We start from the raw sequence: 54939 nt of genomic DNA, 5'->3' as shown, positions 1-54939 counted from the left end.
ATCTCCTCGTCGGTGATGTTCAGCGGCGGCAGCAGCCGGACGACGTTGTCGGCGGCGGGCACCGTCAGCAGATGCTCACCATAGGCGGCGCTTACCAGTTCGGTCGGCGCAACCTTGCAGCGCAGGCCCAGCATCAGCCCGATGCCGCGCACGCCCTCGAACACCTCAGGGTGCGCCGCGACCAGCCCCTCCAGCTTCTGGCGGAACAGCGCGCCCTTGCGGTTGACCTCGGCCAGGAATGCCTCGTCCGCGACGATCTCCATCACGCGCGTGCCGACTGCGCAGGCCAGCGGGTTGCCGCCATAGGTCGAGCCATGCGAACCGACGCCCATGCCCGAGGCCGCCTCGGCCGTCGCCAGCACCGCGCCCAGCGGGAAGCCGCCGCCGATGCCCTTGGCGACCATCATGATGTCGGGCGCAACGCCCGCCCATTCATGCGCGAACAGCCGCCCCGTCCGGCCCATGCCGCATTGCACCTCGTCCAGCACGAGCAGCGCCCCGACCTTGTCGCACAAAGCGCGGACCTTCCGCAGGTCCTCGTCGGCCATCGGGCGGATGCCGCCCTCGCCCTGCACCGGTTCCAGCATCACCGCCGCCGTCTGGTCCGAGATCGCGGCCTCCAGCGCCGCAAGATCGCCCCAAGGCAGCGTGCGGAAGCCCGGCATCAGCGGGCCATAACCCTTGGTCATTTTCTCGGACCCCGCCGCCGCGATGGCGCCAGTGGACCGGCCATGGAAGGCGCCCTCGAAGGTGACGATCTCGATGCGGTCGGGCTGCCCCTTCTCGGACCAGTACTTGCGGACCATCTTGATCGCCAGTTCCGCCGCCTCGGTGCCCGAGTTCGTCACGAAGACCGTGTCTGCGAAGGTCCGGTCCACCAGCAGCTCGGCCAGCCGCTGCTGCTGCGGAATCTGGTACAGGTTGGACACATGCCAGATCTTGCCCGCCTGGTCGGTCAGCGCCGCGACCAGGTCCGGGTTCGCGTGACCCAGCGCGTTGACCGCGATGCCCGCGCCGAGGTCGAGGTATCGGGTGCCGTCCGCGGCGATGGCCCAGGCGCCCTCGCCGCGATCAAAGGCGAGGGGCGCGCGGTTGTAGGTCGGCAGGACGGCGTCGATCATGGGTCGGTCCTTGGCAATGTTGAAAGAAGGATGACGAGCGGGAAAGGCCCCGCCGCGAAGGGCGAGGCGGGGCGGGACGCATCAGCGTCGCAGCGCGGTGCGAATCGTCGTCATGGTTCGCAGCGTTACCAAGCAGCGGCGGCGCCTTCAACGCCGCGTCACGCCTTCATGCGGAAACCGGTGCGCAGCCACCACCAGGCAAGCGTGTTGACCGCGATCACCGTCAGCAGGCAGACGGCCAGCCCTCGCGCGACCGGCGCGTCGCTGACGCCTGCAAAGCCGTAGCGGGCGCCATCGATCAGATAGAAGATCGGGTTCCAATGGGACAGGGTGCGGAAGGGCTCGGGCAGGGCCTGGACGGAATAGAAAGTGCCCGACAGGAAGGACAGCGGCGTCACGACGAAGTTCGTCAGCGCGGCCATCTGGTCGAACTTCTGCGCGATGATCCCGCCCAGGATGCCCAGGCCTCCCAGCATCAGCGCCCCCAGGACGATGAAGCCCAGCGCCAGCAGCGGATGGACGGCGACATGCCCCACAAGCAGCGCCAGTCCGGTCCCGATCACCACGGCGACCAGCAACGACCGCGCGAGGCTGCCGACCAGGTAGCCCGCCAGGATCTCGGCCGCGGACAACGGCGGCATCAACGTGTCCACGATGTTGCCCTGCATCTTCGACGAGATGATCGAGGAGGAGCTGTTGGCGAAAGCCGTCTGGATCACCGTCATCATCAGGATGCCGGGACCCAGGAACTCGACGAAGGGCAGGCCCATGACCTCGCCCCGGCCGCGCCCCAGCGCCACGACGAAGACCACGACGAACAGCCCCGCCGTCATCAGGGGCGCCAGCACGGTCTGCTGCCAGACGGTCATGAAGCGCCGGATCTCGCGCACGGCCAGCGTTGCCGTTCCCAGCCAGTTGACACGGCCGAAGCGGCGGACGGGCATGGCCCCATAGTCGGCGGATGTCGGGCGGGTCATGGGTGATCCTTGAAACTGCGGGCGCGGGGCGCTATTTCCGGGCATTCCCGGTTAGAACCGCGCCGCGCGGCTTGTGCAAGCCCGCCAGCCGTCAAGGAGCAACCCATGTCCTGGACCGACGAACGCGTCGAGACACTGAAACGCATGTGGGCCGAAGGCCAGTCGGCCAGCCAGATCGCCAAGGAGCTTGGTGGCGTGACCCGCAACGCCGTGATCGGCAAGGTCCACCGCCTTGGCCTGTCGAACCGAGTCGAGGGCGACGACCAGCCTGCAGCCTCCGCCGCACCCGCGGCCCAGCCCGCGGCCGAGCCCGTCGTCGCAACCGCCCCCGCCGAAGTCCCGCGTGTCGCGCCCGAGCCGGAGCCCGAACCCGAGGTGGAAGCCGCCGAGGCACCCGAGCCGCAGCCCGCACCGCAGCCGGTCTTTGCGCCCCGCCGCCCGATCGTGCCCGCGGGCCAGCCCCTGCCCCCGCAACCCTCGGCCAACGAGATCTCGCCCGAGACGCTGGCCTCCGTCCGCGAGGTCGAAAAGCGCTCGCTCAAGCTGTCACTGATGGAACTGACCGAGCGGACATGCAAATGGCCGATCGGCGATCCCGCCACGGACAAGTTCTGGTTCTGCGGCCTTCCCAGCACCGCCGGCAAACCTTACTGCGAGGCCCATGTCGGCGTGGCCTTCCAGCCCATGAGCGCACGGCGCGATCGGCGGCGCTGAGGCAGCCAGCCTGGCGGCTGCTCGTCGGCCAGGAGCCGGGGGCTGTCTGCCCCCGCACCCCCGAGGATACTTGCCTCCGGCCCGAGACGTCTTGACGAAATCTTAATGGTTTCCTGCCAATGTAGCGGAGCGGTACAGGCGGGGACGCCGATGACCGCTCCGGACCGAGGCGCCCTCGTTCCCTGCTTCACCGCCGGAACGAGGGCGTTCTTTCTTTACAGCGACACGCACGCAGCCCTGCGCGCGCCCTCTGCCCACCCCCCTCTCACGTCGCCTTTCGAGCAATGGCTGCTTCATCGCGGCCTTGCTGCTTCGCGACCTCCGGTCATCATGCGAACGGATGCCACTGACCGGTTCTCGGCATGATGCACGGACTCACCCAGCCCGCGCCTCCTCGGGCCGGACACAAATATCCCGGGGGGAGCCGTGCAACGCACGGCGGGGGCAGAGCCCCCTTCTTCAGGGGTTACCCTGATGACGGGTGTCGCCCGCCCTCAACCCGGACAGCGCGCCCCCATGAAGCTCCGGTCTCCTGCGAAGCGTATCTCGATCCGGGCGTCCGTGATCCGCAGGTCAATCTGCTCGCGCCCGCATTCCTCGCCCTCGGCCATGCAGGCCCATGTCGCGCGCTGCCAACCCCCGGCAAGCCCCAGCCGCTCCGTCACGCGCTCATAATGGCTTTCGGTGATGCTGAACCTGCCCGGACCGACAGAGATGATGCCCTCGCCGCCTGCCTCCATCGGACAGTTCATGCGGTAACCGTCGATGTAATACAGGTCGTCCGCCTGCGCGGCGACCGTGGTCACCGCCAGGGCAAGGGCTGCCGGAACGAGAAGCCGGGACATGGAAAACTCCTGCTGATATAATCCTCTAGTCCATCGTGGCCGCAGACGGCGATCCTGCCCAGCCCTGAACTGCCGCGCATTCGAGCCATTCCCCGACCGCTCTGGCAATGACCGCGCCGCTTGGGTAAACAGCCCGCGACCTGCCTTCAGGAGCCCCCATGGCCCGCCATCTCATCACCTCTGCCATTCCCTACATCAACGGCATCAAGCACCTGGGGAACCTCGTCGGCAGCCAGTTGCCCGCCGATCTGTTCGCCCGCTTCCAGCGCGCACGCGGCAACGAGGTGATGTTCGTCTGCGCCACGGACGAGCACGGCACGCCTGCCGAACTCGCCGCCGCCAAGGCCGGCAAGCCGGTCGAAGTCTTCTGCGCCGAGATGCATCAGGTGCAGGCCGACATCGCCCGCCGCTTCGGTCTGAGCTTCGACCATTTCGGGCGTTCGTCGAGCCCGCAGAACCACCGCCTGACACAGCATTTCGCGGGCAGGCTGGCCGAGAACGGGCTGATCGCCGAGGTTTCGGAACGGCAGGTCTATTCCAATGCCGACGGCCGCTTCCTGCCCGACCGCTATATCGAGGGCACCTGCCCCAACTGCGGCTATGACAAGGCGCGCGGAGACCAGTGCGAGAACTGCACCAAGCAGCTCGACCCCACCGACCTGATCGAGCCGCGCTCGGCCATCAGCGGCTCGACCGATCTGGAGGTGCGGGAAACCAAGCATCTCTACCTGCGCCAGTCCGCGCTGCGGCAGGAACTGTCTGACTGGATCGACAGCAAGACCGACTGGCCGATCCTGACGACCTCGATCGCGAAGAAATGGCTGAATGACGGAGAGGGGTTGCAGGACCGGGGCATCACGCGCGACCTTCACTGGGGCGTGCCGGTGAAGAAGGGCGACGCGCCTTGGCCGGGCATGGAGGGCAAGGTCTTCTATGTCTGGTTCGACGCGCCCATCGAATATATCGCCGCAACCGCCGAATGGGCAGATGCCAACGGCAGGCCCGCCGATGACTGGCGCCGCTGGTGGCGCCTGGACGAGGGCGCGGGCGACGTCCGCTACACCCAGTTCATGGGCAAGGACAACGTGCCCTTCCACACCCTGTCCTTCCCCGCGACGATCATCGGCTCGGGCGAACCGTGGAAGCTGGTCGATTACATCAAGTCCTTCAACTACCTGACCTATGACGGCGGGCAGTTTTCCACCTCGCAGGGACGCGGGGTCTTCCAGGACCAGGCGCTGTCGATCCTGCCCGCCGACTACTGGCGCTGGTGGCTTCTGTCCCACGCCCCCGAGGGCTCGGATTCCGAGTTCACCTGGGAAAACTTCCAGCAGTCGGTGAACAAGGACCTGGCCGACGTTCTGGGCAACTTCGTCAGCCGCATCACCAAGTTCTGCCGCTCGAAGTTCGGCGAGACGATCCCCCAGGGCGGCAGCTACGGCCCCGAGGAGGAGGCGCTGATCGACGCCCTGACCACCCGCATCCGCGCCTACGAGGGCTTCATGGAGGCGATGGAGGTCCGCAAGGCCGCGAACGAGTTGCGCGCGATCTGGGTGCTGGGCAACGAATACCTGCAATCGGCCGCGCCATGGTCCAGCTTCAAGACGGACCCAGAGAAGGCCGCGATGCAGGTGCGCCTCGGCCTGAACCTGATCCGGCTTTACGCGGTGATGTCGCAGCCCTTCATCCCCTTCGCCGCCGATACCATGCTGGCCGCGATGCGGACCAAAGACCGCGCCTGGCCCGAGGACGTGAGTGCCGCGCTGGCCACCCTGCCCGCCGGCCACGCCTTCGAGGTCCCCGAGGTCCTGTTCGCCAAAATCACCGACGAAAGCCGCGACGACTGGCAGGAGCGCTTCAAGGGCACCCGTGACTGAGGTCGGCTGGTCCGCGCTGCTGGCCTTCTGGGGCCTCAGCGCGCTGGGGGCCTGGTCGCAGACGCTGACGGGCTTTGCTCTGGGCCTGATCGTGATGAGCGGCACGACGCTGTTCGGGTTGCTGCCGGTGCCGGTGACGGCGCAGATCATCTCGATCCTCGTGCTGCTGAACGGGGCGATGGTGCTGTGGCGCGACCACCGCCACGCCGACCGCAAGGCGGTGATGGCCGCCGTGATCGGTGCCACCCCGATGATCGCGCTGGGCTACTGGCTGCTGCACTGGATGGTCGGCTCGGCGCTGGAATGGCTGCGGCTGATCCTGGGCGTCTTCATCGCCGCCGCAGCCCTGCAACTGGTCCACCGTCCGCAGCCCTGGGAGGCGCGGTCCCCTACCCCGGCCTTCGGCATCGCGGGGGCCACGGGCGGGATCATGGGGGGCCTCTTTGCGACCTCGGGGCCGCCGCTGATCTGGCTGCTGTACCGCCAGCCGCTGACGCTGGACACGATCCGGGTGACGCTGGTGGTCTATTTCGTGATCACGCAGGGCTTCCGGCTGGCTCTGACGGTGGCGGACCGCAGCTTCGACCGGCTCACGGCGATCGCGCTGGCGGGCGCGCTGCTGGCGGTGGCGCTGGGGACCTGGACGGCGCGGCGCTTCCCGCCCCGCGTGTCGCCACTGACGATCCGGCGGGCGGCGCTGGTGCTGCTGTTCCTGTCGGGCGTGGGGCTGATCGGCACGGCGGGCATGGCGCTGGCGCGCGGTTGACCTCGGGCGCTTCGGCCCGCAACCTCGCCACGCATCCAGTTTTCGAGGCCACCATGACCCATTGCATCCTGATCGGCGCCCCCGTGGACAGCGGCCAGCAGCGGCCCGGCTGCCTGATGGGGCCGGCGGCCTATCGCGTCGCCGGGATCGGGCGGACGCTGCAGAGCCTGGGCCACGGCGTCGAGGATCGCGGCGACATGACGCCGGGACCGCTGGGCTGCGAAAGCACGCCGAACGCCGCCGTCCGGCACCTGCCCGAGACGGTCGCCTGGGTCCGGACGCTTGCCGAGGCGGGCGAGCGGGCGATGGCCGAGGGGATGCCGATCTTCCTTGGCGGCGACCATTCGCTGTCGCTGGGATCGGTCGCAGGCATCGCCGCCCATGCCAAGGCGCAGGGGCGGCCGCTCTTCGTGCTGTGGCTGGATGCGCATACGGACATCCACAGCGTGGCCACGACCGAGTCGGGCAACCTGCACGGCACGCCCATCGCCTATATCTCGGGCCGGCCGGGCTTCGAGGCCTTCCCGCCCTTCCCCGCCCCGGTCCCCGAGGAGAACATCTGCCTTTTCGGCATCCGCAGCGTCGATCCGGCCGAGCACGCCGCGCTGGAGGCTTCCGACATCACCGTCAACGACATGCGCGTGCTGGACGAGTTCGGGTTTGCCGTGCCGATGCGGGCCTTCCTTGACAAGGTGCGGGCGGCGAACGGAATGCTGCATGTCAGCCTCGACGTGGATTTCCTTGATCCGTCCGTCGCGCCGGCGGTCGGGACCACGGTTCCGGGCGGGGCGACCTTCCGCGAGGCGCATCTGGTCTGCGAGCTGATCCATGAAAGCGGGCTGATGACCTCGCTGGATCTGGTCGAACTGAACCCGTTTCTCGACGAGCGGGGAAAGACGGCGAGGATGATGGTGGACCTCGTGGGCTCGCTGATGGGCCGCAAGGTCTTCGACCGGCCCACGCGGTCGGGTTGAGCGGGGGCTCTGCCCGTGAAGGGGGTCCTGCCCCACTCATCCCGTGATGTTCGAGGACAGAAGATGGTGCATGGCGCTGCGTCAGGGGGTTGACCCCGGCAGGCCGTCCCGGTGAAGTGCCGCGATCATGTTCACGCCGATCAAGCTGCCCGCCCCCGCCCTCCATCCCGTTCCAGTCCCCTGGGGCTTCCGGCGCCGACGATAGCGCCCGCTCGCCCCCGACGAAACGGAACAGGAGACCCAGGATGAACAGCTTTCTCGACATTCACACCACGCCCAAGGACGATCTGCGGGCGATCATCGACAACGCCCGGGAGATGAAGGACGCGCGGAACGGCGCCCCCAGGGGCGCGCCCGACGCCGAGCAGCCGCTGGCGAACCGCATGGTCGCGCTGATCTTCGAAAAGCCCTCGACCCGCACCCGCGTCAGCTTCGATCTGGGCGTGCGGCAGATGGGCGGGCAGACGATGGTCCTGTCGGGGCAGGAGATGCAGCTGGGCCACGGCGAGACCATCGCCGACACCGCGCGGGTGCTGAGCCGCTATGTCGATCTCATCATGATCCGCACCTTCGAGGAGGCCACGCTGCTGGAGATGGCGGAATACGCGACCGTTCCCGTCATCAACGGGCTGACGAACCGCACCCATCCCTGCCAGATCATGGCCGACGTGATGACCTTCGAGGAGCACCGCGGCCTCATCGGCGGGCGCAAGGTGGTCTGGGTGGGCGACGGCAACAACGTCTGCGCCAGCGTGATGCACGCAGCAGGCCAGTTCGGCTTCGACTTCACCTTCACGGGCCCTCAGCCGCTTGATCCCGAGCGGGAGTGGTTCGACTTCGCCCGTGCACAGGGCGTCCGGGCCGAGATCGAGCGCGACCCCGCGCGCGCGGTCCAAGGCGCGGACCTCGTTTTCGCCGACACCTGGGTGTCCATGCATGACCCCCAGTCAGCCAAGGAGCGGCGTCACAACATGCTGCGCGGCTATCAGGTGAACGAAGAACTGATGTCCCACGCCAAGCCGGACGCGCTGTTCATGCACTGCCTGCCCGCGCATCGCGAGGACGAGGTGACCTCGGCCGTCATGGACGGGCCCAACAGCGTCATCTGGGACGAGGCCGAGAACCGCCTGCACGCCCAGAAGGCCATCATGCGGTGGTGCCTGGGGGTCTGAGGCGCGGCGAGCGGGTGGGTCCAGGACCTACCCTGCAAGGATTTCCGTGGCGGGATCGGGCGCGCAGAGCATGCACCCTACGGGAGCCTGCCCTGTAGGGTGCGTGGTTCCCACGCACCTTTCACCCGCGCACCCTTCGACCTGTCCGACCAAACCGCGCGTATGTCTACTCCACCAAAGCCCAGACCTTCCGCATCAGCCCCGGCAGGGTGTTCGGGTCGAAGCCGTCGCGCGGGACCACCTCGCCCCTGACAGGGTTCGCCAAAGGCGCGCGCAGGACCGACAGGCGCAGCTCGAAATGGGTGAAGACGTGGCGGACCTCGCCTGCGGCCTTCCAAGAGCCGTCCTGCGGTGGGACAAGGTCGGTTCCGTCCCAGCCCGTCGTCGGGAAGGCAAGCGTTCCCCCCAGAAGACCCCGGGCGGGGCGGCGCTCCAGCAGAAGGGCGCGATCGTCCAGCGCGACCCAGGCGGTGCCGGTGCGGAGGGGCTTGGCAGCCTTCGGCGCCTTGCGGGGCAACTCGGGCGCAATGCCCTGGGCGCGGGCGGCGCACAGCTCCATCAGCGGGCAGATGGCGCAGGCGGGGTTGCGCGGCGTGCAGATGGTGGCGCCCAGGTCCATCATCGCCTGCGCGAAATCGCCGGGCCGCGCCTGCGGGGTCAGGGTCGCGGCCAGTTCCGTCAACTCGCGCCGGGCCGCGGGCAGCGGCGTCTGCACGGCAAAAAGGCGCGAGACGACGCGTTCCACATTGCCGTCCACCACGGTTTCCGGCTGGTCGAAGGCGATCGCGGCAATGGCGGCCGAGGTGTAGGGGCCGATGCCGGGCAGCGCCGCCAGCCGCTCGCGTCTGTCGGGAAAGCCCCCTGCGGCGGCCACCTGCCGGGCGCAGGCGACCAGGTTGCGGGCGCGGGCGTAATAGCCAAGGCCCGCCCATTCGGCCATCACCTGCGCCTCGTCGGCGGCAGCCAGCTCGTGGACCGTCGGCCACAAGGCGGTGAAGCGCTGGAAATAGGACTTCACCGCCGCAACGGTGGTCTGCTGCAGCATGATCTCGGACAGCCAGACGCGATAGGGGTCCATTGGCGGCGCGCCGGGGGGCGCGCGCCAGGGCAGCACGCGGGCGTGGCGGTCATACCATTCCAGCAGGCGCGGCGCGGCCTGCTGGCTGACGGCGGTTTCACGCAACTTTGCCTTATCGCTCATCGCACCCGTCTGGCATCCGGCGCGGGAAGCGTCCAGATTGATCGCACACACAGTCCGCCCGAGGCCATGACGTCCAGACCGCAGCCCCCTCGCGCCCGCAAGCGCGCCGCCGATCCCGACGCGCCGCCGCGCCGCCGGATGCGGGGGTTCGAGCCCGCGGCCGCGCTGGTCGCCCCCGACCTGCGCCGGGCGGCTGAAAAGCGCGGCTTTGCGGTGGCCCGCCTGCTGACCGACTGGCCCGAGATCGTGGGGCCCGAGACCGCCGCCCATACCCGCCCCGTCAAGGTGACGCATGGCAAGGGCATGGGCGCCACCCTGACGGTGCTGACCGACGGAGCCCATGCGCCGCTTGTGCAGATGCAGTTGCCGCGCCTGCGCGAGCGGGTGAATGCGGTCTACGGCTTCAACGCCATCTCGCGGATCGTGATCACTCAGACGGCCGCCCAGGGCTTTGCCGAGGGGCAGGTCCAGTTCCGTCCTGCTCCCCCGCAGCAGCCTCCCACGCCTGCGCCCGAGGTCGTGGCGCGCGCCGAGGAGGTCGCCTCGCGCTTCGAAGACCCAAAACTTGCCGACTCCATGCGCCGATTGGCGCTTGCGCGGGCTGCCCGCGACACGCGGAAGCGGCCCCCCTTTTCCCAGGACTGAAAGGCCAATCCATGACCCCGACCCTTCGCAGCCTCGTGTCGGCCGCAGCGCTTGCCATGCTGGCGCTGCCCGCCGCGGCCCAGACCGCGACCCCGGCGCCGGCCGAATCCGCGCCCGCGGCCACCCCGGCCCAGGCGCCCGCCACCCAGCCCGACTACTGGCAGGGCGCCGAGGACGCGCCGGTCGAGATGATCGAATACGCCAGCTTCACCTGCAGCCATTGCGCGGCCTTCCACAACGACGTGTATCCCCAGCTCAAGGCGGAATACATCGACACCGGCAAGGTCCGTTTCGCCCAGCGCGACGTGTATTTCGACGAGCCGGGCCTGTGGGCCGGCATCCTTGCGCGCTGCGGGGGCGAGGAAAAGTTCTACCCGGTCGCGGGGATGCTGTTCGAAAAGCAGCGCGAATGGCTGGGCGCCAAGACCGGCGACGGACTGGCCGCGAACCTGCGCAAGATCGGCGCCGCCGCGGGCTTCTCGGGCGAGCAGATGGACGCCTGCTGGCAGGATCAGGCCAAGGTCGAAAGCCTGCTGGCGACCTTCCAGCAGAACGCCGTGGCCGACAAGATCGAGGGTACGCCGACCTTCATCATCGGCGGCGAGACCGTGCGCAACGCGCCGTGGGAAGAGCTGAAGGCCAAGATCGACGAGAAGCTGGCCGCCGCGAACTGAGCCCTGCGGGGGCCGGTCTTCCAGTCCCCGTTACCCGAAAATGCGATCCAGCGCGTCGTCCAGCGGCGCTGGATCGTCGAAACCCAGCCTCACTGGCAGGGTCAGCACCTTGGGGCGGAAGCTGCGCGGCAGGCGCGCCGCGTCCTTTTCGGTCGTGACCAGTTGCGCCCCCAGCATCCTCGCCTCGGTTTCCAGCCGCGTCAGCATCTGGCGCGAAAAGGGCTGGTGATCGGCCAGCGCCTCGGCGCGGAGGATTTCGGCCCCCAGACCCCGCAGGGTGGCGAAGAACTTGTCCGGATGGCCGATGCCCGCAAAGGCCAGTGTCCGCAGTCCCTGCCAGTCCATTCCGGTCATCAGAGGCTGAAGCCGTCCGGTGATCCGGGGCACCGGCAGCGCGGGCCAGCGGAAGGAAAAGCTGTCCTGCGCCGCCGCCTCTCCGATCGTCAGCACGAGGTCGGCGCGGGACAGGCCCGTGGCGACCGGCTCGCGCAGGGGGCCCGCGGGCAGGCAGAGGCCGTTGCCCCAACCCCGGCCCGCATCCACCACGACCAGTGCAAGGTCATGCGCGAGACTCGGGTCCTGGAAGCCGTCGTCCAGCAGGATGACCTGCGCGCCCGCCTCGACCGCCGCGCGCGCCCCAAGGGTCCGGTCCTTCGCCACGAAAACCGGGGCGAAGGCGGACAGCAGCAGCGGCTCGTCCCCTACCTGCGCGGCGGAATGGCGGCGTTCGTCCACGCGCAGGGGACCGGTCTCGGACCCGCCATGGCCCCGGCTGACCACATGCGCCTGCACGCCGCGCGCCGACAGGCGCTCGATCAGGGCGATGACGGTAGGGGTCTTGCCTGTGCCCCCGGCATTGAGGTTGCCCACGCAGATCACCGGCACGCCCAGACGCAGGCGGGGACCCTGGGCCAGCCGCCGGGCCGTGGCGCGGGCGTAAACTGCGCCCAAAGGCGCCAGCGCGCGGGCGGCGACGCCGGGCGGGCGGTTCCAGAAGGCGGGCGCGGTCAGCATGGGGTCCTGGCCTTCATGCCGCGCCCTCGGGCAGGTCCGACAGGATCGCATCGGCGATGCGGCGCGTGATCTCGGCCCCGGCGGTTGAAACCTCCCAGGCCGAGCGGGCGAGGCGCGCGGCGGCATCAGGCGCGCTCAGGTCCTCGATGGCGGCGGGCAGCGCGCCCGCCGCGTGGATGCGCCGCGCGCCCCCCGCCCGGTCCAGCGCCTGCCATTCGGCCGCCTGCGCCGAAAGATGCGGTCCGTGAACGATGGCCGAGCCCAGGGCCGCGGGCTCGAAGGGATGGCGCGTGACCCCGGTGCCGGCAGTCAGCGTGCCGCCCATGTAGGTGACCGAGGCGAGGCGATACCACAGCCCCAGTTCCGCGCTGTCCTCGGCCACCAGGACCTGGATGTCGGGCCCCGGGTCCAGCGCCTCGCGCCGGGCGACGGCAAGGCCCCGCGCCTCGGCCGCAGTGGCGATGGCGGCTGCCTCCTCGGCAATGGCGGGGGCGATGATCAACAGCGCACGGTGGTGGGCCGAAAGCAGGTTTTCCTGCGCGGCCAGCACGGGAACGACCTCGCGCAGCGGCAGAGCGGCCGCCAGCCAGACCCGGCGGTCGCGCAGCATCGGGCGCAGCGCCGCGAGTTCGCGCATGTTGCAAAGCAGGGGCGGCAGGATGGGGGCAGCAGTGCCGATGACCTCGATCCGCTGAGGCGCGATGCCCTCGCGCAGCGCGGCCTCGTGCGCGATCTCGTCGGGCACCAGCACCCGGCTGAGCCGCGTGACGGGTCCCCGGCGCGCGCCCCGCCAGACACGGCGAGCCGCCGCCGCCGCAAGCTGGGCGGGGTTGGCGACCAGGGTGATCGGCACGTCGCCCTCGTCGCAGGCGGCGATCAGGGCCGCGGGCAGAACGCCATCGGTCAGGACCAGCGCTGCGGGCGCGGCCTGCTCGACCAGCAGCCGGGCCGAGATCGGGTCCGAGGGCGGTTCCGGCAGGACCGAGGGCACGGCCCGGTCGCCGCGTTCTACCGCGACGGGCCCCAGCGCCCCCAGCCTCAGGCCGGGGCGACGGCGGCGCAGTTCCTGCGCAAGCCCGCGCAGCTCCGAGGCGCCGCCGCACATCAGGATCAGCGGCCCGTCGCCGGGCGGCAGCACCAGGTCCGAAGGGTCCCCCTCGGGGCGCGGTCCCCTCAGCTGCCACCAGTAGGCGAGATCCCCGATGCCTGCCACGATTGCGCGGTCCTCAGGCCGTCGAGGCGGAAGCAGCGGCCTCGGCCGGGTCGTGCAGGCGATGCAGATGCGCGATGAAGTAGCGCACTTGCGCCTGGTCCACGGTCCGCTGCGCCTGCGCCTTCCAGGCGGCATGGGCCGAGGCGAAATCGGGGAAGATCCCCACGACATGGACGGCGGACGGGTCACGGAACTCGTGCGAGTCAGTCGAAACGAGTTCGCCGCCGTAAACGAGATGCAGGCGCTGGGTCATCGGATCACCTTTGGCATTGGCTTTCGCAGGGGGAATAGACCCTGCCACGCCCTAGACCAAGGTTGAATGCATAGAATGTTGTGCGATCCGGGTTTGCCGCGAATCATTGAACGTGGCATGTCTTTGGCACGGCCGGACAGGCTCGCAGGACAAGGTTTCGCGTGCGGTGGTTGAGGGGCACGCGGGGGATGCAGGGTTCCGGCCTTCGGGTTGGAACCCTGCGTTTTTTCTGCGCTGCCTTCGCAGCAAGGGTCATGCTTGAATCCCGCCCGCGAAGCGCCTAGCGGAAGGCATCCGCTGCGGGCGTGGCGGAATGGTAGACGCATGGGACTTAAACTCCCTGGGGCTGAAGCCCGTGCGGGTTCGAGTCCCGCCGCCCGCACCACTGACCTGCCTTGCTCCGGACGATCCGCGCGGTGTTCGCCATCAGCCGGTGGCGACTCGCGTTCGCCTTCGGGTAGAAGGCGGGCATGACGTTCTCTCTGCGATCCGCGTTGCCCTTCTGGATGTCGCTGGGGCTGGTGCCTCTGGCCGTGCTGGCCGTCCTGCAGGGCGGCTGGTGGTTCCTGCTGGTGCCCGCTTATGCGTGGTATCTGGTCACGGCGCTGGACGGCCTGCTGGGGCTGAACGGGGAAAACCCCGACACCGAGACGCCGGTCGCACGGCTGTTCTGGCACCGCGCGATCACGGTGATCTGGTGGCCCGTGCAGGCGGCCGTGGTTTTTTGGGCGATCTGGCATGTGACCCACGCCGGCCATCTGGGCGGGTGGGAGAAGTTGGGCATCTTCTTCGGCCTCGGCGTCATGTCGGGCACGATCGGCATGGTTTATGCCCATGAGTTGCTGCACCAGAAGCCGGGGCTCGAGCGCTGGATGGGCGACCTGATCCTCGCCTCGAACCTGTATTCGCATTTCCGGACCGAGCATCTGCTGGTCCACCATTCCTGGGTGGCGACCCCGGCCGATGCAGTGACGGCGCGCTACAACGAGGGGTTCTTCCGCTATTTCCTGCGCGTGCTGTGGACCTGCCCCCGTTCCGCCTGGCATGCCGAGAAGAAGCTGCTCGCGCGGGCGAAGCGCTCTGTCTGGGACCGGCGCAATCCCTTCTGGCGCTATGCCGCGCTGCAGGGGGGGATGCTGACGCTGGCGGCGGTGCTTGGCGGCTGGCAGGGCATGCTTCTGTTCGTCTTCCAAGCCTTTATCGCCATCTGGCAGCTCGAACTGACGAACTACGTCGAGCATTACGGCCTGACCCGCCGCCATCTCGGCAACGGACGCTACGAACACGTCCTGCCCCGCCATAGCTGGAACGCCAGCCACACGGCCTCGAACTGGCTGCTGATCAACCTGCAGCGCCACTCGGACCACCATTACAAGCCCGACCGCCGCTTTCCCCTGCTGCAGACCTATGCCGAGGATGAGGCGCCGCAACTGCCCTATGGCTATCCGGCGATGACGTTCGTGGCCATGGTGCCGCCTTGGTGGCGGCGGCGGATGAACCCGCGTGTGCGGGCCTGGCGCAGGAAGTTCTATCCCGACATCACCGACTGGAAGCCCTACAATCGCGGCGAGAACCCGATGCCGCGCGGCGTGCTATAAAAAGCCCCCGCCGGGGCTGACCCGGGCGGGGCGAGTTCGTCCCGCAGCCGAAGGAAAACCCTGCGGCCCGAGACACCGGCGAACCTCGCGTCAGGCGGTTTCGGCCATCTCGGCTCGAATCTGCTGACGAAGGATGTCGATGGGTATCATCTTCCCGTCGCGGCGGAAATGCCAATACGTCCAGCCGTTGCAGGAGGGAGCGCCTTCCAGCGCAGCCCCCACCTGATGGATCGAGCCCTTGACGTCGCGCCCGATCAGCGAGCCGTCCGCCCGCACCCGCACCGTATGACGGCCGCCAAGGGAAACCAGTTCCTCGCCCGGGCGCAGCATCCCGCGTTCGACCACCTGGCCGAAGGGGACGCGCGGCTCGGCGCGCTTGCTGGTGGTCGTGGCAAGCGAGGCTGCGTCCAGGCGGCGGACGCGGGACAGGCGGCGCTCGGCGACCTCGCGATAGGCGGCATCGCGCTCGATCCCGATCCAGTCGCGGCCCAGCATCTTGGCGACAGCCCCGGTGGTGCCGGTGCCGAAGAAAGGGTCCAAGACCACGTCGCCGGGGTTGGTCGTGCCGACCAGCACCCGGTGCAGCAGGCTTTCGGGCTTCTGCGTCGGATGCGCCTTGCCGCCCTCGGCGTCCTTCAGCCGCTCACCCCCGGTGCAGATCGGCAGGTTCCAGTCCGAGCGCATCTGGATACCCTCGTTCAGGGACTTCAGCGCCTCGTAGTTGAAGGTGTATTTCGCGCCCTCGGCCTTGGAGGCCCAGATCAGCGTCTCATGGGCGTTGGTCAGCCGCTTGCCGCGGAAGTTCGGCATCGGGTTCGACTTGCGCCAGACCACGTCGTTCAGGATCCAGTAGCCCTGGTTCTGCAACTCGGCGCCGACGCGGAAGATGTTGTGATAGCTGCCGATCACCCAGATCGCGCCCGTGGGCTTCAGCAGCCGGCGCGCGGCCGTCAGCCAGTCGCGGGTGAAACGGTCATAGGCCGCGAAGCTGCCGAACTGGTCCCAGGCGTCGTCCACCGCGTCGACCCGGCTGTTGTCGGGCCGGTGCAGCTCTCCGCGAAGCTGCAGGTTGTAGGGCGGATCGGCGAAGATCAGGTCCACCGACGCCTCGGGCAGCCCGTTCATCACCTCGATGCAGTCGCCCGCGAGGATGCTGTTCAGCGGCAATGTCTGGCTGCGCGCGGGAGTCCGCGCCTTGGTCCTGGTGGTGGTCATCTCTGCTCTCCGGCGGCGTTCGGTACCGCTGCTATGTTGTCCACAGGATGAGTCAGAGGTGATTCGGCGTCAATTGTTATTTTGAATCAGAGATTTAAGCTGGGGTCTGGACACAATATCTTGTGGATGGCCGGAAATCCCATCCTATGGAACGGGGTTGCACCCTTCTCGGCCAAGGCCCGGCGATGCGTTTCGGTGGGGTATCCCATGTTCTGCTCCCATCCGTAGCCGGGAAATTGCTGCGCCAGATCCGCCATGATCCGGTCGCGTTCCACCTTGGCAATGATCGAGGCCGCAGCGATGGACAGGCAGGCCGCATCCCCCCGGACAATGGCCTCGGCCGGGCAATCCAGTCCCCAGGGCAGGCGCTTGCCATCGACCAGCGCCATGCAGGGACGCTGGCGCAGTCCCGCCACGGCGCGGCGCATGGCCAGGTGACTGGCGTAGTGAATGTTGAGTTGCCCGATCTCGGCGACGCTGGCATGGGCAATGGACCAGTCGGCGCAGTCCTTGATCTGTTCGGCCAGTTGCCGGCGCTTCGCGGGCGACAGCTTCTTGGAATCGTCGAGGCCCCGCGGGATGCCCTTGCGCGGCAGGATCACCGCCGCGGCCGTGACCGGCCCGGCCAGCGACCCGCGCCCGACCTCGTCCACGCCGCAGATGAAGCGGGCGCCCTGGGCCATGCAGGCACGTTCATGGCGGAAAGTGGGGCGGGGCCGGGGTTCCTTCATGAGCGCGTTCTAGCTCCGCAGGCGCAATGCGGCCAGCCTGCGCATGAGGGACCGCCGGATACCCTTGCGTCGTGGGCGCAGAGGCATTTGGATCAGGAGGAAGGAAATGACGCTTCTTCCTGATCCCATCACCTCGAAGATTGAAAACTGGCCTCGCTGCTAGCCTGCCCGGCCCGAGCCGTGGGTGCCGAACCACAGCGGCGCATGGCGGTTGACGTCCTTGTAAAGCAGGTAGCGGAAGCGGCCCGGCCCGCCTGCATAGCAGGCCTGCGGGCAGAAGGCCCGCAGCCACATGAAATCGCCGGGGCCGACCTCGACCCAGTCGCGGTTCAGGCGATAGACGGCCTTGCCCTCCAGCACGAAAAGCCCGTGCTCCATCACGTGGGTTTCCGCAAAGGGGATCGAGCCGCCGGGCTGGAAGGTCACAACGGTGATGTGCATGTCGTGGCGCAGATCGGCGGGGTCCATGAAGCGGGTCGTGGCCCAGGCGCCCTCGGTGTCGGGCATGGGCGAAGGGGCGATGTCCTGCTCGTGTGCCACGATCGGATCGGGGGGCGTGATCCCGGCGGCGGGCTGCCAGCGCTTGCGCCACCAGTGAAAGCCTGCGTTGCCGGGGGTGGCATTCCTGATCGACCAGGAGGTGCCGGGAGGGACATAGGCGAAGCCGCCGGGGGTCAGGCGATGGGTCGTCTCGCCGATGGTGATGTCCAGGTCGCCGCCGGTCACGAAGATGGCGGACTGGACCTCGGGGTCGTCCTCGGGCGCGTCGCTGCCACCCCCCTCGGCCAGTTCCACCACATACTGGCTGAAGGTCTCGGCGAAGCCCGACAGGGGCCGCGCGAGCATCCACATCCGCATCCCCGTCCAGCCGGGCAGGAAACTGGTCACGATGTCGCGCATGACGCTGCGCGGGATCACCGCATAGGCGCTGGTGAAGACGGCCGTGTCGGTGGTCAGCCCCGTCTGCGGCGGCAGGCCCGCCACCGGGCCGGCATAGCTGCCGCGCGGCGCGGGTCTGGGCGCCTCGGCTTCTCCGGGGATCGGGGCAGGGTTGCCGCTGGGGGTCGTCTCGTCGATCATCGCTGCTGTCCTTGCTGCGTGGGCGCGGCCTCGGGGGTGAATGTTCCATCCCCCGCAGGCCCCTGCAAGCCGGGCCACGCCGCTGCGGCCCGCTGCAAAACGCGAAACACCTGATGCCTGCGGAAAAGGATTTCGGGCGGTCGGGACAATGGAAGTCGGGCTCTTCGATGCCCCTTTCAGCCCAGCATCTGCTTCAGCCGCAGTTCGGCGATCCGCATCACCTGACGCTCGGCCTCGGCCCGCTCGGTGGCACTGTCGTTATCCACCCGGCGTGCCATCGCGGCCATGATCCCCGGCTTGTCATGGTCGCGCACGGCGATGATGAAGGGAAAGCCGTGGCGGGCCACATAGGCCTCGTTCAGGCGGGTGAACTCGGCGCGCTCGGCGTCCGTCAGCGCATCCAAGCCGGCGCTGGCCTGCTCGGCAGTCGAATCCGCGGTCAGGCGCTTGGCCCCGGCGAGCTTGCCGGCAAGGTCGGGGTGGGCGCGCAGGACGGCCAGCCGCTCGTCGTCCGAGGCGGCGCGGAATTGCCGGGCCATGGCTGCGGCAAGCCCCGCCGCGCTGTCATGGGCCGCGCCCATCTCGCCGTCCCAGGTCCGCTCGGCTACCCACGGGGAATGCTCGAAGATCGAGCCGAAGCGTTCCACGAAAGCCGCGCGATCCATTTGCGAAGGCCGGTCTTTCGCGACGTAAGGATGCGTCGCGGCCCAATGACGCGCGATGTCCAGCCGCGTGGCGAACCACACGCCGTCATGGGCGCGGACATGGTCGAGGAAACGTTTCAGCCCCTCGGCCCGGCCCGGCCGCCCGGCCAGGCGGCAGTGCAGGCCGATCGAGAGCATCCGCGCCCTGCCCTCTCCGCCCTCGCGCCACATGCAGTCGAAGGCGTCGCGGAGATACAGGAAGAACTCCTCGCCATTGGTGAAGCCGCCGTTGGCGAAGCGCATGTCATTGGCGTCCAGCGTATAGGGGACCATCAGCTGCGGACGGCCCTGGTGGACGTGCCAGAAGGGCAGCTCGTCGGCATAGGTGTCGGCCAGGTATTCGAAGCCGCCCTCCTCGCAGCCCAGCGGCACCGTGTTCATCGAGGCCCGGCCCTGGTAGAAGCCCAGCGGCCGCGAGCCGGTGACCTGGGTGTGCAGTTCGACCGCCTGCCGGATGTGCTCGGCCTCGACCTCGCGGGGCACGTCCCTGTAGTCGATCCACTTCAGCCCGTGGGTCGCCATCTCCCACCCGGCATCGATCATGGCGCGGGTCTGTTCGGGGCTGCGCGCCAGCGCCGTTGCCACGCCGTAGCAGGTGACGGGGATGCCCTCGAGCATCCGGTAAAGCCGCCATAAGCCCGCGCGCGCGCCATAGTCGTAGATCGTCTCCATGTTCCAGTGGCGCTGGCCGGGCCAGGGCTGGGCGCCGACGATCTCGGACAGGAAGGCCTCGGACGCGGCGTCGCCATGCTCGACCGAGTTTTCGCCGCCTTCCTCGTAGTTGACAACGATCTGCACGGCGATGCGCGCACCGCCCGGCCATTTCGGATCAGGCGCCTCGGCTCCGTAACCTCGCATATCGCGGCTGTAGCGCATTCCCTGCCCCCTTGTTGTCCTGCGGCGGGCAAGGTCACGCGCAACCGCCCGCTTGTCCAGCGCACGGCAACGGATTTCCGGCAGGCGGCAACCTAGCGGGCGGGCACCAGTTCGCGTTCGCGCGGCAGGAAGGCGGTCAGCAGACCCAGCACCGGCAGGACCGAACACAGGTTGAAGACAAAGCCGATCCCCCGGGCGTCGGCGACCCAGCCCAGCACGGCGGCCGCGATCCCGCCCATGCCGAAGGCAAAGCCGAAGAACAGCCCCGCGATCAGCCCGGTGCGGCCCGGCACGAGTTCCTGCGCAAAGACCACGATGGCGGGCGCCGCCGAGGCCATGATCGCGCCGACCAGCACCGTCAGCACGGCGGTCGCCCCGAGCCCCACATGCGGCAGCAGCAGCGAGAACGGCAGCACGCCCAGGATCGAGAACCAGATCACCTTGCGCGTTCCCACCCGGTCGCCCGCGATGCCGCCCAGCATCACCCCCGCGGCCGAGCCGAACAGCAGCAGGAACAGCATCACCTGCGATCCTTGCGCGGACATCGAGAACTTCTCGATCAGGAAGAAGGTGTAATAGCTGGTCAGGCTGGCCATGTAGAAGGCCTTGGTCATCGACAGGACCGCCAGCACGCCGATGGCCATGACGATGCGGCGCGGCGCGAGATTCGGCGCGGCGGTCACCCGCAGGGCGCCCGCGCGGCGGCGCCCCTCGGCCCAGCGCCCGACCTGCCACAGCACGCCAGACCCGGCGAGCGCGATCAGCGCCAGCCAGCCCAGTACCGAGCGGCCCAGCGGCACGACCAGAAAGGCCGCCAGCAGCGGGCCGATGGCCTGCCCGCCGTTGCCGCCAAGCTGGAACAGCGACTGCGCCGTCCCGAAGCGCCCGCCCGAAGCCGTCCGCGCTACCCGGGAGCTTTCGGGATGGAAGATCGACGACCCAAGCCCGATCAGCATCGCCCCCGTCAGCAGCATCCCGTAGCTGCCCGCCTGCGCCAGCGTCAGCACGCCTGCGAAGCTGCACAGCATTCCCACCGCCAATGACCGCGGCATCGGGTGCCGGTCCGTCACCATGCCCACCACCGGCTGCAGCAGCGAGGCCGTGACCTGGAAGGCGAAGGTCATCAGCCCGATCTGGGCGTATGAGAGCGCGAACTCATCCTTGAGAAGCGGATAGATGGCCGACAGCAGCGACTGCAGGATGTCGTTGACCATGTGGCACAGGCTGATCGCGATCAGCACCGGCCAGACCGGCCCGGCCTTTGCCCGCATCGAGGAATCGGAAGGGACCGTAAGATCGCTGGTCGTCATGGAACGGCTTTTCTCGCCTTGGGGACTCGCCGCCTTTTCTGCCCGGTTTTCAAGGGCGCGTCATCCCTTGCAAGGCCGCTCCGGCCAGCACTCAGACACCAGCGCACGCCGCTCTTAACGGAAGTATGTCAATCCTCTCAAATGTCATGTTGACGTTACGTCATCGGGCTGTAGCCTTGGTTAATCGGGTGATACCAGTCCTTTTCGTCAACTTTTGCTCATGGTGAAGCAGCTTCTATAGTCCCTGCCGCAAGGATCGGAATGATATGGCTAATTTATCCAGGCACGGGACCAGGCTCACGCGATCCGCGAACGGACGCGGCACACCAGTGACCTGGGCGGGGATCCGTGGGGTGATCATGGATCGAATCACCCATGGTGTTTATCCTCCCGGTTCCCTGATTCCCACGGAACAGGAGTTCGCCGCCGAATTCGGAAGCGCGCGCGCCACGGTGAACCGGGCCCTGACCTCGCTGGCCGAGCGGGGCGTGGTGGAACGGCGTCGCCGCGTCGGCACCCGCGTCGTTCTGGGGCTCGAACCCCGGACGCAGCGCGTCAGCCTGCCAGTCTTCCGCGACCTTGTGGAAGAGCGCGGTGGTCGCTTCAGCTTCCACTTCCTTGGCCGGGTGGATCGTCCCGTGACCTCCGATGTGCTGGAACGCCTGTTCCAGAGCGACCCGCAGGACATCCAGGAACATTGCACCCTGATCTGCTCGGACGACACGGTGATCTGCGCCGAGCGGCGCTGGATCGATACCTTGGCGCTGCCCGCGCTGACCGAGGAGGTCATGGCCGGCACCACCGCCAACGAATGGCTGGCCTGCCATGCGTCGATCTCGCTGTGCGAGCAGGTTGTTTCAGCGCGGCGCGCGGACGAGGTCGAGGCTGAGCTGTTGCTGCGCTGCTCGGCGGACACGCCGGTTCTGGTCTATGACTCGACGCTGTGGATCAAGACGCAACCGGTCAGCCGCACGCTTCACTGCTTCGCGCCCGGCTTCGAGATGATCAACTCGGTCGGCTGAGTTCAGCCTCGGCGCAGGGCGGCGAAATCGGGGGGACGCTTGCCGAGAAAGGCCGCGATCCCCTCGCCCGCCTCGGCCGATCCAAGCGCGACGGCCATCGGCTCGACCTCGGCATCGAGCTGTGCCTCCATCAGCGCGGCTCGTGCGCCGGTCAGCAGCGCCTTGATCCCGGCCTGCGCCTCGGCTGGACCCTGCGCCAGCCGCTGGGCCAGCGCCTCGGCTGCGGCCAGTGCGCCGCCGGGCTCGGCCAGGGCATTGATCGCCCCCAGGTCGAACAGCCGCTGCGCCTCGACCGGGCGGCCCAGCAGACAGATCTCGGCCACCAGCGCCGGAGGCATCGCGGCCGTCAGGCTGCCGGTCAGCCCGCCGTCGGGGATCAGCCCCGCATTGACATAGGAGGCCGTGAAGCGCGCATCCTGCGCCGCGACGACCAGGTCGCAGGCCAGCGCGAGCGAAAAGCCTGCGCCGGCCGCGCCGCCCTCGACGGCCGCGATCACCGGACGCGGGCAGTCCATTATCGCGCGGATCAGGAACTGCAGGTCCTCGATGGCCGCACGGCGCTGGGAATGGGTCATCTCCTGCGCCGTCATCAGCATGGTCAGGTCACCACCCGCGCAGAAGAAACCCTCTGCCCCCGTGAGGACCACGGCCGCGATGCGCGGCTCGGCCGCCGCCTGCGCCAGCGCCGCGCGCAGGCCCTCGTAGAACCCCGGTGTCAGCGCGTTGCGGCGCTGCGGATTGTCGTTGACCACGACCAGGTGCGTGCCCCGGTCCTCGATCCGGCAGTTCTGCTGCATGTGCCCTCTCCCTCGGCCTGGCGCAGGCTAGGCATGGGTCTGGCGAACCGGCAAGCCCCGCCGACGCAAGGTCACGCGGCGCGGCTGCCACAGGTCAATCATTGTTGACCTGCCCCGCCTTGGCAGGAACCCGGCGGCCTGCGAGTGATGGCTTTCGCCGTTTCAAGGAGCCATTGCCGCATGTCCCGCCTGTTGCCGATGCTGACCGCCGCGACGCTGATGCTGTCCACCACGCTGCCCGCACTGGCACAGGACAAGCGCGTCAACATGGTGCCGGCGGACATCGAGGCGGCCACCTATGCCGGCACGGGCGAGCTGCCCTCGGGCCAGTCGGCCCTGACGGCCAAGGTGCAGATCCTGCTGGACCGTTCGGGTGTGTCGCCGGGCGTGGTGGACGGCTTTCGCGGCGGCATGAGCGAAAGCGCCATCCGTGCCTTCGAACGGATGCACGGCCTGCCCCAGGACGGGCGGCTCGACCCGCAGGTCTGGGCCCTGCTGCAGGCTCGGGCGGACGCGCCCCTGACCAGCACCTACACGATCACGGCGGAGGACGCGCAGGGCCTCGTCGAGAGCATCCCGAACGACTATGCCGAGAAGGCCAAGATGTCTTCGATGGGGTATACCTCGGTGCAGGAAAAGCTGGCCGAGCGGTTTCACATGGACGAAAGGTTCTTGGCCCAGCTGAACCCCGGCAAGAGCTTCGTGCCGGGCGAGACGCTGAACGTGACCGTGCCCGCCAAGCCCCTGAAGTCCAAGGTCCTGCGCGTCATCGTGGATGCCGAGCGCGGCCGGGTCGCAGCCTATGACGCCAGCGGCCGGATGGTGGCGGATTATCCCGCGACGGTCGGCTCGACCGCGACCCCCTCGCCGCAGGGGACGCATCTGGTCGAGGCGGCGGTGCTGGACCCCGACTACACCTACAACCCCAGCATCAACTTCAAGCAGGGCGACAACGACAAGGTGCTGCGTATTCCTCCGGGGCCGAATGCGCCGGTGGGGAACGTCTGGATTGACCTGTCAAAGCCGACCTACGGCATCCACGGCACGCCCACGCCCTCCAAGCTGTTCGTCAGCCAGAGCAATGGCTGCGTGCGGCTGACCAACTGGGACGCGCGGGAACTGGCCCACATGGTCCAGCCCGGCCAGACGGTGGTGGATTTCCTCGCGCCCGGCGTGACTATCGCCGACGTGACCCCCGCAGTCGAGCCGACGATCCTGCCGGAGGCGACTGAAACTGCCACGACGGGCGGGGAGGCCGCCGGGCCGGACGGCGCCGCCCCTGCCGCCACGATCACGGCCAGCCGGCCCCTGCCCCGTCGGACGCTGGCGGGCACGACGCCGGTGACGGGCACGATGCTGCCCGCGGACGCCCCCGTGACCCCGGCGGCGACGGCCGGAACTGCCCCTGTCCCGGCCGCGCCCCTGCCTGTCGAGGGAACCGACCCGCTGGCCGCCGCGCTGAGCAGCGCAAGCGACGGCGCGCTTGAGCCCCAGACCCTGACCGCCCCGGCGCAGCCCGGCGCCCTGCCTGCGGGCATGAACTGATGCGGCGGGCGACAGGAGCCGCGCTGCTTCTGGCCTTGGCCCTGTCGCTGCCTGCCGCCGCACAGGAGGCCGCTCCGCCTCTTCCCAACCCCGCCGCGACGCAAGGCGCGGATCGCCCGGCCCCTCGACCCGGGGCCGGGGACCTGCCCGACAGCCCAGCCGTCCCTGCCCCTGCGGGATCGCTGATTCCGCCCGACGCTTATGCCGAACCCGTCGAGCCCTTCCGCAAGGTGCTTTCGCCCCTCGTGCCCAGGGTGGCGCGAGAATCCGACTTCGACCATGCGGCTTGCCTTTACGGGCTGACGCTGCTGGGCGTGGATCATGTCGAGGTGCCGCCCGTGGCCGACCCGGACGAGCGGCAATGCGGCATCTCGCGCCCGCTCGAGGTCCGCGCGATCCAGCCGGGCGTCGTGCTGGAGGGGGACGCGGTGATGCGCTGCGACACCGCCCGCGCCCTGGCGCTGTGGACGCGCGAGATGGTGATTCCGGCCGCACAGCGGATGCCGGGCAGCCCGCGGCTGATCTCGATCGCCACGGGCACGAGCTATTCCTGCCGCGGTGTCGTCGGCGACGGGCCCGAGGCGCGGCTGTCGGAACATGCGCTGGGCAACGCACTGGACATCGCCGGCTTCGGCTTCGGAAACGGCGCGCGGCTGGACATCGCGCCCGCCGCCGACCGGGGCGGGCTGGATACCGCCTTCCAGAACACGGTGCAGTCCGGGGCCTGCCTTTACTTCACCACCGTCCTCGGGCCGGGCAGCAACGCCGCCCATGACGACCACCTGCACCTGGACATCAAGCCACGTGAGGGAGGCCTGCGCCTCTGCCAGTGACGCTCAGCGGCGCTTGCGTTCCAGATCGAGATAGCCCGGGTCGAAGCGCGCAAGCCGGACAAGGCCCGGCCAGTCCAGCACCTCGACCTCGGTCCCCGACCAGCGCACCAGCTTGCGGTCGCGCAGGTCGCGGACGGCGCGGTTGATATGGATGGGGGAGTAGCCGAGGATGCAGGCCAGTTCCCGCTGCAGCAGCGGCAGCGTCATGCGGTGGTTCTTCGCCACCCCCACGGCGGCAAGGCGCGTGTAGAGTTCGCAGATCAGGTGGGCCAGATGCGCGCTGGACCGCAGCGCATTGGCGGCCACCAGCCATTGCCGGTGGATCGCGCCGTCGATGGCGGTGGTCATCCACAACAGCCGGGTCAGGTGCGGGTGATTCTGGGTCAGTTCCTCGAGATGGCTGTGATCGACGAACTCGACCTCGGTCAGGCCGAAGGCGACGATGCTTTCCTGGGCCTCGGACAGCACGAAGCCATGCAAGTCCATGAAGTCCCCGGGGACATGCAGGGCGCTGACGACGCGCTGGGTGGTGCGGCCCGGCAGGATATGCAGCCGTCCCGCCATGCCGCGCAGCACAAGGCAGCTTTCGGTCGGCTCGGTTCCGGCCGGGACGATGGTCTGGCCGTTGTCAAAGCTGCGCGTCCGGGTCGGAATAGCGCGCAGCTTCGCCAGATCGCGCGCGCTCAATTCATCACGCTGCTGAAGGTAACGGATAAAATATTCCGTAAGTGCCATCTTCCACCCCGCCGCACTGGCCAGCGGCTGATTGTCGAGGGACAAGGAAGGATGCAATCCCGGGAAACACCGCTTTAACAAAAGACTATGCAGCCGTTTGGTGCTGTCTGACAAATATCAAAAGGGGCGGACCGTGCCGCCCCTTTCCTCTTCGAGTGCCGATCCGCTCAGCGGCGGTTCAGGTCATCGTCCAGGTTGCGGTCCCCGCCGATCACCTGCCCGCGTTCGTCCTCGATCTCGACCTCGGTCTTGCGCACGGTATCACGCACCGTCTCGACATGCGATTCGACGTCCTTGTTCAGCCCGATCTCCTCGACGACGCGGGCTTCCTTGTGGACCACGGGCGCCTCGGCATATTCGCGCGCCTCGATGCTGCGCTCCTGGAAGTCGGTGGCGCCGGCGGGGCGGTCGACCGCGCGGCGCTCGACATGGACGCGCTCGCTGCGCAGTTCCACGTCCTGCTCGACCGGCGTTTCCACCACATAGGAGCGGACGCGGACCCGCCCGCCCTCGGTCTGGCGCTTGGCGACGGTCAGGCGCTCCTCGACGACGTCGATCTTGCCCTCGGCATTCAGGTCGGCGTCATAGGCGGCCTCGCGGGTGGTGGGGATGCCATCGGCCGCCGTGCCCATGCCCATGCCCATGCCGGAGCCCTCGCTCGTCATGCCGGCAGTGTCGGCGGAATAGCCCGTCCAACCCTCGCTGCGCCATTCGGCCTCGCGCGCATCCAAGTCCACCGCGCCTTCGCTGTCCAGGATGTCCAGCGCGGTTTCATACTGGTGTTCCGGGATGTTGCGGACGGTCACCAGGTAGCCGCCGCGGTTCAGGCCCTCGGCATAGGTGTAGCGGTCCTCCTCGGGGAAGAAGAAGTCGCCGATCGATTCGAAGAAGCCGCGATCGGAACGCGCCTCGCCCGTATAGGCCTGCGTGTCGCCCGTGCTGGCGCTGTCATTGCCGGTCAGCACGACGTCGGCCACGCCGGCCGCCTTCAGCGCCTGCACGGCCCGGTCGGCGTCGGCGCGGCTGTCGAACAGCGCCGACAAGCTGCGCATCGAACCGGTGTTCACGGATTCCATAGCCATTTTCACGTCCTCACAAGTTACAGATCGCGGTCGGGAAGACCGCCCTAGCCCTCGCCGGGGCCGGGTTCGGCCGCTCCGGGCTCCAGCTGCTCGACCACGGCGCGCTGGCGGCGGAGTGTCACCGGAACCTCGACCGTCTCGGTCACACGGGTCCGGCGAATGTGGATCTCTTCGACAACAAAAAGCTTGGTGACGAGCACCGCCCGTTCTTCCACGACGGGGACGATGGTGACGTCGCCTTCCTCGCGCGGGGCGGGCACGGTCTCGACCTCGCGCTCGACCGGGTGGCGGGTGACCTCCACCGTCTCGGCCTCAAGTGCGACCGGGTAGAGCACTGGCCCCTCATCGGTCACGACCCGCACACGGACGCCGCCGGTTTCGCGCCGTTCGACGGAAACATGGGCTTGCTCCTGGGCGATGGTCAGGACATCCTCACGGGAAGAAGCCTCGCCTGCCAGATGGCCGGCAACCCCCTCGGGATCCTCGCTGTCCCTGGGGCGATGGGTCGTGGGATCACGATCGGTGCTGGCCGTCATGGAGGCTTGAGCCTTTCATCGTTGTCTTTGTCGCGGCACGTCCACGTTTGCCGCTGTCCCGCAAGAACGTGCTCGCGAGGACTGGGGTTTCGACGATTGACAAAAGTTTTCTCTGCCCCGGCGCGGTCAGGCGCCTCAGCCGGGATGGCCTGCGGGCCGGGCACGATTCGCCAGGGCATCCTCGAGCAGGCGGAAACTGTGCCCCGCTTCGGGCGATTGAAGCGCCACGAAGCCGTTCAGGGCGGGCTGAATGCGCACCGCCTCGTCCAGACGGGGATCGCTGCCGGGCGCGTAAAGCCCGGCCTTTATCATCAGCTCTGATTCCGCATAAAGCCCCAGCGCCGACCGCGCCCGGCCGATCAGCGCGTTCTCGGCCGCCGTCGCCGCATGGGGCAGCGAGCGCGAAACCGACCGCAGCACGTCCACTGCCGGGAACCGGCCGCGTTCGGCAATGCCCCGGTCCAGCACCACATGCCCGTCCAGCACGCCGCGCAGGATATCGGCCACCGGCTCCTCCATGTCCGAGCCCGCGACCAGCACGCTGAAGATCGCGGTGATGTCGCCCGCGCCTTCCGGCCCCGGACCTGACCGCTCGGCCAGCGCCATGATCATCTGCGAGGTCGAGGGCGGGAAACCGCGATAGCTGGGCGCCTCGCCCGAGGCGAGCGCGATCTCGCGATGCGCCTCGGCGAAGCGGGTGATCGAATCGGCCAGGAACAGGACGTGGCGGCCCTCGTCGCGGAAATGCTCGGCCACTGCCATCGCCGCCCAGGCGCAGCGGCGGCGCATCAGCGGCGACTGGTCCGAGGTCGCGGCCACCACCACCGCCCGCGCCATCCCTTCGGGGCCGAGGGTCGTTTCCACGAACTCGCGCAATTCACGCCCCCGCTCGCCCACCATGGCGATCACCACGACATCCGCCGTGACCCCGCGCGCGAGCGCCGACAGCAGCGTGGATTTCCCCACGCCCGAGCCCGCAAAGAGCCCGATCCGCTGGCCCCGCACAATCGGCAGCAGCGTGTCGAAGACCGCGAGTCCCGTGTCCAGCCGCGCGCCGAGGCGGCGGCGAGAGGCGGCCGGCGGCGGCGGGCTGCGGTAGCGCCGCTCTTGCGCGCCCCGCCGCAGCGGGCGGCCGTCCAGCGGGCGGCCCAAGGGATCGACGATGCGGCCGATCCACGCGCCGCAAGGTGCAATCAGGGGGCAGAACAGCAGCTCGGCCCGGGTGCCGATCGACAACCCGTCCGTCGGCCCCTCCGGCAGGACCAAGGCATGCTTCGGGTCCAGTGCGATGACCTCGCCGCTCAGCGCGCCGTCCAGCAGGGCCACACGGTCGCCCACCGAGGCGATGTGGTTCAGCCCGCCGACCTCGACCAGCCCCGCGCGGATCGCGGCCACGCGCCCGAAATGGCGGCTGACCCGCAGGTCCCGGATGCGTGCCGCGATCGAGTCGATCCTGTCCATTCCGTTCCTCTGGGCTGCGGAAAATGCGTCCGATGAAACGGTTTATAAACCTGTTGCGGTTAAGACCGGGTTTATCGCGGCTGAGGAGGATCCTCTTTGTTTGCACAGATCGACACGATGCGGATGGCGCGCGACCTGGGCGCCCACGCGGCCCAGCGCCAGCGCGTGATCGCCACCAACGTCGCCAACGCCGACACCCCCGGCTACCGCGCCCGCGATCTGCCCAAGTTCGACGACAGCCTCCGCCACGGGGCGCTAGAACTGCGCGCGACGCGGCCCGGGCACCTGACGGCGGGCTCCTCGAGCACCCGCGCCCAGGCTGTCGAGGTGGAGGGCGAACCTTCACCCAACGGCAACACCGTCTCTCTGGAAGACGAGATGGTGCGGTCGGCCGACGCCAAGCGCGAGTTCGACCTGTCACTGGCGGTGGTGCAGTCGGGCATGAACCTGATGCGCACTGCCATCGGGCGGCGAGGCTGAGCATGACCGAGCTTTCCGCCACCGCCATTGCCGCCTCGGGCCTGCGCGCCCAGGGCGTCCGGCTGCGCCACATTTCGGAAAACATCGCCAATGCCGACACGCCCGGCTACCGCCGCAAGCTCGTCAGCTTCGAGCCGGGGCGCGACTTCGGCCGCGAAACGGGCGAGGTGCGCGCGGGCCGGATGCGCCACGACCGGGCCGAGCTGCCGCAGGTCTACGACCCCGGCCACCCGATGGCGGGCGCGGATGGCTACTACCTCGGCTCGAACGTGGACCTGGTGATCGAGGTCGCCGACGCGCGCGAGGCCAGCCGCAGCTACGAGGCCAACCTGAAGATGTTCGAGCAGTCGCGGCAGATGTCCGCCTCGCTCCTTGACCTGATCCGCCGCTGAAAGGGCACGCCATGATCTCGCTGACCACCGCCGCCCTGCAGACCGGAAACCGCGTTGCCTCGGCCTATGCCGAGGCCCGCGCGGCGGCGGCCCCCTCGCCCATGGCCGCCGCGCCGCAGGGCCTCAGCGCTGCCGCCCGCGACTTCGCCGCCGTGATGGAGCAGGCCGACACCACCGCGCTAGGCGCCATGCAGGGCCGCAACGACACCCAGGCGCTGGTCCAGTCCATCGCCGAGGCGCAGATCGCGCTCGAGACCGCGGTCGCCATCCGCGACAAGGTCGTCGAGGCCTACCAGGACATCCTGAGGATGCCGGTCTGATGGACGAGAACCTGATCTTCGACGTGACCCGGCAGGCCCTGTGGATCGCGGTTCAGATGTCGGCGCCCCTGCTGGTCGTGGCGCTGGTCGCGGGCGTCGTCATCGGCCTGTTCCAGGCCCTGACCTCGGTGCAGGAGATGACGCTGACCTTCGTGCCCAAGGTGGGGCTTATGCTCGCGGTCTTCTGGGTCACGATGAGCTTCATGACCACGACGCTGGGCAGCTTCTTCACGGGCCAGATCCTGCCACTGGTCGCGGGAGGCTGAGCAATGGACAACGCGATCTACGCCGCGCTGACCCGGCAGGCCGGCTTGATGCGCGAGATGCGGGCGGTGGCCAACAACATGGCCAACGGCTCGACCACCGGCTTCCGGCGCGAGGGGGTGGTCTTCTCGGAACACATGACCGCCCTCGACCGCCAGCGCGGCACGCTGTCCATGGCCAACGCCCAGGGGCGCGAGGTGGACCTGACGCCCGGCGCGCTGTCGCAGACCGGCGGCAAGCTGGACCTGGCGCTGGAACGCGATGGCTTCTTCATGGTCCAGACGCCGCAGGGCAACCGCCTGACCCGCGCGGGTGCCTTCATGATGTCGCCCGAGGGCGAACTGGTGAACAGCGACGGCCACCGCGTCCTCGACGAGGGCCAAGCGCCTCTCGCCCTGCCCCCCGGCGCCCGCAGCATCGCGGTGGGCGCGGATGGCACGATCTCGGCCGACGGCCAGCCCGTGGGGCGCGTGGGCGTCTTCGACCAGCGCGATCGCGCGCTCTTGCGGCACGAGGGCGGCACGCTCTTCTCGGCCGAGGGGGCCGAGCCCGCCCCCGAGGCGGTGGTCCGCCAGGGCTTTCTCGAGGAATCCAACGTCAACCCGGTCCTCGAGATCGCCCGCATGATTGAAGTCCAGCGCGCCTACGAGCTGGGCCAGTCCTTCCTTGACGGCGAGGACGGGCGCATCCGCGCCGTCATCTCCGTTTCCGTCCGCTGAGAGGCTTCCGAATGAGAGCATTGCAGATCGCGGCCACCGGCATGGCGGCCCAGCAGACGCGGGTCGAGGTCATCTCGCAGAACCTCGCCAACATGTCCACGACCGGTTACAATGCCCGCCGCGCCGAGTTCGCGGACCTTGCCTATCAGCAGGTCACGCGCCCCGGCAGCATCGCGGCGGCCGACGGCACCATGGTTCCGGCGGGCGTGCAGATGGGCCTGGGGGTGCGCCCCACCGCCGTCACCCTGACGCTGGCGCAGGGCGCACTGGCGCAGACCGGGGGCGACCTGGACTTGGCCGTGGACGGGCTGGGCTATCTCGAGGTGACAATGCCTTCGGGCATGTCGGGCTATACCCGCGACGGGGGCCTCAAGCGTTCGGCGGACGGCTTGATCGTGACCTCGGACGGCTATCCGGTCGCACCCGGCATCACGGTCCCGGCCGAGGCGCGCAGTCTGTCGATCAGCGCGTCGGGCGAGGTCTTTGCCCATTTCGACAACCAGATCGAGCCACAGAACCTGGGCCAGATCACGCTGGCAAGCTTCGTCAACGAAAAGGGGCTGGAGGCGGTCGGCTCGAACCTGTTCCTGGAAACTCCCGCCTCGGGCGCGCCGCTGGTCGGCGTCCCCGGGGAACAGGGACTGGGCACGCTGCGGCAGGGATACCTCGAGGAAAGCGCGGTCGATCCGGTCCGCGAGATTTCCGAGCTGATCAAGGCGCAGCGGGGCTACGAGCTGAACTCCAAGGTCATCACGGCGGCCGACCAGATGCTGGGCGCCACGGTGCAGGTGCGCTGATGCGGCTGGTCCTGCTTCTTGCCCTTCTGCCCGCTGCCGCGCTGGCCGACGACCTGGTCGCCACGCGCCACCTGCCCGCCGGCACCATTCTTGCCGCCGGGGACGTGGCCGCCACGCCCTCGCCCCGCGCGGGCCTTGCCCCTGCCGATGCGCTTGGCAAGCAGCTTCGGATTGCCGTCTACGAGGGCCGCCCGATCTCGAAAGGCCAGCTCTCCACGCCCACGCTGGTCAGCCGCAACCAGCTCGTGACCCTCGCCTACGAGAACGCAGCCCTTCGGATCGAGACCGAGGGCCGCGCCTTGGGTGCGGGCGGCGAAGGCGACCTCATCCGGGTCATGAACCTCAGTTCGCGCGCCACGCTGATGGCCCGCATCAACGCCGACGGCACCTTGACCGTCGCCCAGCGCTGAAGGATTCGCGCATGAAGACGAAACACGTCCCCCTCGCCTTTTGCCTTCTGGCCGCCACCGCCTGCGGGCGGGTGGGCGACGTGGGTCAGGTGCCCGAAATGACCGCGCCTCATGCCACGCCCGAGTTCCAGGCGATGGCCGAGCCCGTCCTGCCGATGGCCCAGGGCACGCTGCGCCCGGACACGGCGGCCTCGCTGTGGGCAGGCCAGCAGTCCTCGCTGGTGGGCGACCGCCGTGCCGGCGCGCGGGGCGACATCCTGACCGTGGTGATCGAAATCGACGACAAGGCCGAGATCCAGAACAGTTCGGGCCGCTCGCGCGCATCCTCCGAGAGCGTGGGCATCCCGCAGATGATCGGCCTGCCGCAGCGGATCGACGAGCACCTGCCCGAGGGCGCCAGCATGGCCGAGCTCGCCTCGGCCAAGGGCGCCTCGACCTTCAAGGGCGCAGGCAACATCTCGCGCCGCGACAAGCTGACGCTGCGGGTAGCCGCGACCGTAATCGACCGGCTGCCGAACGGCGTGCTGCACATCCAAGGGTCGCAGGAGGTGCGGGTGAACTACGAGGTGCGCGAGCTGACGGTGTCGGGCTTCGTGCGGCCCACGGACATCAGCCGCGACAACGAGGTTGCCTATGACCGGATCGCGGGCGCGCGCATCAGCTATGGCGGCCACGGCCAGATCAGCGACGTCCAGCAGCCGCGCTATGGCCAGCAGCTGGCCGACATCGTCCTGCCCTACTGAGGTCCCCGATGCTGCGCAAACTGCTGCCCCTCCTTCTGTCGTTGGCCGCCTTCCTGGGAGGAGCGGCGGGTGGCGAGATGCTGAGGCGCTCCCCGATCGAGCCCGGGGCTGCCGCCGAGGCGGCCGCGGAACATGCCAGAGGGGCCGAGGGCGGCCATGAGCCCGGGGCCGCCACGACCCCAGCTTCACATGGCGGCGCGGCCGAGCAGGCGGAGCCCGCTGCCGGGGCCCATCCAGCAGGGCACGGGGCGCCTTCCGGCGATGGCGGCAGCAGCGCGGGCGGGCATGGCGGCGAGGAGGTGCCCGCGACGGCATGGTTCGAGTTCCCGCAGCAGTTCCTGGTGCCGATCCTTCATGACGGACGCCTGGACAGCACGATGATCCTGACGTTGTCGCTCGAACTGCCGGGATCTGCGCGCGAGACCGTCCATGCCCATGAGATCAAGCTGCGGGATGCTCTGCTGCGGCAACTGCTTATCCACGCCAACACGGGTGGCTTCGACGGCAACTTCACCAGCGAGTCGCAGTTGCGCAAGCTGCGCACCGAACTGGTGGCGGCGGTACGGAACGTCGTCCCCGAGATCAGTGACGTCCTGATCGGTGACATCGGCCGGCAGGAGCGGTGACACCAAGAAGAAGCCGTGAGGCGCACCCACTTGCCGTGAAGCCTCTGGCGGAACACACGGTCCCGAGCGCCTGCGTCCCGCCCGCAACGCACTCGGCAGGCTATCCCCGGTCCTCAGCGTGCTGGCGCAGCCTTCTGCCGCCAGCTATGCGCAGGCCATGACCCGCATGATGCCCATCGCGATCCTTCTTGCCTCTTATGACGGAGAGCGGTTCATCGGGGCGCAACTCGACAGCCTGGCAGGTCAGATCCACCGCGACTGGCGCCTGATCGTTTCGGACGACGGGTCGAGCGACGACACGCTGGGAGTCGTGCGGCGTTTTGCGGCGGCGCATCCCTCGCGGCGGATCGAGATCCGGCAGGGACCTCGGGCCGGGGCCACGCAGAACTTCCTGTCGATGATCGACCTGGTCGAGCCAGGTGAGGCGCTGGCCTTCTGCGACCAGGACGATGTCTGGCTGCCCCATCGCCTGTCACACGGCGTGGCCGCCATGACCGCATCGGGGCCTTCGGGGCGAGGCGTCCTTCATGTCACCCGCACGACCATCTGCGACGAGGCGCTGAAGGTGCTGCGGCCGGCGCCATTGTTCACCCGCCCTCCGGGCTTCCGGAATGCGCTGGTGCAAGCCTGCACGCCCGCGAACACGATGCTGGTCGATCCGGAAGGAGCCGCCCTGCTCAAGGCCGGACGGAAGGGCGCGGCAGAGGCCGACGTGATCTCGCATGACTGGTGGGCCTATCAGCTGATCTCGGGCGCGGGCGGGCGGGTCATCCGCGATCCGGCGCAGACGGTGCTGTATCGGCAGCACCGGGGCAACGTCATGGGCCGGAACGATACGGCCCGCGCGATCCTGGCTCGGCTGGGCCAGCTGGGCGCAGGTGATTTCGGCGGCTGGCTGCGGCAGAACCTGGCCGCGCTGAAAGCGGCGCGCGACCTGCTGACGCCCGAGAACGCGCAGGTCCTGGAAGAGTTCGCGGCGGCCCTCGGTTCGCCCGGCCCCTTGGCCGCAGCGCGGCTGGCGCGGCTGGGCGTTTACCGCCAGACGCGCGCAGGCACGGCAGCGCTGATGCTTGCCGCAGCAGCGGGGCGGCTGCGGTCAGGGACCAGAGACGGCAGGGACCGATGAGTCCGGCGGACAGGCTGCGTTCATCGATCGTCTTCGGCTTCGACTCGGCCTGGACCGATCGGCCGAAGGCTCCCGGCGCAATCTGCGCCGTGGGGTGCGACCGCAACGGAGACCTCACCTTCCATCTGCCGCGTCTGGTGTCCTTCGCCGAGGCGCAGGAGTTCATCACGACGGTGCGGCACGGCTTTGATGTTGCGCTGGTCGCGCTGGATCAGCCGACCGTGGTGCCGAATGCCACGGGGATGCGGCCGGTGGAGAGACTTGCGGCATCGGTCGTCAGCCATGTCGGCGGCGGCGTGCAGCCGGCCAATCGCGGCAGGACCGGCATGTTCTGCGATCTGGCACCGATGTGGCGATTCCTTGCGGCTCTCGGTGCCGTCGAAGATCCTTTCCGGGCGCGCGCCGCCGCCGAGGGCCTGTTCCTGATCGAGGTCTTTCCCGCCCTCGCCTTGCCCGCGCTGGACGACAGCTTCGCGGGCCGGCTCGCCGCGCCGAAGTACAACCCGGCACATCCACGCAAGTTCAGGCTGGAACACTGGCAGGCCGTCGCCCGCACCGTGAAACGCACCGCCCTGTCACTGGGAATCCCCGCGCTTGCAGACTGGGCCGAGGAGATGATGGTTCTGCAGAAACCGCGCAAGTCCGATCAGGACCGGCTCGACGCCACGATCTGCGCTTTGGTCGGGATCATCTGGAGGGCCGGACCGACCGAGGACAGCGCCATGCTGGGCGATCTTGATCAAGGTTACATGGTGACACCGATTTCGCCTGCGATCCGCCTGCGGCTGGAAGCCGCGGCGGCGCGGCAGGGTATTCCCTTCCACGTTGCGGATTGAGCCGGAGGAAGGCGGCGCAGGTTCTCGCCAAGCAGGTGACTACCCGAAACCGAGACAGCCTTGTCAGGCGAGTTGTGGCAAGAGGCAGCTGCCAGCCTCTCTGCTTCGCCTTTGCGATCCACCCTGCCCGCCTCCATCCCCCGCTGGCGGAGGGGCCCTGAGGCGCCCTCCTGTCAACCCGGGTTCATGAGGCAGGACAGAACGTTCTTCTTCGGCCGTCCTACACCAGCCGCCCGTGGCAGTTCTTGAACCGCTCGCCCGAACCGCAGGGGCACGGATCGTTGCGCGAAGGGTTGCCCCAGGTGGTCGGGTCGTTCTCGACAAAGCCGGGGGCATGGGCAGAAGCCTCGCCGCCCTCGGCCCCCTCATGCTGCGGGCGCGCAGCGGCGGCCTGCGCGGCAAGCTGGGCCTGGTACTGGCGCATCATCTGCTCGCGTTCGGCATCCGTCAGCGGACGGATACGGGCGAGGTTCTGCGTGACATCGCCGCGCAGCCCTTCCAGCAGGTTCTCGAACAGCTGGAAGGCCTCGGTCTTGTATTCCGACAGTGGATCGCGCTGGGCATAGCCGCGGAAGCCCACGACCGAGCGCAGGTGTTCCAGCGTCACCAGATGCTCGCGCCACTTGCCGTCGATCTGCTGCAGCAGGACCTGCTTTTCGATCTGGGCCATCTGCTCGGGGCCGAACTGCTCGGCCTTCTGGGCCATGTAACCGTCGGTCGCCTCTCGGATGCGCTCGGCCACGGTGGCGCGGTCAACCCCGTCCTCGGCCGCCCACTCGGCAATGGGCAGGTCCATGTTCAGACGCTCGACCACCGCGGCCTTGAAGCCTGCGGTATCCCACTGCTCGGGGTAGGAGCGCTCGGGCATGAACTCGTCCACGAGGTCGTCGATCACCTGATGGCGCATGTCGGCCACGATGTCGCTGACGTCCTCGGATTCCATGATCTCGCGGCGCTGCGAAAAGATCGCCTTGCGCTGGTCGTTCATCACGTCGTCGAACTTGAGCAGCTGCTTGCGGATGTCGAAGTTGCGCCCTTCGACCTTGGCCTGCGCGCGTTCCAGCGACTTGTTCACCCAAGGGTGGACGATGGCCTCGCCTTCCTTCATGCCGAGGGTGGACAGCACCTTGTCCAGCCGTTCCGACCCAAAGATCCGCATCAGGTCGTCTTCGAGGCTGAGGAAGAACAGCGAACGGCCCGGGTCGCCCTGGCGGCCCGAGCGGCCGCGCAGCTGGTTGTCGATGCGGCGGCTTTCGTGGCGTTCCGTCGCCAGCACGAACAGCCCGCCCGCGTTCAGCACGGCCTGCTTGTCGGCGGCGTGCTCGGCCTCGATCCGGGCGCGCAGCTCGTCGGGGTTGGCCTGCGGGTTCGCGGCCAGCGCCTGCAGCACCTTCATTTCCACGTTGCCGCCAAGCTGGATGTCCGTGCCGCGCCCGGCCATGTTGGTGGCGATGGTGACGGCGCCGGGCTTGCCGGCCTCGGCCACGATATAGGCTTCCTGCTCGTGCTGACGGGCGTTCAGGACATTGTGGGGGATGCCCTCGCGCTTGAGCATCTCGGAAAGCATTTCCGATTTCTCGATCGAGGTCGTGCCGACCAGCAGCGGCTGGTCCTTGGCATGGGCTTCCTTGATCGCCTCGATGACAGCGGCGTATTTCTCGGTCGCCGTGCGATAGACGCGGTCGTGTTCATCGACGCGCTGGATCGGGCGGTTGGTCGGAACCTCGACCACGCCGAGCTTGTAGATTTCCGCGAATTCCTCGGCCTCGGTCGCGGCGGTGCCGGTCATGCCGGACAGCTTCTCGTAAAGGCGGAAGTAGTTCTGGAAGGTGACACTGGCGAGCGTCACGTTCTCGGGCTGGATATCCACGCCCTCCTTCGCCTCGATGGCCTGGTGCAGACCGTCAGACAGGCGGCGGCCGGCCATCATGCGGCCGGTGAACTCGTCGATCAGCACGACCTCGCCGTCCTTGACGACATAGTTCTGGTCGCGGCGGAACAGCTTGTGGGCGCGCAGCGCCTGGTTCGCGTGATGGACCACGGTGGTCGATTCGGGGTCATACAGCGTCTGGTTCGGCGGCAGGACGCCGGCGTCCTGCAGGCGCTTTTCAAGGAACTCGTTGCCGTCCTCGGTGAAGGTGGCGTTCCGGGTCTTCTCGTCGATCTTGTAATGATCCTCGGTCAGTTCCGGGATGAACTGGTTCAGCGTCTTGTAAAGCTCGCTGCGGTCCTGCGAGGGACCGGAGATGATCAGCGGCGTCCGCGCCTCGTCGATCAGGATCGAATCGACCTCGTCCACGATGGCGAAGTAATGGCCGCGCTGGGTCATCTCCTCGATCGAACCCTTCATGTTGTCGCGAAGGTAGTCGAAGCCGAGCTCGTTGTTGGTCGCATAGGTCACGTCGGCGCGGTAGGCGTCCCGCTTTTCCTGATCGCCCTGAAATGGATAGACGACGCCCGTCGTCATCCCGAGCTGGGCGAAGACCTTGCCCATCCACTCGGCGTCGCGCTTGGCAAGGTAGTCGTTGACGGTGACGACATGGACGCCCTTGCCGGTCAGCGCGTTCAGATAGGCGGGGAAGGTTGCGACCAGCGTCTTGCCCTCGCCCGTCTTCATCTCGGCGATGTTGCCCTGGTGCAGGAAGATGCCGCCCATCAGCTGGGTGTCGAAGGCGCGCAGGCCCAGGGCGCGGCGGGCGCCCTCGCGGCAGTTGGCGAAGGCCTCGGGCAGCAGGCGGTCAAGGTCCTCGCCCGCCTGGGCACGGCCCTGCAGCTCGCGCGTCTTGCCGATCAGGTCGGCGTCCGACATCGCCTGGAACTGCGGTTCCAGCGCGTTGATCTGCTGGACCAGCGGCCTTACGGATTTCACCTTGCGGTCGTTGGGAGTGCCGAAGATCGACTTTGCCAGATTTCCGATGCCGAGCATGGTGTCCTGTCAGGTTTGGCGCGGCGGGCTTGACACCCACTTGCCCCGACCGACGGCCTTGCCCTATCACGAGGCCGGAAAATCGGCGGCGGGCGCGCATTTTCGGTTGCGCCGGATGTAGGCCCCGCCCGCCCTACTGTCAACGCCGACGCCCCGGCCGGGATGGCCGCAAGGCGGACCCTCAAAGGACTTCCGTGCCATGCTGAAATCGCTTCCCGCCCTGCTGGCCACCGCCGCGCTGATGACGCAACCCGTGCTGGCGCAGACCGCGCCCGAGACGCCCGCGCCGGCCGAGGCGCCCGCCCAGGCCACCCCGCCCGCGACGGCCGAAGCCGCCGGCGCCCCCAGCGCCGACACCGTGGTTGCCACCGTGAACGGCGAGGCGATCACGCTGGGTCAGATGATCGCGATGAAGGAGGGCCTGCACGCCGGGTCCGTCCAGGGGCTGCCCGATGCCGCCCTGTGGGACCTGATGCTGGACCAGATGATCCGTCAGACCGCCGTGGCCCAGGTCGCGGCCCAGTCGCCCACCAAGCGCGACAAGGCATTCTTGGAAAACGAGCGCCGCGGTTATCAATACGCCTCGGTGCTGGAGCGCGTGGCCGCGCCCGAGCCGACCGAGGAGGAGCTGCGCGCCGTTTATGACGCGGCCTTCGGCCAGAAGACCGAGCCCAAGACGGAATACAACGCCGCCCATATCCTTGTCGCGACCGAGGAAGAGGCCAAGGCCATCGCCGACGAACTCGCCAAGGGCGCGGACTTCGGCACGCTTGCCGAAGAGCGGTCGACCGACAACAGCTCGGCCAACAAGGGCGACCTGGGCTGGTTCACCGCCGACATGATGGTCGAGCCTTTCGCCAAGGCTGTCGAGGCGCTGGAAAAGGGCCAGGTTTCCGCCCCCGTCCAGTCGCAGTTCGGCTGGCACGTCATCAGGCTGAACGACGAGCGCACCCAGACCCCGCCCGAGTTCGAGGCCGTGCGCGAGCAGCTTGCCACCGAGGTCCGCCGCAACAAGGTCGAGGCCGAGATCCAGAGCCGCGTCGAGGCCGCCGCCGTCGAGAAGACCCAAGGGCTCGACGCCGCGCTGCTGAACCGCTCCGAGCTGCTGGACAACTGATCATGGCCAAGGACAAGGACGACGCCGAAAAGGCCGCGAAGAAGGCGGCCAAGAAGGCGAAAAAGGCCGAGAAGAAGGCCCAGGCCGCCAAGGAGGTGCTTGTCTCGCCCCTGGCGCCCGAGCGCTTCCCCGACCTGCCGGTCATCAAGGGCGTCCGCTTCGCCGCCGGTTCGGCAGGCATCAAGTACCAGGACCGCACCGACGTGACCCTGATCAGCCTGCCGCCGGGCACGGCCATTGCGGGGGCCTTCACGCGATCCTCGACCCGGGCGGCAAGCATCCTGGACTGCCAGGAAAAGCTGACCGGCACGCAGGACACCGACGGGGGTGCCGCGATCATCGTGAACTCGGGCAATGCGAACGCCTTTACCGGGGCCGAGGGCCAGCGCGCGGTGGATGCGGTGACGGATGCGGTCGCGCAGGCGTTGGGAGTTCCGGCGCGGCGCGTCTTCTCCTCCTCGACCGGCGTGATCGGCGAGCCCCTGCCCGCGCAGAAGATCACGGCGGTCGTGGACGAGCTTGCCGCCTCGCTGGACGAAAAGGGGATCAGTGCGGCGGCGCGTGCAATCATGACGACCGACACCTTCCCTAAGGGCGCGGGCGCCACGATCGAGGTCGGCGGCGGCACGATCCGCATCGCGGGCATTGCCAAGGGCTCGGGGATGATCGCGCCCGACATGGCAACGATGCTGGTCTACATCTTCACCGATGCGAAGGTCGAACCGCTTCTTCTGCAACGGATCCTGTCCTCGCAACTGGACGAGACCTTCAACGCCATCACCGTCGACAGCGACACCTCGACCTCGGACGCGCTGATCCTTGCGGCCACGGGCCGGTCGGATGCCCCGGCGATCACCGACCTGCGCAGCAAGGCCACGCGCCAGTTCACGCAAGCGCTGCGCGGCGTGATGCTGGACCTGGCCCAGCAGGTCGTCCGCGACGGCGAGGGCGCGACCAAGTTCGTCGAGGTGCAGGTGACGGGCGCGGCCAGCGACGGTGACGCCCACAAGGTTGCCATGTCCATCGCCAACAGCCCGCTGGTCAAGACGGCCATCGCGGGCGAGGACGCCAACTGGGGGCGCGTCGTGGCCGCCGTGGGCAAGTCCGGGGCCTTGGCCGACCGCGACCGGCTGTCGATCCGCTTCGGCGACATGGTGCTGGCCGAGAACGGCTGGCGCGCGCCGGGCTATGACGAGGCCGCCGCCAGCGCCTACATGAAGGGCGACCGCCTGGTGATCGGCGTGGACTTGGGGATGGGGCGCGGCAAGCGCACCGTCTGGACCTGCGATCTGACGCATCGCTACATCGACATCAACGCCGACTATCGGTCGTAAGGCCGGACCGGGGGCTTCGCGCCCCCGGAACCCCTGCGGGATATTTCATGACGAAGAAGAACGAGGAGGCTGTGCGCGTCGTGCTGGTCGCGGCCGTGGCCCTGATCGACGCGGGTGGTCGGGTGCTGCTGGCACGCCGTCCGGCGGGCAAGGACATGGCAGGCTTGTGGGAGTTTCCGGGCGGCAAGGTCGATTCCGGAGAGACGCCCGAAGCGGCCCTGATCCGCGAACTGGACGAGGAACTGGGCATCGAGACGTGGAACTCCTGCCTGGCGCCACTGACCTTCGCCAGCCACGCCTATGACAGCTTCCACCTGTTGATGCCGCTTTACGCCTGTCGCCGCTGGCAGGGCACGCCGCAGCCGCGCGAGGGGCAGGAACTCGCCTGGGTTCGCGCGTCGGACCTGGCGCGCTATCCCATGCCTCCTGCAGATCTTCCGCTGGTTCCGATCCTGCGGGATTGGCTGTGACTTGCGACCATGGTCTTAACCGACTGTGGCGCCGTTGCGTCACTTAGCCGTTACACTGGCGTCGCCGGACTGGAACGCTAACTTTTTATAAACCATTTACATGGAACCTGATGGAACCTCGAGTCAGGGCGGATTTCCGGAGGGGGAGAAAAAGATGATTCGGACGATCACCGTGGGTAGCTGCATCTCTGTTCAGGGCATGTTCGAACGGGACCTGGGAAATGGCCAGATCGCTGTTCGCGTGGGCGAGCAGACCTATGTCGGAAAGCCGGTGGCACGCTGAGAAATCGGCAGCCTGCTCATCCGGGCAGCAGATGAAGGGTGAGAAAGGCCGGGCAGCTTGCCCGGCCTTCCTTTTTTCTGACTTCCTTCGACTTGCCGCGGGCCGGCTCTAGCCGGGCCAAGCACGCGGCAGGGCTCCTCCCCTTGCCACCTCGGCCTTCGGCAAAGAAAAACGGCGCGCCTCAAAGGACGCGCCGTTTCTGATTTTGGAAGGGCTGCTTACAGCCGGCGCTCGACTTCCTCGCGCTCGAAGATCTCGATGATGTCGCCCTTGCGGATGTCGTCGTAGTTCTCGAAGGCCATGCCGCATTCCTGGCCCGACTGCACTTCCTTGACCTCGTCCTTGAAGCGCTTGAGCGTCTTGAGCGTGCCCTCGTGGATGACGACGTTGTCGCGCAGCAGGCGCACGCCCGCCGAACGACGCGCCACGCCCTCGGTGACAAGGCAGCCCGCGACATTGCCGACGCCGGTGACGCGGAAGACTTCCTTGATCTCGGCATAGCCAATGAAGTTCTCGCGCACTTCGGCCGACAGCAGGCCCGAGGCCGCTGCCTTGATGTCGTCGATCAGGTCGTAGATGATCGAGTAGTAGCGGATCTCGACGCCCTTCTGGTTCGCGGCGTTCCGCGCCGGGGCATTCGCCCGGACGTTGAAGCCGATCACCGGCGCCTTGGATGCCTCGGCCAGGCCCACGTCGGATTCGGTGATCGCCCCCACGCCGTAGTGCAGGACGCGGACGCGCACCTCCTCGTTGCCGACCTTTTCCAGCGCCTGGACGATGGCCTCGGCAGAGCCCTGCACGTCGGCCTTCACCACCACCGGCAGCTCGGCCACGCTTTCGTCCGCCTTGGCCTTGGCCATCAGCTCCTGCAGCGTGGTCGCGGCACCGGCGGCGGCGCGCTTGTCCTTGGCCGCCTGGATGCGGTAGTCGGCGATTTCGCGGGCCTGCGCCTCGGTCTCGACGACGTTCAGGACGTCGCCCGCCTCGGGCGTACCGTTGATGCCAAGCACCTCGACCGGAACCGAAGGACCGGCCTCGGTCACGCGCTCGCCCTTGTCGTTGATCAGAGCGCGAACCTTGCCCCACTGCTCGCCGACGACGAAGATGTCGCCCTGCTTCAGCGTGCCGTTCTGGACCAGCACCGTCGCGACGGGGCCGCGGCCCACGTCCAGCTTGGCTTCGATCACCGCACCCAGCGCCGCCCGGTTCGGGTTGGCGCGCAGTTCCAGGATCTCGGCCTGCAGCGCGATGGCTTCCAGCAGCTGGTCGATCCCCTGCCCGGTATGGGCCGAAACCTCGACATCCTGCACGTCGCCCGACATCGCCTCGACCACGACCTCGTGCTGCAGCAGGTCCGTGCGGACCTTCTGCGGGTTGGCCGTGGGCTTGTCGATCTTGTTGATCGCCACGATCATCGGGACGCCCGCCGCCTTGGCGTGGTTGATGGCTTCCACGGTCTGCGGCATCACCGCGTCATCGGCGGCCACCACCAGCACCACGATATCGGTCACGTTCGCACCGCGCGCCCGCATGGACGTGAAGGCCGCGTGACCAGGCGTGTCGAGGAAGGTCAGCAGCGCACCCGATTCCGTCGTCACCTGGTAGGCACCGATATGCTGGGTGATGCCGCCGGCTTCGCCCGCGACGACATTCGCCTGCCGGATGCGGTCCAGCAGCGAGGTCTTGCCGTGGTCAACGTGACCCATGATCGTGACGATCGGCGGACGCGCCTGCAGATCCTCGGCCTTGTCCTCGACGGTCTGGATGACCTGCTCGACATCCGCGTCCGACACGCGGACGGCACGGTGACCGAATTCCTCGATTACCAGTTCGGCGGTGTCGGCGTCGATGGACTGGTTGCCCGTGACCATCATCCCCATCCGCATCAGGGCCTTGATGACGTCCGGGGCACGTTCGGCCATGCGGTTCGCCAGCTCGCTGACCACGATGGTTTCGGGCAGCTGGACATCGCGGAACTGCTTTTCGGCACGCTGCGACTGGCCCATCGCCTTGGCGCGGGCCTTTTCCTGCTTGCGCTTCATCGCGGCAAGGCTGCGCTGACGCCCGCCCTCGCCCCCGGCCAGAGCCTGGGTCAGCGACAGCCGGCCGGTGCGGCGGCTTTCCTCGGCCTTGGCCTTGGCCTTGGCATCACTGTCGCCGCCAGTGTCGCGGCGGTCGCGGTCGGTGCGGCGGGGACCGGCGGCCACGCCCGGCTTTTCGGCGCGCGCGGCGGCAGCCTCGGCCGCGGCGCGGTCCGGGGCGGCGGTGCGCTCGGCGGGCTTCGCCGTGACCTCGGCCTTCTTCTGCGCGCGCAGCTCGGCTTCGCGCAGCTTGCGGGCGTCCTCCTCGGCCTTCAGCCGCAGGGCTTCCTCGCGCTCGCGCTCCTCGCGCTCCTTCGCCTCGATCTCGGCGCGGCGGCGCTCGCGCTCTTCCTCGCGGGCCTTTTCCTCGGCGGCGCGGCGCGCGTTGTCCTCGGCCTCGCGCGCCTTGGCGGCGGCAAGGGCCTTGAGGCGGCGCTCCATCTCGGCCTCGGTGATCCCGGCCGGGCGCTTGGACGGATCCGAGGCCACGGACGCAGGCGAGTTCGGCCGCAGCGCCGGGTTCGGGCCCGTCGCCGGCTTGGGCGTCACGACGCGCTTGCGCTTGGTCTCGACCACCACGTTATGCGTGCGCCCGTGGCTGAAGCTCTGCTTCACCTGGCCGGACCGCCCGCCCGTGCCGCCGCCCAGACCCAGGGGCTTCTTTCCGTCTCTATCGTTCATCCGCTCTCGAATCCTTCCCGGCAGCCGAACTGCCGATATGCCCGCGCAGACCGTTCAGTCTGCTGGCGTCCCTGATCACCTTGTCGGTCAGGCCCCCCGGCGCGAGCGCGCTGTGTATGACATGATCGCGCCCGAAAGCCAAACCCAATTCCGATGCCGTGAGGCACCCGAACCAGCGGCCGCCGGTCGGCGTCCACAGCTTGCCCTTGCCACGGTCAGACCCGTCGCTGGCTTGGAACAGCACCTTCGCCTTCCCGTCGGCCAGCCAGCCCTTGACCTTCTCGAATCCCGCCACCGCGTCGCCGGCCTTGCGGGACAGCGAGATCAACTCGACCACCCGACGTGCCAGCGCCGCTTCGATCCCGTCCACGAGATCCGGCTCTGCCCTTACATGGGACTTCGCGCCGCGGGAAAACAGCCCCTTGTCGGCAGCTTTTTGCAATGCAGGCCTGTCCGCCGTGACCCAGAAGCCCCGGCCCGGCAGTTTCTCGGCAAGATCGGGCACCACCGTGCCGTCCGGCCCCGCCACAAAGCGGATCAGCCCGGCCTTGGGCTGCACCTCGCCCGTGACAAGGCAGCGCCGTTCCGGCGCCGCCTCGCGGTCCTTTTCACGACCCCCGCGCGTCAAGCGGCACTCCGGGGCGTTACACCCCGGCCTCCTCGACTTGGGTTTCGTCCCCGTCGGACGCGGGGTGCAGCTCGTCGGGATCCACCCAGCCCAGCATGACGCGCGCGGTCATCACCATGTCCTGCGCCTGTTCCAGCGACACGCCGAAGGGTTCGAGGATGCCGTCGTCCTTGGTGCGCTGGCCGTTCTGCGTGGTCCAGCCGCCCGCAAGCTCCCAGTCGGCGCAGGTGGCGAAGTCTTCCAGCGTCTTGATGCCGTCCTTGGCCAGCGCCTCGACCATCTGCGGGGTCAGGCCCTCGAACTCGATCAGGCTGTCCTCGGCACCCAGCTCACGCGCCTTCTCAAGCGCGGCGCGGTTGGCAGCCTCCAGGTGATCGCGGGCGCGGGCCTGCAATTCCTCGGCCGTGCCCTCGTCCACGCCCTCGATGGACAGAAGCTCGTCCAGGTCGACGTAGGCCACTTCTTCCAGGTTGGTGAAGCCCTCGGCCACCAACAGCTGCGCGAAGAACTCGTCCAGGTCCAGCGTGTCCATGAACAGCTGGGTGCGGGCGTTGAACTCGGCCTGGCGGCGCTTGGACTCTTCCTCCTCGGTGAGGATGTCGATGTCGAGACCGGTCAACTGGCTGGCCAGCCGCACGTTCTGGCCGCGGCGGCCGATGGCCAGCGAAAGCTGCTCCTCGGGAACCACGACCTCGATGCGGTTGCCGCCGTCCTCGTCCACCACGACCTTGGCCACCTCGGCCGGCTGCAGCGCGTTCACGAGGAAGGTCGCCTGGTCCTCGGACCACGGGATGATGTCGATCTTCTCGCCCTGAAGCTCGCCCACAACAGCCTGCACGCGGCTGCCGCGCATGCCGACGCAGGCGCCGACCGGGTCGATCGAGTTGTCATAGCTGATGACCGCGATCTTCGCGCGGCTTCCGGGATCGCGGGCCACAGCCTTGATCTCGATGACGCCGTCGTAGATTTCCGGCACTTCCATCTTGAACAGTTCGGCCATGAACTGCGGGTCGGTGCGCGACAGGAAGATCTGCGGGCCGCGCGCCTCGCGGCGGACGTCCTTGACATAGGCGCGGATGCGGTCGTTCGGACGATAGCTTTCCCGGCCGATCTTCTCGTTGCGGCGCAGGATCGCCTCGCCGCGGCCGACGTCCACGATGATGTTGCCGTATTCCTCGCGCTTGACGACGCCGTTGATGATGGTGCCGGCGCGGTCCTTGAATTCCTCGTACTGGCGGTCGCGCTCGGCCTCGCGGACGCGCTGCAGGATCACCTGCTTGGCCGACTGCGCGGCGATCCGGCCCAGCTCGACCGGGGGCACCTGCTCCTCGAAGATGTCGCCGACCTGCGGACCACCGGCGAAATCCGTCAGTGGTGCGCCGTCGCGCAGCCAGCGTGCGTCCTTGCGGGCCTCGAAATAGGGCTTGGCGTCCCGGACGGTGAACTGCGCCTGGTAGTTCTCCAGCGCCTCGTCCTCGACCACGGTGCGGACGCGGGTGAAGCGCGCGTTGCCGGTCTTGCGGTCGATGGAGACGCGGATGTCCATCTCGGCGCCATAGCGGGACTTGGCGGCGCGGGCGAGGCTGTCCTCCATCGCCTCGATGACGAGGCCGGGGTCGATCATCTTCTCGCGCGCGACCGCCTCGGCGGTCTGCAGCAGTTCAAGCTGGTTGGCAGAGGTGATGGCCATCAATCACTCCTTGGTCGCGGCATCACGGCCGCCCTGTTCGGTTTCGGGGTCCAGCCCCTCGTCATCCATTTCGATCTCGTCGAAGCCCGCGTCGTCCGGGTCGATCGCCCGGCCATCGCCAATGCCCGCGCCCGCTTCCGCACCGGGGGGCAGCGTGCCCGCCTCTTTCCGCTGCTTCAGCATCAGAGCGATCAGCTCGTCGGTCAGCAGCAGCTTGGCGTCAGCCAGCAGGTCGAAGTTCAGGCCGATGGTATGGGTCTGGCCCTGCTCCTCGATGTTCAGCAGGACCTCGTCGCCCTCGACCCCCGCCAGCACGCCCTTGAAGCGCTTGCGGCCGTCGATCGGCTGGTTGGTTTCCAGCCGCGCGTCATAGCCCTCGAAGGTCGCGAAGTCCTTGAGCCGCGTCAGCGGGCGGTCGATCCCGGGGCTGGAGACCTCGAGATGATAGGCGTCCTCGAGCGGGTCCTCGACGTCCAGCGTGGCGCTGACGGCCGTCGAGATCTCGGCGCAGTCCTCGACGTTGATGCCGCCCTCGGGGCGGTCGGCCATGATCTGCAGGGTGGCGGTCCTGCCGCCCTGCAGGCGGATGCGCACCAGTTCATAGCCCATGCCCTCGATCACCGGCTGGATGATCTCGGCCAGGCGCCGGTCGATGGCGGTCTTGGCGATGAGGTCGGTCATTGTCCGATCCTGAAAATGAAAAACGGGCCGTCAGGCGGCCCGTGCAAGCATCCGGTGGGCGAAGTTTGGACCCCCGCGCCGCTGTGAAGCCTAGTTAGGGGAAGACTGTCCCGATTGCAAGGCCCGCAACCGTCTAACGTCCTTTTCCCGCCCGCGACACTGGCGGCCGAGCCTGAACAACCCCAGCGGCCCGTGTCGCGCCTCAGATCGGGCGGTCGCCTTGGGCGTCGATGACGCGGGTGGGCAGGCCCATCTCGCCCAGCAATTCCAGGAAGGGACGCGCGGGCAGATCCTCGACATTGGCCATGCGCTTCACGTCCCAAGGGCCGCGTGCGATCAGGATCGCCGCCGCGACCGGGGGCACGCCCGCCGTGTAGCTGATGCCTTGGCTGCCGACTTCCTCATAGGCTTCCTTGTGATCGGCCACGTTGTAGATGAAGACCTCGCCCGGCTGGCCGTCGCGGGTGCCCTTCACCAGATCGCCGATGCAGGTCTTGCCGGTATAGTCGGGGGCGAGGCTGGCCGGGTCGGGCAGCACCGCCTTGACGAGTTTGAGCGGCACGACCTCCTGCCCCTCGGCGGTGCGGACAGGCTGCTCGGACAGAAGCCCGAGATTCTTCAGCACCGTGAAGACATTGATGTAATGCGGCCCGAAGCCCATCCAGAAGCGCACGTCGGCCTGCGGATAGCGGGCGGACAGTGAATGGACCTCGTCATGGCCCGACAGGTAGGCGGTCTGCTTGCCGACGACGGGCAGGTCCCATTCGCGGCCGACCTCGAACATGCTGTTCTCGCGCCACTCACCGCCCTGCCAGGAATAGACCGTGCCGGTGAATTCGCGGAAGTTGATCTCGGGGTCGAAGTTCGTGGCGAAATAGCGGCCGTGCGAGCCCGCGTTGATGTCCACGATGTCGATCGACTCGATCCTGTCGAAATACTCGTCCTCGGCCAGCCGGGCATAGGCGTTGACGACGCCCGGATCGAAGCCCGCGCCCAAGACGGCGGTGATGCCCGCGGCCTCGACGGCCTCGCGCCGCTTCCATTCGTAGTTGCCGTACCACGGCGGCGTTTCGCAGACCTTGGCCGGGTCCTCGTGAATGGCGGTGTCGATATAGGCCGCGCCGGCGTCGATGCAGCCCTGCAGCACCGTCATGTTGATGAAGGCCGAGCCCACGTTGATCACGATCTTCGCGTCGGTCCTGCGGATGAGGTCCGCGACCGCCGCGCTGTCCATGGCGTCCAGCGCGTGGGTCGTGATCGTGCGGCCCTTCGCGTGGCCCTTCGCCCTGATCCCCTCGACGATGGCGTCGGCCTTGGCCTGCGTCCGGTTCGCCATGTGGATCTCGCCGAACTCGTCGGCCCATTGCGCGACCTTGTGGGCCACGACCTGGGCGACGCCGCCGGCGCCGATGATGAGGACGTTGGGTTTTTCCACCGCAGCGGTCTCCTTTCGAGGGTTCAGGACAGGGAATCCCGGTAATCGTCATAGCCGAACGAGCGGGCGGTCGTGATGGAGCCGTCAAGCTCGCGGATGCAGATCGCGGGCATGGCGACGCCGTTGAACCAGTTCTTCTTGACCATCGTGTAGCCCGCCGCGTCCTGCACGCTGATCCGGTCCCCGACCCTCAGCGGCTGCGGAAAGCGCGCGTCACCGAAGATGTCGCCGGCAAGGCAGGACTTGCCCGCGATCTGGTATTCGTACGCGCCGTCCTGCGGCAACTTCGCGTTCTCGCGGTAGATCAGCAGGTCGAGCATGTGCGCCTCGATCGAGCTGTCCACGACGGCGACCTCTTTCCCGTTGTTCAGGATGTCCAGCACCGTGACTTCCAGCGTCGTGGTGCCGGTGATCGAGGCCTCTCCCGGTTCCAGATAGACCTGCACGCCGAAGCGGTCGGAAAACGCCTTGAGCCGGTCGGCCAGTTCATCCAGCGGGTAGCCCTCGCCGGTGAAGTGGATGCCGCCGCCAAGGCTGACCCATTTCAGCTTTTCGAGGAAGCTGCCGAACTCGGCCTCGATCCGATCGAGCTGGCCGGAAAACAGGTCGAAGTCCCTGTTCTCGCAATTGTAGTGGATCATCACGCCGGTGATCCGGTCCAGCGCCTGTTCCAGCCGCGCCATGTCCCATTCGCCCAGGCGCGAGAACTTGCGCGCCGGATCGGCCAGGTCGAAGCCGCTGGTCGAAAAGCGCGGGTTCAGCCGCAGGCCGCGCGCGATCCCCTGCGCCCGGTCGGCGAAGCGGTCCAACTGGCCGAGGCTGTTGAAGATGATCTTGTCGGCGTAGGTTACCGCCTCGTCGATCTCGTGGTCGGCCCAGGCGACGGAATAGGCGTGGGTCTCGCCGCCAAACTTCTCGCGCCCCAGCCGCAGCTCGTTCAGCGAGGACGAGGTGGTGCCGTCCATGAACTGCGACATCTGGTCGAATACGCCCCAGGTCGCAAAGCATTTCAGCGCCAGCAGGGTCTTTGCGCCGGAACGCTCGCGCAGCCGGACCATTTTGTCCATGTTCGCCTGAAGCTTCGCACGGTCGATCAGGTAGAAAGGCGTCTGCGGTTCGGTCATGGACGGAAGCCTCGGGCGGCAAAGGGAAACCGGGCATATAGGGCTGCGGACCCTGCCTGACAAGCAACTGCGACGCGGGCGTGACGCCCCTTGCCGGAACGGGCCGCGCGCCTCTGCGTTGCGGTTGCATCGCGCCGGGACGCTCGCCCATCTGGTGCGCCGGGGATTTCGCCCCTAGATCATCACCATCGCCTGACAGGAGCCTTGCCATGACCGCCCGCGTCGAGATCTACGCCACCCAGAGCTGCCCCTATTGCCACGCCGCCCGCGGGCTTCTGCAGAAGAAGGGCGTGGCCTACGACCTGATCGACGTCGGCCGCGAGCCCGAGCGCCGGTCCGAGATGACCCAGCGCGCCCATGGCCGGCGCACCGTGCCGCAGATCTTCATCGACGGCACGCATGTGGGCGGGTCCGACGACATCCACGCGCTGGACCGGCAGGGCAAGCTGGACGCGTTGCTGGGCCTGTAATCCATGCGCGCCGCCCTGATCCAGTTGAACGCCGGCGACGATCCGGCGACCAACCTGCCCGTGACGCTGGACTTCATGCGCCAGGCGGCGGCGGGCGGCGCGACCCTGCTGCTGACGCCCGAGGCCACGAACATCGTGACGCCCGACCGCGACCGTCAGCGCGCCCTGCTGGTTCCTGAAAGCGCGGACCCGACGCTGGCCGCCCTGCGCGAGGCGGCGCGCGAACTGGGCGTCTGGCTGTCCATCGGCTCGCTGTCCCTGCGCCACGACGACCCGGCCGAACAGCGACTTGCCAACCGCGGCTTCCTGGTCTCGCCCGAGGGCGGGATCGTCGCGCGCTATGACAAGATCCACATGTTCGACGTGGACATCGCCGAGGGCGAAAGCTTCCGGGAAAGCGCGTCCTTCCGGCCCGGCAACCGCGTCGTCGTGGCCCCCGGCCCCGAACCCATCGGCATGACCATCTGCTACGACCTGCGCTTCCCCGCGCTTTTCCGCCGCCTGTCCAGGGCGGGCGCCCGCATCCTGACCGTACCCGCGGCCTTCCACCCTCAGACGGGCGAGGCGCATTGGCATGTCCTTCTGCGCGCCCGCGCGATCGAGACGGGCTGCTTCGTGCTGGCCGCCGCCCAGACGGGCACCCATCCCGCCCCGCACAGCCCCGACAGGAAGCCGCGGCAGGGCTACGGCCATTCGCTGGCCGTGGCCCCCTGGGGCGAGGTGCTGGCCGATGCGGGGATCGAGCCCGGCGTGACGCTGGTGGACCTGGACATGGCCCGGGTGGACGACGCCCGCGCCCGCGTGCCCGCCTGGCGCCACGATCCCGTGGTCTGGGGACCATGAGCGACGACGGCGAATCCACCGCCTCGCTGGCGGCAAGCCTGTTCGCCGAGGTCATCATCAGCGAACAGATGGCGCGCGCGCTGGTCACCCGCGCCCTGCCCAAGGGGATGCAGCTGTCACATTTTTCGGTCCTGAACCTGCTTGCGCATCTGAACGAGGAACGCACGCCCGCGCAGCTGGCCGAGGCCTTTCACGTCAACCGCAGCGCCATGACCAACACGATCAGCCGGCTGGAATGGGCAGGCCATGTCCATGTCCGCCCCGACTGGGACGACGCGCGGCGCAAGTGGGTGGGGATCAGCCCTTCGGGACGCAAGGCGCGCGACGCGGCGCTGGCGGCCTTCATGCCGCGCCTGACCGAGGTCGTCCGCGACATCGGCCCGGCCGAGGTCCGCCGCGCCCTGCCCATCCTGCGCCGGTTGCGCGAGCGGCTCGAGGAAGAGGCGTAAGCCCTACTGCCTCACGCCCGTCACGAGGTAGTTCACCGACAGGTCGCGCTTGGACAGCGACCAGGACCAGCCCAGCGGATTGAAGACCATCCCGCTGCGGTCCACGACAGTGACGCCCGCGGCCTCGAACATGCCCGCCAGTTCATCGGGCCGGATGAAGCGCGACCATTCATGCGTGCCGCGCGGCAGCCAGCGCATGATCCACTCGGCGCCCACGATGGCGGCCGCAAAGCTTTGCGGCGTGCGGTTCAGGGTGGATGCGATCAGCAGTCCTCCCGGCCGCAGAAGCCGGGCGCAGGTGGTGATGAAGGCCTGCGGGTCGGTGACATGCTCGACGATCTCCAGCGCCAGGACCACGTCGAAGCGGGCGCCGTCGGCCAGGATCGCCTCGGCCGTGGTGGCGCGATAGTCGATGGACAGGTCCGACTGGGCCGCATGGATGCGGGCGATCTCGATGTTCCCGGCGGCGGCATCGGCACCCGTGACGACGGCGCCAAGGCGCGCCATCGGTTCGGCCACCAGCCCGCCGCCGCAGCCGATGTCCAGCAGCCGCAATCCCTCGAAGGGACGCAGGGACTTGCGGTCGCGCCCGAACTCGGCGGCGATCTGGCCGGCGATGTAATCCAGCCGCACCGGGTTCAGCATGTGCAGCGGCTTGAACTTGCCGGCCGGGTCCCACCATTCGGCCGCCATCGCCTGGAACTTGGCGACCTCGGCCGCGTCGATGCTGCTGGGTCCGGTTGTGTCCATCTCAAGTCCCTCGTTCCGCGCCGGTTGGCGTCCGCCCGGCGCGCGGTATATATCTCAGCCATGGACCGCATGGCAGACCGAAACGCCGCGTCACCCTCGCATGGCCGGCTTTACCCGCCGATCGAGCCCTTTGACGCCCGCATGATCGACCGGGGCGATGGCCACCGCATCTATGTCGAGCAATGCGGCAACCCGCAGGGCCGCCCGGTGATGGTCCTGCACGGCGGCCCCGGCGGCGGCTGCAGCCCGATGATGCGGCGCTTCTTCGACCCCCAGCACTGGCGGATCGTGCTGTTCGACCAGCGCGGCTGCGGGCGTTCGCAGCCCCATGCCTCGGTGGCGGGCAACACCACCGCGCATCTCCTGTCCGACATCGACGCGATCCGGGCCGAGCTTCGCCTGCCCCCGGCGGTGCTGTTCGGCGGATCATGGGGCGCGACGCTGGCGCTGGCCTATGCCGAGGCGCGCCCCGAGGCCGTGTCGGCGCTGGTCCTGCGAGGCGTCTTCTTGGGACAGCGGTCGGAACTCGACTGGTTCTACGGTGGCGGCGCGGGCCGGTTCTGGCCCGAGCTCTGGCAGCGCTTCCGCGACGTGATCCCGGAACCCGAGCGCGGCGATCTGATCGCGGCCTATCACCGGCGGCTCTTCAGCGGCGACCCGGCGATCGAGACGCGCTATGCGATGCCCTGGCTCGCCTGGGAAAACGCGCTGGCAGGGCTGGACAACGCCTCCTCCGGCCATGCGCCGCCCGCCTATGCGCGCGCCTTCGCCCGGCTGGAAAACCATTATTTCGTCAATGCCTGCTTCCTGGACGAGGGCCAGTTGCTGCGCGACCGCCCCGGGATCGAGCACCTGCCCGCCGTGATCGTTCAGGGCCGCTATGACATGGTCTGCCCGCCGCTCAGCGCCTGGACCCTGGCCCAAGGATGGGCCCGGGCCGAGCTGCGGATGATCCCCGCCTCGGGCCATGCCCTGACCGAGCCGCGCATCGCGGCCGAGCTTGTCCGCGTCATGCAGGCGATGGCGGGCCTCGACTGATCCGCCCAAGGCCCCCCTCGGCCGGAGGCAAATATCCCGGGATCTTCGTATACGACGATGGGGCAGCGCCGCGGTCCGCCGCCGAAGCTCATGCCTCCTTGGGCTTCTGCCGGTCCTTGTGCTTGGCCAGCGCCCCGGTCTGCCGCTTGTTCGACTTGTCCTTGTAGGGGTTCTTCGATCCCTGGTCGCGGAAGGTCAGCCGGATCGGCGTTCCGGGCAGGTCGAAATCCTGCCGCAGGCCGTTCACCAGATAACGGCGATAGCTTTCCGGGATCTGGTCGGTATGCGTCGCCATGACGACAAAGCCCGGCGGGCGCGTCTTCACCTGCGTCATGTAGCGCAGCCGGATGCGGCGGCCGCCCGGCGCGGGCGGCGGATGCGCCTCGGTCATGGCGGTCAGCCACTGGTTCAGCCGCGCCGTGCTGATCCGTCGGTTCCAGACCTCATGCGCCTTCAGGATCGCGTTGTGCAGGCGGTCCAGCCCCTTGCCGGTGCGGGCCGAGACCGTGACCAGCGGTGCGCCCTTCAGCTGCGGCAACAGCCGCTCGAAGGCCTCGCGCAGCTCGTTCAGCTTCTGGGGCTTGTCCTCTTCCAGGTCCCACTTGTTCGCGGCGACCACGACCGCCCTGCCCTCGGTTTCCGCGAAATCGGCGATGCGCAGGTCCTGCTGCTCGAAGGGGATCGCGACGTCCAGCAGCACCACCACGACCTCGGCGAAACGCACCGCGCGCAATCCGTCGGCTACGGAAAGCCGTTCCACCTTGTCGGTGATCCGCGCCTTCTTGCGCATCCCCGCCGTGTCGAAGATGCGCATGGGCGTGCCCATGAACTCGGACCTGACCGAGATCGAATCGCGCGTGATTCCCGCCTCGGGACCGGTCAGCAGCCGGTCCTCGCCGATGATCTTGTTGATCAGCGTGGACTTGCCCGCGTTCGGCCGGCCGATCACGGCGATCTGCAGCGGCCGCGCGGCACTGGGCCGCCAGTCCTCGGCGCCCTCGCCCGATTCCGCCTGCTCGTCGGTCAGGGTGACGTCGGTTTCCGGTGCGATGGGCGCGGGGCGCTCGGACTGGACGATCTCGGACAGCGGCTTCAGGGCGCGGTAGATGTCCTCGAGCCCCTCGCCATGTTCGGCCGAGATGCGCAGCGGCTCGCCCAGACCCAGGGACCAGCCCTCGGTCGCCCCGGCCTCGCCCGCAGCACCCTCGGCCTTGTTGGCGGCCAGGATGACGTGCTTGGCGCGCTTCCTCAGGAT

56 protein-coding genes and 1 tRNA gene (2 of these 57 cut by a window edge) are annotated in these 54939 nt (G+C 68.4%); 31 read left to right on the top strand and 26 right to left on the bottom strand.

Annotated features, from left to right (window positions below; genetic code table 11):
* Together ACFFII_RS12330 and ACFFII_RS12325 are read right to left on the bottom strand one after the other, a co-directional pair.
* Positions 1-1121, bottom strand: partial view of an aspartate aminotransferase family protein gene (locus ACFFII_RS12330; RefSeq protein ID WP_377699173.1) — the 5' portion only. The gene continues 52 nt to the left of window position 1, outside the view; only the first 1121 of its 1173 coding nucleotides appear in the window; it begins with the start codon at positions 1119-1121; the stop codon falls past the left edge of the window.
* Positions 1122-1279: 158 nt separating this feature from the next.
* Positions 1280-2098 (bottom strand): ABC transporter permease, encoded by an 819-nt coding sequence (locus tag ACFFII_RS12325; RefSeq protein ID WP_377699172.1) that lies wholly within the window; start codon positions 2096-2098, stop codon positions 1280-1282.
* A gap of 105 nt (positions 2099-2203) precedes the next feature.
* Between ACFFII_RS12325 and ACFFII_RS12320 the strand changes: the two genes are divergently transcribed.
* Positions 2204-2812 (top strand): GcrA family cell cycle regulator, encoded by a 609-nt coding sequence (locus tag ACFFII_RS12320; protein ID WP_377699171.1) that lies wholly within the window; start codon positions 2204-2206, stop codon positions 2810-2812.
* Between the two features lie 494 nt (positions 2813-3306).
* On the opposite strand, the gene ACFFII_RS12315 is transcribed toward ACFFII_RS12320, so the two are convergent.
* A complete protein-coding gene (locus tag ACFFII_RS12315; protein WP_377699170.1) occupies positions 3307-3657 on the bottom strand; it encodes a hypothetical protein in 351 nt (116 codons plus the stop codon).
* Between the two features lie 158 nt (positions 3658-3815).
* Here ACFFII_RS12315 and metG point away from each other — a divergent pair, with 158 nt between their 5' ends.
* From metG to argF, 4 genes are all read left to right on the top strand, one after another.
* Positions 3816-5534, top strand: coding sequence for a methionine--tRNA ligase (metG, locus tag ACFFII_RS12310; RefSeq protein WP_377699169.1), 1719 nt, complete (start codon positions 3816-3818; stop codon positions 5532-5534).
* Positions 5527-6300: a TSUP family transporter gene (locus tag ACFFII_RS12305; protein ID WP_377699168.1), complete on the top strand. Its 774-nt coding sequence runs from the start codon at positions 5527-5529 to the stop codon at positions 6298-6300. The genes metG and ACFFII_RS12305 overlap by 8 nt, the downstream gene beginning before the upstream one ends.
* Positions 6301-6353: 53 nt before the next feature.
* Positions 6354-7274: an arginase gene (gene rocF, locus ACFFII_RS12300; protein ID WP_377699284.1), complete on the top strand. Its 921-nt coding sequence runs from the start codon at positions 6354-6356 to the stop codon at positions 7272-7274.
* A 245-nt stretch (positions 7275-7519) separates the two neighbouring features.
* Positions 7520-8446, top strand: coding sequence for an ornithine carbamoyltransferase (gene argF, locus ACFFII_RS12295; protein ID WP_377699167.1), 927 nt, complete (start codon positions 7520-7522; stop codon positions 8444-8446).
* 166 nt (positions 8447-8612) lie between these two features.
* Here argF and mutY read toward each other — a convergent pair whose 3' ends face one another.
* On the bottom strand, positions 8613-9629 hold the full coding sequence (gene mutY, locus ACFFII_RS12290) for an A/G-specific adenine glycosylase (protein WP_377699283.1): 1017 nt from the start codon (positions 9627-9629) through the stop codon (positions 8613-8615).
* Positions 9630-9785: 156 nt separating this feature from the next.
* Here mutY and ACFFII_RS12285 point away from each other — a divergent pair, with 156 nt between their 5' ends.
* Both ACFFII_RS12285 and ACFFII_RS12280 read left to right on the top strand, forming a co-directional pair.
* Positions 9786-10292 carry a DUF721 domain-containing protein gene (locus tag ACFFII_RS12285; RefSeq protein WP_377699282.1) on the top strand — a complete coding sequence of 169 codons (507 nt, stop codon included), beginning with the start codon at positions 9786-9788 and terminating at the stop codon, positions 10290-10292.
* A gap of 11 nt (positions 10293-10303) precedes the next feature.
* Positions 10304-10966 carry a DsbA family protein gene (locus ACFFII_RS12280; RefSeq protein WP_377699166.1) on the top strand — a complete coding sequence of 221 codons (663 nt, stop codon included), beginning with the start codon at positions 10304-10306 and terminating at the stop codon, positions 10964-10966.
* Between the two features lie 30 nt (positions 10967-10996).
* Here ACFFII_RS12280 and lpxK read toward each other — a convergent pair whose 3' ends face one another.
* From lpxK to ACFFII_RS12265, 3 genes are read right to left on the bottom strand one after another with little or no spacing between them, the layout of a single operon-like run.
* Positions 10997-11977 carry a tetraacyldisaccharide 4'-kinase gene (gene lpxK / locus ACFFII_RS12275; protein WP_377699281.1) on the bottom strand — a complete coding sequence of 327 codons (981 nt, stop codon included), beginning with the start codon at positions 11975-11977 and terminating at the stop codon, positions 10997-10999.
* A gap of 16 nt (positions 11978-11993) precedes the next feature.
* Positions 11994-13193, bottom strand: a complete 1200-nt coding sequence (locus ACFFII_RS12270; RefSeq protein ID WP_377699165.1) for a 3-deoxy-D-manno-octulosonic acid transferase — start codon at positions 13191-13193, stop codon at positions 11994-11996.
* A 13-nt stretch (positions 13194-13206) separates the two neighbouring features.
* Entirely contained in the window at positions 13207-13446 is a 240-nt protein-coding gene (locus tag ACFFII_RS12265) for a DUF4170 domain-containing protein (protein ID WP_377699164.1), read from the bottom strand.
* Positions 13447-13745: 299 nt separating this feature from the next.
* Here ACFFII_RS12265 and ACFFII_RS12260 point away from each other — a divergent pair.
* Positions 13746-13831 (top strand) — tRNA-Leu (locus ACFFII_RS12260).
* A gap of 85 nt (positions 13832-13916) precedes the next feature.
* A complete protein-coding gene (locus tag ACFFII_RS12255) occupies positions 13917-15044 on the top strand; it encodes an alkane 1-monooxygenase (RefSeq protein ID WP_377699163.1) in 1128 nt (375 codons plus the stop codon).
* 90 nt (positions 15045-15134) lie between these two features.
* Here the strand turns inward: ACFFII_RS12255 and ACFFII_RS12250 are convergent, their stop codons facing one another.
* The 5 genes from ACFFII_RS12250 to ACFFII_RS12230 form a co-directional block, all read right to left on the bottom strand.
* Complete coding sequence (locus ACFFII_RS12250) at positions 15135-16259, bottom strand: site-specific DNA-methyltransferase (RefSeq protein WP_377699162.1); 1125 nt, start codon at positions 16257-16259, stop codon at positions 15135-15137.
* Between the two features lie 86 nt (positions 16260-16345).
* Positions 16346-16990, bottom strand: a complete 645-nt coding sequence (rnhB, locus tag ACFFII_RS12245) for a ribonuclease HII (RefSeq protein ID WP_377699161.1) — start codon at positions 16988-16990, stop codon at positions 16346-16348.
* A 159-nt stretch (positions 16991-17149) separates the two neighbouring features.
* On the bottom strand, positions 17150-18070 hold the full coding sequence (locus tag ACFFII_RS12240; RefSeq protein WP_377699160.1) for a bifunctional allantoicase/(S)-ureidoglycine aminohydrolase: 921 nt from the start codon (positions 18068-18070) through the stop codon (positions 17150-17152).
* Positions 18071-18246: 176 nt separating this feature from the next.
* A complete protein-coding gene (gene puuE / locus ACFFII_RS12235; protein WP_377699159.1) occupies positions 18247-19650 on the bottom strand; it encodes an allantoinase PuuE in 1404 nt (467 codons plus the stop codon).
* A 92-nt stretch (positions 19651-19742) separates the two neighbouring features.
* Positions 19743-20960, bottom strand: coding sequence for an MFS transporter (locus ACFFII_RS12230; RefSeq protein ID WP_377699158.1), 1218 nt, complete (start codon positions 20958-20960; stop codon positions 19743-19745).
* Between the two features lie 359 nt (positions 20961-21319).
* Between ACFFII_RS12230 and ACFFII_RS12225 the strand changes: the two genes are divergently transcribed.
* Complete coding sequence (locus ACFFII_RS12225) at positions 21320-21982, top strand: GntR family transcriptional regulator (protein ID WP_377699157.1); 663 nt, start codon at positions 21320-21322, stop codon at positions 21980-21982.
* A 2-nt stretch (positions 21983-21984) separates the two neighbouring features.
* On the opposite strand, the gene ACFFII_RS12220 is transcribed toward ACFFII_RS12225, so the two are convergent.
* Complete coding sequence (locus tag ACFFII_RS12220) at positions 21985-22779, bottom strand: oxepin-CoA hydrolase, alternative type (RefSeq protein WP_377699156.1); 795 nt, start codon at positions 22777-22779, stop codon at positions 21985-21987.
* A gap of 180 nt (positions 22780-22959) precedes the next feature.
* Here ACFFII_RS12220 and ACFFII_RS12215 point away from each other — a divergent pair, with 180 nt between their 5' ends.
* On the top strand, positions 22960-24324 hold the full coding sequence (locus ACFFII_RS12215) for a L,D-transpeptidase family protein (protein WP_377699155.1): 1365 nt from the start codon (positions 22960-22962) through the stop codon (positions 24322-24324).
* Positions 24324-25157 carry an extensin-like domain-containing protein gene (locus tag ACFFII_RS12210; protein WP_377699154.1) on the top strand — a complete coding sequence of 278 codons (834 nt, stop codon included), beginning with the start codon at positions 24324-24326 and terminating at the stop codon, positions 25155-25157. Before ACFFII_RS12215 ends, ACFFII_RS12210 begins: the two co-directional genes overlap by 1 nt.
* A 3-nt stretch (positions 25158-25160) precedes the next feature.
* Here ACFFII_RS12210 and ACFFII_RS12205 read toward each other — a convergent pair whose 3' ends face one another.
* The 4 genes from ACFFII_RS12205 to ACFFII_RS12190 all read right to left on the bottom strand — a co-directional run bounded on the left by ACFFII_RS12205 (position 25161) and on the right by ACFFII_RS12190 (position 28971).
* The gene (locus ACFFII_RS12205; RefSeq protein ID WP_377699153.1) at positions 25161-25844 is read right to left on the bottom strand and encodes a Crp/Fnr family transcriptional regulator; all 684 of its coding nucleotides are present in this window, start codon (positions 25842-25844) and stop codon (positions 25161-25163) included.
* A gap of 215 nt (positions 25845-26059) precedes the next feature.
* Positions 26060-26974 (bottom strand): YsnF/AvaK domain-containing protein, encoded by a 915-nt coding sequence (locus ACFFII_RS12200; protein ID WP_377699152.1) that lies wholly within the window; start codon positions 26972-26974, stop codon positions 26060-26062.
* Between the two features lie 44 nt (positions 26975-27018).
* Complete coding sequence (locus ACFFII_RS12195) at positions 27019-27510, bottom strand: YsnF/AvaK domain-containing protein (protein ID WP_377699151.1); 492 nt, start codon at positions 27508-27510, stop codon at positions 27019-27021.
* A 135-nt stretch (positions 27511-27645) separates the two neighbouring features.
* The gene (locus ACFFII_RS12190) at positions 27646-28971 is read right to left on the bottom strand and encodes a FliI/YscN family ATPase (RefSeq protein WP_377699150.1); all 1326 of its coding nucleotides are present in this window, start codon (positions 28969-28971) and stop codon (positions 27646-27648) included.
* Positions 28972-29067: 96 nt separating this feature from the next.
* Here ACFFII_RS12190 and ACFFII_RS12185 point away from each other — a divergent pair, with 96 nt between their 5' ends.
* The 11 genes from ACFFII_RS12185 to ACFFII_RS12135 all read left to right on the top strand — a co-directional run bounded on the left by ACFFII_RS12185 (position 29068) and on the right by ACFFII_RS12135 (position 35684).
* Positions 29068-29451 carry a FlgB family protein gene (locus tag ACFFII_RS12185; protein ID WP_377699149.1) on the top strand — a complete coding sequence of 128 codons (384 nt, stop codon included), beginning with the start codon at positions 29068-29070 and terminating at the stop codon, positions 29449-29451.
* A gap of 2 nt (positions 29452-29453) precedes the next feature.
* Positions 29454-29843: a flagellar basal body rod protein FlgC gene (gene flgC / locus ACFFII_RS12180; protein ID WP_377699148.1), complete on the top strand. Its 390-nt coding sequence runs from the start codon at positions 29454-29456 to the stop codon at positions 29841-29843.
* Positions 29844-29854: 11 nt separating this feature from the next.
* On the top strand, positions 29855-30163 hold the full coding sequence (gene fliE / locus ACFFII_RS12175) for a flagellar hook-basal body complex protein FliE (protein ID WP_377699147.1): 309 nt from the start codon (positions 29855-29857) through the stop codon (positions 30161-30163).
* Complete coding sequence (locus ACFFII_RS12170; protein ID WP_377699146.1) at positions 30163-30429, top strand: flagellar biosynthetic protein FliQ; 267 nt, start codon at positions 30163-30165, stop codon at positions 30427-30429. Before fliE ends, ACFFII_RS12170 begins: the two co-directional genes overlap by 1 nt.
* A gap of 3 nt (positions 30430-30432) precedes the next feature.
* Positions 30433-31146: a flagellar hook-basal body complex protein gene (locus ACFFII_RS12165; RefSeq protein ID WP_377699145.1), complete on the top strand. Its 714-nt coding sequence runs from the start codon at positions 30433-30435 to the stop codon at positions 31144-31146.
* Positions 31147-31157: 11 nt separating this feature from the next.
* Positions 31158-31943 carry a flagellar basal-body rod protein FlgG gene (gene flgG, locus ACFFII_RS12160; RefSeq protein ID WP_377699144.1) on the top strand — a complete coding sequence of 262 codons (786 nt, stop codon included), beginning with the start codon at positions 31158-31160 and terminating at the stop codon, positions 31941-31943.
* Positions 31943-32353, top strand: a complete 411-nt coding sequence (gene flgA / locus ACFFII_RS12155; RefSeq protein ID WP_377699143.1) for a flagellar basal body P-ring formation chaperone FlgA — start codon at positions 31943-31945, stop codon at positions 32351-32353. The genes flgG and flgA overlap by 1 nt, the downstream gene beginning before the upstream one ends.
* Before the next feature lie 11 nt (positions 32354-32364).
* Positions 32365-33096: a flagellar basal body L-ring protein FlgH gene (gene flgH / locus ACFFII_RS12150; RefSeq protein WP_377699142.1), complete on the top strand. Its 732-nt coding sequence runs from the start codon at positions 32365-32367 to the stop codon at positions 33094-33096.
* Between the two features lie 8 nt (positions 33097-33104).
* Positions 33105-33722, top strand: a complete 618-nt coding sequence (locus ACFFII_RS12145) for a flagellar basal body-associated FliL family protein (protein ID WP_377699141.1) — start codon at positions 33105-33107, stop codon at positions 33720-33722.
* Between the two features lie 157 nt (positions 33723-33879).
* Positions 33880-34848 (top strand): glycosyltransferase, encoded by a 969-nt coding sequence (locus ACFFII_RS12140; RefSeq protein WP_377699140.1) that lies wholly within the window; start codon positions 33880-33882, stop codon positions 34846-34848.
* Entirely contained in the window at positions 34845-35684 is an 840-nt protein-coding gene (locus tag ACFFII_RS12135; protein WP_377699139.1) for a DUF429 domain-containing protein, read from the top strand. The genes ACFFII_RS12140 and ACFFII_RS12135 overlap by 4 nt, the downstream gene beginning before the upstream one ends.
* A gap of 220 nt (positions 35685-35904) precedes the next feature.
* Here ACFFII_RS12135 and secA read toward each other — a convergent pair whose 3' ends face one another.
* On the bottom strand, positions 35905-38610 hold the full coding sequence (secA, locus tag ACFFII_RS12130) for a preprotein translocase subunit SecA (protein ID WP_377699138.1): 2706 nt from the start codon (positions 38608-38610) through the stop codon (positions 35905-35907).
* A 199-nt stretch (positions 38611-38809) separates the two neighbouring features.
* Between secA and ACFFII_RS12125 the strand changes: the two genes are divergently transcribed.
* The 4 genes from ACFFII_RS12125 to ACFFII_RS12110 all read left to right on the top strand — a co-directional run bounded on the left by ACFFII_RS12125 (position 38810) and on the right by ACFFII_RS12110 (position 41814).
* Positions 38810-39727, top strand: a complete 918-nt coding sequence (locus ACFFII_RS12125) for a peptidylprolyl isomerase (RefSeq protein ID WP_377699137.1) — start codon at positions 38810-38812, stop codon at positions 39725-39727.
* 2 nt (positions 39728-39729) lie between these two features.
* Positions 39730-41061, top strand: coding sequence for a bifunctional glutamate N-acetyltransferase/amino-acid acetyltransferase ArgJ (argJ, locus tag ACFFII_RS12120; protein ID WP_377699136.1), 1332 nt, complete (start codon positions 39730-39732; stop codon positions 41059-41061).
* Between the two features lie 47 nt (positions 41062-41108).
* Complete coding sequence (gene mutT / locus ACFFII_RS12115; protein ID WP_377699135.1) at positions 41109-41531, top strand: 8-oxo-dGTP diphosphatase MutT; 423 nt, start codon at positions 41109-41111, stop codon at positions 41529-41531.
* Between the two features lie 154 nt (positions 41532-41685).
* Complete coding sequence (locus ACFFII_RS12110) at positions 41686-41814, top strand: hypothetical protein (protein WP_090755004.1); 129 nt, start codon at positions 41686-41688, stop codon at positions 41812-41814.
* Positions 41815-42032: 218 nt separating this feature from the next.
* On the opposite strand, the gene infB is transcribed toward ACFFII_RS12110, so the two are convergent.
* The 6 genes from infB to ACFFII_RS12080 form a co-directional block, all read right to left on the bottom strand.
* On the bottom strand, positions 42033-44576 hold the full coding sequence (infB, locus tag ACFFII_RS12105) for a translation initiation factor IF-2 (protein WP_377699134.1): 2544 nt from the start codon (positions 44574-44576) through the stop codon (positions 42033-42035).
* A complete protein-coding gene (locus ACFFII_RS12100; protein ID WP_377699133.1) occupies positions 44566-45204 on the bottom strand; it encodes an RNA-binding protein in 639 nt (212 codons plus the stop codon). Before ACFFII_RS12100 ends, infB begins: the two co-directional genes overlap by 11 nt.
* Positions 45205-45220: 16 nt before the next feature.
* Positions 45221-46894 carry a transcription termination factor NusA gene (gene nusA, locus ACFFII_RS12095; RefSeq protein ID WP_377699132.1) on the bottom strand — a complete coding sequence of 558 codons (1674 nt, stop codon included), beginning with the start codon at positions 46892-46894 and terminating at the stop codon, positions 45221-45223.
* Between the two features lie 3 nt (positions 46895-46897).
* A complete protein-coding gene (rimP, locus tag ACFFII_RS12090; protein ID WP_377699131.1) occupies positions 46898-47575 on the bottom strand; it encodes a ribosome maturation factor RimP in 678 nt (225 codons plus the stop codon).
* A gap of 202 nt (positions 47576-47777) precedes the next feature.
* Positions 47778-49010: a saccharopine dehydrogenase family protein gene (locus tag ACFFII_RS12085; RefSeq protein WP_377699130.1), complete on the bottom strand. Its 1233-nt coding sequence runs from the start codon at positions 49008-49010 to the stop codon at positions 47778-47780.
* 23 nt (positions 49011-49033) lie between these two features.
* Entirely contained in the window at positions 49034-50134 is a 1101-nt protein-coding gene (locus tag ACFFII_RS12080; RefSeq protein ID WP_377699129.1) for a carboxynorspermidine decarboxylase, read from the bottom strand.
* Positions 50135-50343: 209 nt separating this feature from the next.
* Between ACFFII_RS12080 and grxC the strand changes: the two genes are divergently transcribed.
* Genes grxC through ACFFII_RS12065 form a run of 3 tightly spaced genes read left to right on the top strand, consistent with a single transcriptional unit; the run spans position 50344 to position 51896 of the window.
* Positions 50344-50604, top strand: a complete 261-nt coding sequence (gene grxC / locus ACFFII_RS12075; protein ID WP_377699128.1) for a glutaredoxin 3 — start codon at positions 50344-50346, stop codon at positions 50602-50604.
* 3 nt (positions 50605-50607) lie between these two features.
* Positions 50608-51447, top strand: a complete 840-nt coding sequence (locus ACFFII_RS12070; RefSeq protein WP_377699127.1) for a carbon-nitrogen hydrolase family protein — start codon at positions 50608-50610, stop codon at positions 51445-51447.
* Positions 51444-51896 carry a MarR family winged helix-turn-helix transcriptional regulator gene (locus ACFFII_RS12065; protein WP_377699126.1) on the top strand — a complete coding sequence of 151 codons (453 nt, stop codon included), beginning with the start codon at positions 51444-51446 and terminating at the stop codon, positions 51894-51896. Before ACFFII_RS12070 ends, ACFFII_RS12065 begins: the two co-directional genes overlap by 4 nt.
* Positions 51897-51899: 3 nt before the next feature.
* Here the strand turns inward: ACFFII_RS12065 and ubiG are convergent, their stop codons facing one another.
* Positions 51900-52646 (bottom strand): bifunctional 2-polyprenyl-6-hydroxyphenol methylase/3-demethylubiquinol 3-O-methyltransferase UbiG, encoded by a 747-nt coding sequence (gene ubiG / locus ACFFII_RS12060; protein WP_377699125.1) that lies wholly within the window; start codon positions 52644-52646, stop codon positions 51900-51902.
* Between the two features lie 60 nt (positions 52647-52706).
* Between ubiG and pip the strand changes: the two genes are divergently transcribed.
* Positions 52707-53684 carry a prolyl aminopeptidase gene (pip, locus tag ACFFII_RS12055; protein ID WP_377699124.1) on the top strand — a complete coding sequence of 326 codons (978 nt, stop codon included), beginning with the start codon at positions 52707-52709 and terminating at the stop codon, positions 53682-53684.
* Positions 53685-53772: 88 nt separating this feature from the next.
* On the opposite strand, the gene der is transcribed toward pip, so the two are convergent.
* On the bottom strand, positions 53773-54939 hold the 3' portion of the coding sequence (gene der, locus ACFFII_RS12050; protein WP_377699123.1) for a ribosome biogenesis GTPase Der. It continues 315 nt past the right edge of the window; the window shows 1167 of its 1482 coding nt (coding positions 316-1482); its start codon lies beyond the right edge, outside the window — the gene reads right to left on this strand; the stop codon is at positions 53773-53775.

This window comes from Paracoccus niistensis, assembly GCF_042432925.1.
Taxonomy (GTDB): Bacteria; Pseudomonadota; Alphaproteobacteria; order Rhodobacterales; family Rhodobacteraceae; genus Paracoccus; species Paracoccus niistensis.
The sequence above is the reverse complement of the archived record's forward strand: the minus strand, read 5'-3'. Positions and strand labels throughout refer to the sequence as shown.

Coding starts and splice junctions, on each gene's coding strand:
- ACFFII_RS12325 (WP_377699172.1), bottom strand. CDS start 2,098: ATGACCCGCCCGACATCCGCCGACTATGGGGCCATGCCCGTCCGCCGC.
- ACFFII_RS12320 (WP_377699171.1), top strand. CDS start 2,204: ATGTCCTGGACCGACGAACGCGTCGAGACACTGAAACGCATGTGGGCC.
- ACFFII_RS12315 (WP_377699170.1), bottom strand. CDS start 3,657: ATGTCCCGGCTTCTCGTTCCGGCAGCCCTTGCCCTGGCGGTGACCACG.
- metG (WP_377699169.1), top strand. CDS start 3,816: ATGGCCCGCCATCTCATCACCTCTGCCATTCCCTACATCAACGGCATC.
- rocF (WP_377699284.1), top strand. CDS start 6,354: ATGACCCATTGCATCCTGATCGGCGCCCCCGTGGACAGCGGCCAGCAG.
- argF (WP_377699167.1), top strand. CDS start 7,520: ATGAACAGCTTTCTCGACATTCACACCACGCCCAAGGACGATCTGCGG.
- ACFFII_RS12285 (WP_377699282.1), top strand. CDS start 9,786: ATGCGGGGGTTCGAGCCCGCGGCCGCGCTGGTCGCCCCCGACCTGCGC.
- ACFFII_RS12280 (WP_377699166.1), top strand. CDS start 10,304: ATGACCCCGACCCTTCGCAGCCTCGTGTCGGCCGCAGCGCTTGCCATG.
- ACFFII_RS12265 (WP_377699164.1), bottom strand. CDS start 13,446: ATGACCCAGCGCCTGCATCTCGTTTACGGCGGCGAACTCGTTTCGACT.
- ACFFII_RS12255 (WP_377699163.1), top strand. CDS start 13,917: ATGACGTTCTCTCTGCGATCCGCGTTGCCCTTCTGGATGTCGCTGGGG.
- ACFFII_RS12250 (WP_377699162.1), bottom strand. CDS start 16,259: ATGACCACCACCAGGACCAAGGCGCGGACTCCCGCGCGCAGCCAGACA.
- rnhB (WP_377699161.1), bottom strand. CDS start 16,990: ATGAAGGAACCCCGGCCCCGCCCCACTTTCCGCCATGAACGTGCCTGC.
- ACFFII_RS12240 (WP_377699160.1), bottom strand. CDS start 18,070: ATGATCGACGAGACGACCCCCAGCGGCAACCCTGCCCCGATCCCCGGA.
- puuE (WP_377699159.1), bottom strand. CDS start 19,650: ATGCGCTACAGCCGCGATATGCGAGGTTACGGAGCCGAGGCGCCTGAT.
- ACFFII_RS12230 (WP_377699158.1), bottom strand. CDS start 20,960: ATGACGACCAGCGATCTTACGGTCCCTTCCGATTCCTCGATGCGGGCA.
- ACFFII_RS12225 (WP_377699157.1), top strand. CDS start 21,320: ATGGATCGAATCACCCATGGTGTTTATCCTCCCGGTTCCCTGATTCCC.
- ACFFII_RS12220 (WP_377699156.1), bottom strand. CDS start 22,779: ATGCAGCAGAACTGCCGGATCGAGGACCGGGGCACGCACCTGGTCGTG.
- ACFFII_RS12215 (WP_377699155.1), top strand. CDS start 22,960: ATGTCCCGCCTGTTGCCGATGCTGACCGCCGCGACGCTGATGCTGTCC.
- ACFFII_RS12210 (WP_377699154.1), top strand. CDS start 24,324: ATGCGGCGGGCGACAGGAGCCGCGCTGCTTCTGGCCTTGGCCCTGTCG.
- ACFFII_RS12200 (WP_377699152.1), bottom strand. CDS start 26,974: ATGGCTATGGAATCCGTGAACACCGGTTCGATGCGCAGCTTGTCGGCG.
- ACFFII_RS12195 (WP_377699151.1), bottom strand. CDS start 27,510: ATGACGGCCAGCACCGATCGTGATCCCACGACCCATCGCCCCAGGGAC.
- ACFFII_RS12190 (WP_377699150.1), bottom strand. CDS start 28,971: ATGGACAGGATCGACTCGATCGCGGCACGCATCCGGGACCTGCGGGTC.
- flgC (WP_377699148.1), top strand. CDS start 29,454: ATGACCGAGCTTTCCGCCACCGCCATTGCCGCCTCGGGCCTGCGCGCC.
- fliE (WP_377699147.1), top strand. CDS start 29,855: ATGATCTCGCTGACCACCGCCGCCCTGCAGACCGGAAACCGCGTTGCC.
- ACFFII_RS12170 (WP_377699146.1), top strand. CDS start 30,163: ATGGACGAGAACCTGATCTTCGACGTGACCCGGCAGGCCCTGTGGATC.
- ACFFII_RS12165 (WP_377699145.1), top strand. CDS start 30,433: ATGGACAACGCGATCTACGCCGCGCTGACCCGGCAGGCCGGCTTGATG.
- flgG (WP_377699144.1), top strand. CDS start 31,158: ATGAGAGCATTGCAGATCGCGGCCACCGGCATGGCGGCCCAGCAGACG.
- flgA (WP_377699143.1), top strand. CDS start 31,943: ATGCGGCTGGTCCTGCTTCTTGCCCTTCTGCCCGCTGCCGCGCTGGCC.
- flgH (WP_377699142.1), top strand. CDS start 32,365: ATGAAGACGAAACACGTCCCCCTCGCCTTTTGCCTTCTGGCCGCCACC.
- ACFFII_RS12145 (WP_377699141.1), top strand. CDS start 33,105: ATGCTGCGCAAACTGCTGCCCCTCCTTCTGTCGTTGGCCGCCTTCCTG.
- ACFFII_RS12140 (WP_377699140.1), top strand. CDS start 33,880: ATGACCCGCATGATGCCCATCGCGATCCTTCTTGCCTCTTATGACGGA.
- ACFFII_RS12135 (WP_377699139.1), top strand. CDS start 34,845: ATGAGTCCGGCGGACAGGCTGCGTTCATCGATCGTCTTCGGCTTCGAC.
- secA (WP_377699138.1), bottom strand. CDS start 38,610: ATGCTCGGCATCGGAAATCTGGCAAAGTCGATCTTCGGCACTCCCAAC.
- ACFFII_RS12125 (WP_377699137.1), top strand. CDS start 38,810: ATGCTGAAATCGCTTCCCGCCCTGCTGGCCACCGCCGCGCTGATGACG.
- argJ (WP_377699136.1), top strand. CDS start 39,730: ATGGCCAAGGACAAGGACGACGCCGAAAAGGCCGCGAAGAAGGCGGCC.
- mutT (WP_377699135.1), top strand. CDS start 41,109: ATGACGAAGAAGAACGAGGAGGCTGTGCGCGTCGTGCTGGTCGCGGCC.
- ACFFII_RS12110 (WP_090755004.1), top strand. CDS start 41,686: ATGATTCGGACGATCACCGTGGGTAGCTGCATCTCTGTTCAGGGCATG.
- infB (WP_377699134.1), bottom strand. CDS start 44,576: ATGAACGATAGAGACGGAAAGAAGCCCCTGGGTCTGGGCGGCGGCACG.
- nusA (WP_377699132.1), bottom strand. CDS start 46,894: ATGGCCATCACCTCTGCCAACCAGCTTGAACTGCTGCAGACCGCCGAG.
- rimP (WP_377699131.1), bottom strand. CDS start 47,575: ATGACCGACCTCATCGCCAAGACCGCCATCGACCGGCGCCTGGCCGAG.
- ACFFII_RS12080 (WP_377699129.1), bottom strand. CDS start 50,134: ATGACCGAACCGCAGACGCCTTTCTACCTGATCGACCGTGCGAAGCTT.
- grxC (WP_377699128.1), top strand. CDS start 50,344: ATGACCGCCCGCGTCGAGATCTACGCCACCCAGAGCTGCCCCTATTGC.
- ACFFII_RS12070 (WP_377699127.1), top strand. CDS start 50,608: ATGCGCGCCGCCCTGATCCAGTTGAACGCCGGCGACGATCCGGCGACC.
- ACFFII_RS12065 (WP_377699126.1), top strand. CDS start 51,444: ATGAGCGACGACGGCGAATCCACCGCCTCGCTGGCGGCAAGCCTGTTC.
- ubiG (WP_377699125.1), bottom strand. CDS start 52,646: ATGGACACAACCGGACCCAGCAGCATCGACGCGGCCGAGGTCGCCAAG.
- pip (WP_377699124.1), top strand. CDS start 52,707: ATGGACCGCATGGCAGACCGAAACGCCGCGTCACCCTCGCATGGCCGG.